The sequence below is a fragment of the Butyrivibrio sp. AC2005 genome (assembly GCF_000424145.1).
GTDB lineage: Bacteria > Bacillota > Clostridia > Lachnospirales > Lachnospiraceae > Butyrivibrio.
On record NZ_AUJI01000040.1, the window covers coordinates 1 to 49,250 of the forward strand.

Annotated in this window: 36 protein-coding genes, 2 tRNA genes and 1 other annotated feature; of the genes, 27 read left to right on the forward strand and 11 right to left on the reverse strand. The window is 41.0% G+C overall.

The window, feature by feature from the left end; translation table 11 throughout:
• Positions 1–73, forward strand: a tRNA-Gly gene (locus G602_RS0112165).
• Between the two features lie 49 nt (positions 74–122).
• A tRNA-Gly gene (locus G602_RS0112170) sits at positions 123–195 on the forward strand.
• A gap of 3 nt (positions 196–198) precedes the next feature.
• On the opposite strand, the gene G602_RS0112175 is transcribed toward G602_RS0112170, so the two are convergent.
• The gene (locus G602_RS0112175) at positions 199–1,113 is read right to left on the reverse strand and encodes a tyrosine-type recombinase/integrase (RefSeq protein ID WP_026659253.1); all 915 of its coding nucleotides are present in this window, start codon (positions 1,111–1,113) and stop codon (positions 199–201) included.
• A 56-nt stretch (positions 1,114–1,169) separates the two neighbouring features.
• On the opposite strand from G602_RS0112175, the gene G602_RS0112180 reads away from it, so the two are divergent.
• The 8 genes from G602_RS0112180 (at position 1,170) to G602_RS0112215 (ending at position 13,025) form a co-directional block, all read left to right on the forward strand.
• Positions 1,170–2,126, forward strand: coding sequence for a phosphatase PAP2 family protein (locus tag G602_RS0112180; protein ID WP_026659254.1), 957 nt, complete (start codon positions 1,170–1,172; stop codon positions 2,124–2,126).
• On the forward strand, positions 2,113–3,924 hold the full coding sequence (locus G602_RS0112185) for an HAD-IIIC family phosphatase (RefSeq protein WP_026659255.1): 1,812 nt from the start codon (positions 2,113–2,115) through the stop codon (positions 3,922–3,924). The genes G602_RS0112180 and G602_RS0112185 overlap by 14 nt, the downstream gene beginning before the upstream one ends.
• Before the next feature lie 10 nt (positions 3,925–3,934).
• The gene (locus G602_RS0112190; protein ID WP_026659257.1) at positions 3,935–4,177 is read left to right on the forward strand and encodes an acyl carrier protein; all 243 of its coding nucleotides are present in this window, start codon (positions 3,935–3,937) and stop codon (positions 4,175–4,177) included.
• Positions 4,174–5,670: an MBOAT family O-acyltransferase gene (locus tag G602_RS26410; protein ID WP_049945204.1), complete on the forward strand. Its 1,497-nt coding sequence runs from the start codon at positions 4,174–4,176 to the stop codon at positions 5,668–5,670. Before G602_RS0112190 ends, G602_RS26410 begins: the two co-directional genes overlap by 4 nt.
• 16 nt (positions 5,671–5,686) lie before the next feature.
• Complete coding sequence (locus tag G602_RS0112200; protein WP_026659258.1) at positions 5,687–6,943, forward strand: SGNH/GDSL hydrolase family protein; 1,257 nt, start codon at positions 5,687–5,689, stop codon at positions 6,941–6,943.
• A gap of 49 nt (positions 6,944–6,992) precedes the next feature.
• Positions 6,993–7,226, forward strand: a binding site (T-box leader).
• Positions 7,227–7,265: 39 nt separating this feature from the next.
• Entirely contained in the window at positions 7,266–10,457 is a 3,192-nt protein-coding gene (gene ileS, locus G602_RS0112205; protein ID WP_026659259.1) for an isoleucine--tRNA ligase, read from the forward strand.
• Between the two features lie 120 nt (positions 10,458–10,577).
• The gene (locus tag G602_RS0112210) at positions 10,578–12,071 is read left to right on the forward strand and encodes a glucosyltransferase domain-containing protein (protein WP_026659260.1); all 1,494 of its coding nucleotides are present in this window, start codon (positions 10,578–10,580) and stop codon (positions 12,069–12,071) included.
• A gap of 180 nt (positions 12,072–12,251) precedes the next feature.
• Entirely contained in the window at positions 12,252–13,025 is a 774-nt protein-coding gene (locus G602_RS0112215; protein ID WP_026659261.1) for an SGNH/GDSL hydrolase family protein, read from the forward strand.
• A gap of 77 nt (positions 13,026–13,102) precedes the next feature.
• Here the strand turns inward: G602_RS0112215 and G602_RS0112220 are convergent, their stop codons facing one another.
• The 6 genes from G602_RS0112220 to G602_RS0112245 form a co-directional block, all read right to left on the reverse strand.
• Positions 13,103–14,542 (reverse strand): prolyl oligopeptidase family serine peptidase, encoded by a 1,440-nt coding sequence (locus G602_RS0112220; protein WP_049945205.1) that lies wholly within the window; start codon positions 14,540–14,542, stop codon positions 13,103–13,105.
• A 152-nt stretch (positions 14,543–14,694) separates the two neighbouring features.
• Positions 14,695–15,354, reverse strand: coding sequence for a deoxyribose-phosphate aldolase (deoC, locus tag G602_RS0112225; protein WP_026659263.1), 660 nt, complete (start codon positions 15,352–15,354; stop codon positions 14,695–14,697).
• 19 nt (positions 15,355–15,373) lie between these two features.
• Positions 15,374–16,318 carry an ABC transporter permease gene (locus tag G602_RS0112230; RefSeq protein ID WP_026659264.1) on the reverse strand — a complete coding sequence of 315 codons (945 nt, stop codon included), beginning with the start codon at positions 16,316–16,318 and terminating at the stop codon, positions 15,374–15,376.
• 4 nt (positions 16,319–16,322) lie between these two features.
• Positions 16,323–17,480 (reverse strand): ABC transporter permease, encoded by a 1,158-nt coding sequence (locus G602_RS0112235; protein ID WP_044931992.1) that lies wholly within the window; start codon positions 17,478–17,480, stop codon positions 16,323–16,325.
• A gap of 2 nt (positions 17,481–17,482) precedes the next feature.
• A complete protein-coding gene (locus tag G602_RS0112240) occupies positions 17,483–19,018 on the reverse strand; it encodes an ABC transporter ATP-binding protein (protein WP_026659267.1) in 1,536 nt (511 codons plus the stop codon).
• Between the two features lie 143 nt (positions 19,019–19,161).
• The gene (locus G602_RS0112245; RefSeq protein WP_330369167.1) at positions 19,162–20,436 is read right to left on the reverse strand and encodes a BMP family lipoprotein; all 1,275 of its coding nucleotides are present in this window, start codon (positions 20,434–20,436) and stop codon (positions 19,162–19,164) included.
• Positions 20,437–20,665: 229 nt separating this feature from the next.
• Between G602_RS0112245 and G602_RS0112250 the strand changes: the two genes are divergently transcribed.
• From G602_RS0112250 to G602_RS0112280, 7 genes are all read left to right on the forward strand, one after another.
• The gene (locus tag G602_RS0112250; RefSeq protein WP_026659269.1) at positions 20,666–23,146 is read left to right on the forward strand and encodes a glycogen/starch/alpha-glucan phosphorylase; all 2,481 of its coding nucleotides are present in this window, start codon (positions 20,666–20,668) and stop codon (positions 23,144–23,146) included.
• A gap of 203 nt (positions 23,147–23,349) precedes the next feature.
• On the forward strand, positions 23,350–25,647 hold the full coding sequence (locus tag G602_RS0112255) for a hydratase (protein WP_026659270.1): 2,298 nt from the start codon (positions 23,350–23,352) through the stop codon (positions 25,645–25,647).
• A 64-nt stretch (positions 25,648–25,711) separates the two neighbouring features.
• Positions 25,712–27,223, forward strand: coding sequence for a glycoside hydrolase family 9 protein (locus G602_RS28960; protein ID WP_207638173.1), 1,512 nt, complete (start codon positions 25,712–25,714; stop codon positions 27,221–27,223).
• A 26-nt stretch (positions 27,224–27,249) separates the two neighbouring features.
• A complete protein-coding gene (locus tag G602_RS0112265; protein WP_026659273.1) occupies positions 27,250–28,038 on the forward strand; it encodes an alpha/beta fold hydrolase in 789 nt (262 codons plus the stop codon).
• 10 nt (positions 28,039–28,048) lie between these two features.
• Complete coding sequence (locus tag G602_RS0112270) at positions 28,049–29,707, forward strand: Mur ligase family protein (RefSeq protein WP_026659274.1); 1,659 nt, start codon at positions 28,049–28,051, stop codon at positions 29,705–29,707.
• A gap of 28 nt (positions 29,708–29,735) precedes the next feature.
• The gene (locus G602_RS0112275; RefSeq protein WP_026659275.1) at positions 29,736–31,415 is read left to right on the forward strand and encodes a DUF6020 family protein; all 1,680 of its coding nucleotides are present in this window, start codon (positions 29,736–29,738) and stop codon (positions 31,413–31,415) included.
• 98 nt (positions 31,416–31,513) lie between these two features.
• A complete protein-coding gene (locus tag G602_RS0112280; protein WP_026659277.1) occupies positions 31,514–32,728 on the forward strand; it encodes a D-alanine--D-alanine ligase family protein in 1,215 nt (404 codons plus the stop codon).
• Between the two features lie 19 nt (positions 32,729–32,747).
• Here the strand turns inward: G602_RS0112280 and G602_RS0112285 are convergent, their stop codons facing one another.
• Positions 32,748–33,479, reverse strand: a complete 732-nt coding sequence (locus G602_RS0112285) for a lysophospholipid acyltransferase family protein (protein WP_026659278.1) — start codon at positions 33,477–33,479, stop codon at positions 32,748–32,750.
• 74 nt (positions 33,480–33,553) lie between these two features.
• Between G602_RS0112285 and G602_RS0112290 the strand changes: the two genes are divergently transcribed.
• Genes G602_RS0112290 through G602_RS0112300 form a run of 3 tightly spaced genes read left to right on the forward strand, consistent with a single transcriptional unit; the run spans position 33,554 to position 36,720 of the window.
• A complete protein-coding gene (locus G602_RS0112290; protein ID WP_026659279.1) occupies positions 33,554–34,927 on the forward strand; it encodes a dihydroorotase in 1,374 nt (457 codons plus the stop codon).
• A gap of 38 nt (positions 34,928–34,965) precedes the next feature.
• Positions 34,966–35,766, forward strand: coding sequence for a dihydroorotate dehydrogenase electron transfer subunit (locus G602_RS0112295; protein WP_026659280.1), 801 nt, complete (start codon positions 34,966–34,968; stop codon positions 35,764–35,766).
• Between the two features lie 48 nt (positions 35,767–35,814).
• Complete coding sequence (locus G602_RS0112300; protein WP_026659283.1) at positions 35,815–36,720, forward strand: dihydroorotate dehydrogenase; 906 nt, start codon at positions 35,815–35,817, stop codon at positions 36,718–36,720.
• Between the two features lie 13 nt (positions 36,721–36,733).
• On the opposite strand, the gene G602_RS0112305 is transcribed toward G602_RS0112300, so the two are convergent.
• Both G602_RS0112305 and ispE read right to left on the reverse strand, forming a co-directional pair.
• Entirely contained in the window at positions 36,734–37,168 is a 435-nt protein-coding gene (locus G602_RS0112305; protein ID WP_026659284.1) for a DUF1934 domain-containing protein, read from the reverse strand.
• Between the two features lie 17 nt (positions 37,169–37,185).
• Positions 37,186–38,058: a 4-(cytidine 5'-diphospho)-2-C-methyl-D-erythritol kinase gene (gene ispE / locus G602_RS0112310; RefSeq protein WP_330369169.1), complete on the reverse strand. Its 873-nt coding sequence runs from the start codon at positions 38,056–38,058 to the stop codon at positions 37,186–37,188.
• A gap of 272 nt (positions 38,059–38,330) precedes the next feature.
• Between ispE and G602_RS26420 the strand changes: the two genes are divergently transcribed.
• Positions 38,331–38,981 carry a hypothetical protein gene (locus tag G602_RS26420; RefSeq protein ID WP_044931994.1) on the forward strand — a complete coding sequence of 217 codons (651 nt, stop codon included), beginning with the start codon at positions 38,331–38,333 and terminating at the stop codon, positions 38,979–38,981.
• Between the two features lie 94 nt (positions 38,982–39,075).
• On the opposite strand, the gene G602_RS0112320 is transcribed toward G602_RS26420, so the two are convergent.
• Positions 39,076–39,552, reverse strand: coding sequence for a hypothetical protein (locus G602_RS0112320; RefSeq protein WP_026659286.1), 477 nt, complete (start codon positions 39,550–39,552; stop codon positions 39,076–39,078).
• Positions 39,553–39,755: 203 nt separating this feature from the next.
• Between G602_RS0112320 and tig the strand changes: the two genes are divergently transcribed.
• The 6 genes from tig (at position 39,756) to guaA (ending at position 48,700) form a co-directional block, all read left to right on the forward strand.
• Positions 39,756–41,036: a trigger factor gene (gene tig / locus G602_RS0112325; protein ID WP_026659288.1), complete on the forward strand. Its 1,281-nt coding sequence runs from the start codon at positions 39,756–39,758 to the stop codon at positions 41,034–41,036.
• Positions 41,037–41,068: 32 nt separating this feature from the next.
• Positions 41,069–42,460, forward strand: coding sequence for an asparagine--tRNA ligase (gene asnS / locus G602_RS0112330; protein WP_026659289.1), 1,392 nt, complete (start codon positions 41,069–41,071; stop codon positions 42,458–42,460).
• 66 nt (positions 42,461–42,526) lie between these two features.
• Complete coding sequence (locus G602_RS0112335; protein ID WP_026659290.1) at positions 42,527–44,038, forward strand: glucosyltransferase domain-containing protein; 1,512 nt, start codon at positions 42,527–42,529, stop codon at positions 44,036–44,038.
• A gap of 146 nt (positions 44,039–44,184) precedes the next feature.
• A complete protein-coding gene (locus G602_RS0112345) occupies positions 44,185–45,579 on the forward strand; it encodes a C40 family peptidase (protein ID WP_026659291.1) in 1,395 nt (464 codons plus the stop codon).
• A gap of 49 nt (positions 45,580–45,628) precedes the next feature.
• Entirely contained in the window at positions 45,629–47,056 is a 1,428-nt protein-coding gene (locus G602_RS0112350) for a deoxyguanosinetriphosphate triphosphohydrolase (protein ID WP_026659297.1), read from the forward strand.
• 96 nt (positions 47,057–47,152) lie between these two features.
• A complete protein-coding gene (guaA, locus tag G602_RS0112355; RefSeq protein ID WP_026659299.1) occupies positions 47,153–48,700 on the forward strand; it encodes a glutamine-hydrolyzing GMP synthase in 1,548 nt (515 codons plus the stop codon).
• The last annotated feature ends 550 nt before the right edge of the window (positions 48,701–49,250 follow it).

Sequence of the window (49,250 nt, forward strand, 5' to 3'; positions counted from 1 at the left end):
GCGATAGTAGCTTAGTTGGTAAAGCGCCACCTTGCCAAGGTGGAGACCGCGGGTTCGAGCCCCGTCTATCGCTCTTCAAAACTCAATACTGTGGTAATCGAGCTTGGCTCGTTTACATATACGCGATAGTAGCTTAGTTGGTAAAGCGCCACCTTGCCAAGGTGGAGACCGCGGGTTCGAGCCCCGTCTATCGCTCGCTTAGGAAGTTCCGAGATTTCTTGATTTTTCAAGTATTTCGGAGCTTTTTCTTTTTGGAAAAACTACTATATTATTGAGTGAGTTTGAGTGAGTCTTCTCAGTTGTATTGTTACTTTCAATATTTCTGCTGTTAAGGTTATTAAGAAGTTCTTTAACATCTTCAGTACTCTGTGACTTCATGTGAGAGTAGTATCTTTCATTAGTTGCTACAGAATGACCTAATAACGCAGCCCTCTTCGTAACTGGTAAATTCAATTTGTCAATAAATACATTACTGTTAAGACTCATTCGGAAAGCATGGTTGTTGGTAATATCGTAACCCATTCGCTCGCATAGTCTTCTTAGCCGTTGGGCGTATATATCCTTGTCAAACCATGTACCGTCTTCTTGGCCAAAGATATACTCAGAGTTAATACCATATTCTTCTTGTTTGGATTTGATTTCATTGAGAATACTAGCTATCTTATCAGTAATAGGGAAATATCTACCCCCTTTGGGATGTCTACGTTCATTCTTGGTATATGGTAATTCTTCGAGCACTGCCTTTTTACCGGGTTCCTTAGTTTTTCGTTGTTGCTTGTGAATATGAATACCCTTAACTGTGATATCTTCCCATTTAAGAACAGCAATTTCACCCACACGGACTCCGGTCTCTATAGAAAAGAGAATTGCATAACCAATGAAATCATAATCTTTATCCTTCATTTCTGTTCTGACCCTTGCTATAATCATATCTATTTCTTCATCTGTAAAAATTTTTTCATCTGATGATTTAGCAGAGATATCGCAGTTCTGATTATAATTAGAAGCCTTGTGTTTCCTTTCTTTGTAAATTGTGGACTCGTTCGAGCCCCGTCTATCGCTCTTTTTGTGCCTTGTCCCCGGATTATGTCCGGGGTTTTTATTTACCTTCAATTTCTGCTAAAATAGAATCGTTGTTTTGTTTTTGGGTTTTATAGGAGTATTTGTTGATGGGAAATACCTTTTATTTTGATTTTGAGCCTGCTCTTATGATGTGGCTTCAGAAGTTTCTTGGTGAGACCGGAATAGGACTCATCTCGCATTTTTCAGCATTTGGCGAAGCTATACTTATTATTGTATTAAGTTTCTTATACTGGGGTTATGATAAGAGATTTGGCAGATTTGTTATGCAGAATACCATAATTGGTCTTGTGCTTAACGGTCTGATTAAAAATGTAGCGCTTAGAAGGCGACCTTATTTTGATCATGAGGGGATTGAATGTTACAGACCTGTTGAAAAGGGTGAGGATATAAATGACATTGCTGCGCAGGGTTTTTCTTTTCCCAGTGCGCATTCGATGAACTCAACCATTGTGTATGGATCCATAGCCAGGTATGTGAGTAAGAAACTATTTGTAATCCTGGCCATGATCATTCCTATCCTGGTAGGAATTTCAAGAGTCGTGGTTGGCGTACATTATCCAACAGATGTAATGGTTGGATGGCTTTTAGGCACAATAATTGTTTTCACATTCCCTGTAATATATAAAAAGGTGGGTAAGGCAAAGCGCCCGATAGTAAATCTTGTTATTTTTCTTGTTTGTGCGATAGGCTTTTTCTATTGTAAAACCACGGATTACTACACAGGAATGGGTGTTATGGCAGGCTTTTATCTTGCGACAGAGTTTGAAGAGCGTTTTGTAAATTTTGAGGAGACAAAGCAGCTTTTGGAAATATTACTGAGAATGGCCCTGGGATTTGCTATATATGCCTTGTTAAATAAACTTTTAAAGCTTCCGTTTTCGAGCGAATTTTTGTCGTCTGATACTATGGCATCTTTTGTTGTAAGATTTTTCAGGTATGCCATAATTACCTTTATTTTGATTGGGGTATACCCTATGCTTTTTAAGCTGTTTAACAAATTGTTTACGAAAAACAAGGTTGGGGAAATAAATGAGAGAGCTTGATTATCCGTTTGATTCAGAGGATTTACTGACAAGAAAAAGAGCTATCAGAAAGGCAATACGAAAAGAAACGGAGGGGATAAATCTCCCGGAAAAGAGAATTGCTGTTCTTGGAGGTTCAACTACTCATGGCATTATAGAGATGCTTGAGCTTTTTCTTTTAAACAAAGGAATAAGGCCGGTTTTTTATGAGTCTGAATACAATATGTATTGGGAAGATGTGATGTTTGACGCAGGCGGTCTTTCCGGGTTTAAGCCGGACATCATATTTATCCATACAAGTACAAGGAACATAAGAAATACTCCTAATGTGAAAATGAGTGCCGCTGAAATAGAAGAGGCACTTAATGCTGAATACGGTCATTTTGAAGAATTATGGAATAAGATCAGGGAAAAATACGGATGTCCCATAATCCAGAATAACTTTGAACAGCCGTTTTACAGACTGCTTGGAAACAGGGATGTTGTAGATGTACACGGACTTCACAGCTTTGTTCAGAGGCTAAATTCCAAATTTTACGATTACGCAAGAGCGCATGAAAACTTTTTCATAAATGATATTGCATTTATGGCGGCCTCATACGGTCTTCAGAAGTGGTCGGATCCGTATTACTATCACATGTATAAATATATTATGTGTGTTCCGGCTATTCCTGAATTTGCATATAATCTGTCAAATATTATCGGATCAATATATGGAAAGAATAAAAAAGCATTTGCACTTGATCTCGATAATACGCTTTGGGGCGGAATAGTAGGAGATGACGGACCGGAGAATATCGAAATCGGTCAGGAGACACCAAAGGCCCAGTTATACAGTGAATTTCAGAGGTATATTAAAGCTCACAGGGATATAGGCGTACTGCTTACTGTTGACTCCAAGAATGAGGAGGAAAACGCGCTGGCAGGATTAAAGAGACCCGACAGTGTGCTTTCGCCTGATGATTTCTCTGATATAAAGGCAAATTGGGATCCCAAGGATATGAATTTGAAGGCACTTGCGAAGGAGCTTAATATAGGTGAGGATGCCTTTGTTTTTGTTGATGATAATCCTGCAGAGAGACATATAGTAAGAGAGCAGGTGGGCGGAGCAGCGGTTCCGGAGCTTTCAGTTCCCGAGCATTATATTACGGAGATTGACAGGGGCGGATATTTTGAGGTGACATCACTGTCAGAGGATGACCTTAAGAGAAATGAGATGTACAAGGCCAATGCTGAGAGAGGTAAGCTCCAGAAGAGTTTTGCCGATTACGGAGAGTATCTTAAATCTCTTGAGATGAAGGCACATATAGCACCTTTTGAAGATATGTACATGGCGAGGATTGCCCAGCTTACGAATAAGTCCAATCAGTTTAATCTGACGACAAAAAGATGCTCGCAGGCTGAGATAGAATCCTATGCTGCAAATGACAATTATATTACTCTGTACGGCGCTCTTAGAGACAGATTCGGGGATAACGGAGTGGTTTCCGTAGCCTTTGGTCATATAGATGAAAAGGACAAGGCAGTCTTCCACATCGATTTGTGGCTTATGAGCTGCAGAGTTCTGAAAAGAGATATGGAATTTGCCATGATGGATAAGATGATTGCTGAGTGTAACAGCAGGGGAATAAAGCGCATCATAGGATATTATTACCCTACAGCCAAGAACGGGATGGTAAAGGACTTCTATGATTTACAGGGATTTACTAAGGTTTCCGAATCAGAGAAGGGTGACATTGTATTTGAGCTTGTTCTTGATGAAAAGAAGGAAGGCTTTTCTGACAGAGGAGTGAGAAATAAAGTTATTGTTGTGGAATAAGGAGAAAAAAATGGAAAGAGAAGAGATTTTTGGGAGATTAAATGAAGTATTTTGTGAGTATTTTGATGACGATGACATCACTGTGACGGATGAGACTACAGCTGCAGATATTGAGGACTGGGATTCTCTGGAGCACATAAACCTGCTTGTAGCCATTGAAAGAGAGTTTGGCATCAAATTTACAATGGGTGAGACCTCCGAGATGAAAAATGTTGGGGAAATGGTTACAGCCATCAGTGAGCATCTGAAATGAGAATTCTTTTTGATCTTATATCCGAATATCAAATGTCGTTAATATCCGCAGAGTTTTTATTGTTCATCTTTGCGGTTATTTTCGTCTACTATATTTTTCCTGCAAAGGCTAAGAGAATATGGATATCTGTGGCCAATCTGGCATTTTTACTTTTTGCGGGAGGGGCTTACTCTGTCCTATTATGGGGAGTCGGAGCAGCGGCTGTTTATCTGGGGAGCCTTGTGATATCAAAAAGTGGGGATTCTCTAAAAAAAATAGGATTCTGGTGCCCGCTTATACTTAACGTTGTTATTCTCTTTGTGACAAGGTATCAGTATTTCTACAAGGTGAGAGCACCCTTTGGTGTATCCTTTTACACGCTGATCCTCTTAAGCTACCTGATAGATGTGTATTGGGGAAAATTTGAAGCGGTGGAAAGCCCTTTTGAATTTGTTTCTTATGCAGGCTTTTTTCCTGCCATGACCTCAGGCCCTATTATCAGGTATAAGGAATTCAATGCGAATTTTAAGGAAAAGATCAGACCTGATTATAAAAAGATTACTTTTGGAATAGAGAGAATTATCTGGGGCTTTTTCAAGAAGCTTGTTATTTCAGAGAGGCTTGCGATTATAGTAAATACTGTTTACGGAGATTATGAGAACTTTTCCGGACTGTATATTATATTTGCGGTTATCTGCTTTGCTTTTCAGCTTTATACCGATTTTTCAGGATGTATGGATATAGTTCTCGGCGTATCGGAGGCTATGGGAATAACCCTGGAGGAAAACTTCAGGACACCTTTTTATGCCGCTTCTGAGAGTGAACTGTGGAGAAGATGGCATATATCCCTTGGTACCTGGTTTAAGGATTATATAATGTATCCGCTTCAGAAGACGGATCTGATGGTGAAGTTTTCAGATTTTTGCAGAAAGAAATTCGGCAGGAAAGCCGGCAAGAAGGTGGGTGTATGGCCGGGGCTTCTGATACTGTGGTTTTTAATAGGCTACTGGCATGGCGGATTATTAAAATATGTTATAGGTTCAGGTCTTTTGCACGCCTGCTATATGATATGCGGACAGATAAATGAGCCATGGTTAAAAAAGCTTCATGAAAAAGTGGGAATAAAAGCAGATACAAAGTGGTATGTAGTATTTTGCAGAGTGAGAACTTTTCTGCTTCTCTGTTCAGGCTTTGTCTTTTTCAGGGCGGATTCCACAGTGACTGCTCTAAATATGTATAGAGGCATGTTTAGCGGAAATGTCGGAATTTTCAGCGCTGAGGGCATCACATCACTTGGACTCGATGTGCCGGATATAACCGTGGCATTTGTGAGCCTGTTCGTTTTATTTGTGGCAGAGCTTTTTATGCAGAAAGGAAGCATACGTGAACAAATAAGTGAAATGAACATTATCGCGAAATCAATTATCTGGGCCCTTCTAATCTGCAGCGTGATGATATTCGGAATGTACGGACCGGGATTTTCTGCAGGATCATTCATATATCAGGGCTTTTGACGAAGGCAAATGAAAAATGGGATTATTTAAAAAGTATATTAATAGAATAACAGGCTGTATTCTGGTTTTGGTGCTTGTCTTTACTGTGTTTATGATTTCTTACAGGGCATCCAGAGTGGAGTATGGTCATGTGAAATATGAGCAGTTTTTTAATGAAGATACTGACTATGATGTGATGTTTTTTGGAGCAAGCCATACACAGAACGGTATATATCCTATGCAGCTATGGAAGGATTTTGGCATAACGTCTTACAACATGGGAGGCCCGAACTGTTCGCTTCCTACCAGCTATTATATGCTTAAAATGGCAATAAAATATCATAAACCGAAAATCGCGGTTCTAGATGTCATTTTGTCAGATAAAAATGATATTATCTGGGATTATAGTCTGGCTCACCACTATATGGATGCATTTCCCCTGACTGAAGAAAAGATTGAGGCTGTGAATGTTCTTTTTCCTGATACGAAGGCAAAGCTTGAAATGCTTTTTCCTTATTATGTATATCATGCCGGCTGGAAGGATATAGACGGGGAGGCATTGAAAAAGGCATTTTCTCAGGAGCATTGGCCGACCTTTGGTGCAGAATATGAATCTTTAATAAGCTCTGTCGATGCTGTGCCCGAATTTGTTTCACAGGATAGTGGAAATGACGGAATAGAAACCACAGGGCATGAATACATTAGAAAATTTGTGGAGCTTTGCAGGGAAAATGATATTCAGCCGATGCTGATGTTTTTACCGGCCGGAGTTGACGAAGCAGAACAGCGCGCAGCAAACGAGGTTTACAGAATTGCGGGAGAAATGGCAGTGCCATATGTGAATCTTATATATGAAGAAGGACTTATAAACTATTTTACTGATTATACCGATGGAGGAGGACATCTAAATCCCTCCGGAGCGCGTAAGGTCACAGCGTGGATTGGGAATTATCTCACATCAAATTCTGAGGTTATAGATCACCGCAATGATGGGAAATATTCAGTATTGTGGAATGAGACCTATGGTAAATACAGGGATTTTATTTCGAATATTATGAAGGAATCCGCAGATGCCAGGACAGCCCTCATGAATTTATACAATAATAACTATTATTCATACATAGAGATTTCACCCGGATATGATAAGGATTCAGTTGATCAGATGCTGCTTGATCAGCTTACAGGTGAAGGCCTGGCAGAAGTTAATACATCTGATTCCTTGCAGACTGTGAAGATAAGAATAAAAGTCACGTCTGCCGATACCGGTGAAGAAATTTGCACTTTGGAATACTGATGTCTTGACTTTTTTTATCCGTATGCATAAAATAAATCGTAACTTCATAGAAAAAGCTATGACGAAGACAGTAAGTGTTTTTGAAAAGCTGCAGAGAGCCTGCGGACGGTGCGAGCAGGTGCGAGTACAAAACATTGAAAATCACTTCTGAGCTGCATGTTCGAACGTTTTTATTTTAGTAGATCATGACGGAATCTCACCGTAAATGAGAGTCATATAAAACCGTAAATTCGGGGAGTATGTGTAAACAGGTGGTACAGCGAGTAATAATCTCGTCCTTTTTACAGAGGACGGGATTTTTTTATTTTGAAAGGAGTCTCAAATGTATAAAAAGGTTGACACTGATATGAATTTTGTCGCCCGCGAGAAGGAAGTTGAGAAATTCTGGAAAGACCAGGATATCTTCCAGAAGAGTGTAGACACCCGCAGTAAGGGTGAGATGTATATGTTCTATGACGGACCTCCGACTGCAAACGGTAAGCCTCATATCGGACACGTTCTTACACGTGCCATCAAGGATATGATCCCGAGATACCGTACAATGAAGGGTTATACTGTTCCCCGTAAGGCAGGCTGGGATACACATGGTCTTCCGGTAGAGCTTGAGGTTGAGAAGCTTCTTGGTCTTGATGGAAAAGAGCAGATTGAAGAGTATGGTATGGAGCCTTTCATCAAGAAATGTAAGGAATCCGTATGGAAATATAAGGGAATGTGGGAGGATTTCTCCGGCACAGTCGGATTCTGGGCTGATATGGATCATCCCTACATCACATATGATGATAATTTCATTGAGTCTGAGTGGTGGGCTCTTAACGAGATCTGGAAAAAGGGACTTCTCTATAAGGGATTCAAGGTAGTTCCGTACTGCCCTCGCTGTGGTACACCTCTTTCATCCCACGAGGTTGCACAGGGCTATAAGACTCTTAAGGAGCGTACAGCAGTTGTTCGCTTTAAGGTTAAGGGTGAGGACGCATATTTCCTTGCATGGACAACAACACCCTGGACACTTCCTTCAAACATCGGTCTTTGCGTAAACCCTGATGAGAAGTACGTAAAGGTTAAGGCTGCAGATGGTTATACATATTATCTTGCAGAAGCACTTGCAGATACAGTGCTTGGCGGCCTGGCTAAGGAAGAAGGCGAGAAGGCATACGAGGTTCTTGAGACCTATGTAGGTACAGACCTTGAGTATAAAGAGTATGAGCCTCTTTATCAGTGTGCTGCCGATGAGACAGAAAAGCAGCACAAGAAGGCATTCTTCATCTACTGCGACAACTACGTAACAATGTCAGATGGTACAGGTATCGTACATATCGCTCCTGCATTCGGTGAAGATGATGCCCGTGTTGGTAGAAAATATGACGCTCCTCTTGTACAGATGGTTGATGGTGAAGGCAGACTTAAGCCTGAGACTCCTTTTGCAGGCTACAGATGTAAGCCTACAGAGAAGGAAATTGAAGAGGGGGCAATCAGTGCAGATCCCGAGGTATTAAAGGATCTTGATGGCAGAAGTCTTCTCTTCTCAGCACCTAAGATGGAGCATGATTATCCTCATTGCTGGAGATGTGGTACACCGCTTCTTTACTATGCACGTTCTTCATGGTTCATCAAGGTTACAGAGGTTAAGGATGACCTTATCAGAAACAACAAGGAGATCAACTGGGTTCCTGAGTCAATCGGTAAGGGACGTTTCGGTGACTGGCTTGAGAACATTCAGGACTGGGGTATCTCACGTGACAGATATTGGGGAACACCTCTTAACATTTGGGAGTGTGATGACTGCGGACATCAGCTTTCAGTAGGATCAAGAAAAGAGCTTGCTGAGCTTTCGGGAGATCCTTCTGCAGAGACCTGTGAGCTTCACAGACCTTACATTGATAAATATGAAATCACTTGCCCTAAGTGTGGTAAGAAGATGCACAGAGTTAAGGAAGTTATCGACTGCTGGTTCGATTCAGGAGCAATGCCTTTCGCTCAGCTCCACTATCCTTTTGAAAACAAGGAGCTTTTCGAGAAGCAGTTCCCTGCTCAGTTCATTTCAGAGGCTGTAGACCAGACAAGAGGCTGGTTCTACTCACTTCACGCAGAGGCAACACTTCTTTTCAACAAGCCTGCATTTAAAAATGTTATAGTACTCGGCCTTGTGCAGGATGAGAATGGACAGAAGATGAGTAAGTCAAAGGGCAACGCGGTTGATCCGTTTGAGGCTCTTGAGAAATACGGTGCAGATGCGATCAGATGGTATTTCTATACAAACTCTGCTCCCTGGCTTCCTTCAAGATTTGCAGGAAAGACCGTTCAGGAAGGTCAGAGAAAGTTCCTCGGAACACTGTGGAATACCTATGCGTTCTTCGTGCTTTATGCAAATATTGATGGTTTTGATGCTTCCAAGTACACACTTGAGAAGGATAAGCTCACTGTAATGGATAAATGGATTCTTTCCAAGATGAACACCATGATCGGTGAGGTTGATAAGAACCTTGAGAATTACAGAATACCTGAAGCAGGAAAGGCACTGGATGCATTTGTTGATGACCTTTCAAACTGGTATGTAAGAAGATGCCGTGAGCGTTTCTGGGCTAAGGGAATGGAACAGGATAAGATTTCTGCTTACATGACACTTTACACAGCACTTGTAAATGTATGTAAGGCAGCAGCTCCCATGGTTCCTTTCATGACAGAATCAATCTATCAGAATCTCGTAAGAACAAGCGATACTTCAGCTCCTGAGTCAATCCATCTCTGTGATTTTCCTGCAGTGGATGAGAGTTTCATTGACAAGGATCTCGAAGAGAACATGGATGAAGTTCTTCAGATTGTAGTTCTTGGACGTGCATGCCGTAACGCAGCTGCTATCAAGAACCGTCAGTCCATCGGACAGATGTATGTTAAGGCTGAAAAGAAGGTATCGGAGTTCTATCAGGAAATCATTGAGGATGAGCTTAATGTGAAGAAGGTTATCTTTGCAGATGACGTAAGAGATTTCACAACATATACCTTCAAGCCTCAGCTCAAGACTGTTGGACCTAAGTATGGTAAGGTACTCGGCGGAATTAAAGAATACTTAGGAAATCTTGACGGAAACAGCGCTATGGATGAGCTTAAGGCTAATGGAGCTCTTAAGTTTGATGTAAATGGTACAGCTGTTGAGCTTACTGAGGACGATCTTCTTATCGATATGGCTCAGAAGGAAGGCTTCATGAGCACAGAGGATCACGGAATTACCGTTGTCCTTGATACTAACCTTTCAGAGGAACTCCTTAACGAAGGCTTTATGTACGAGGTAATCTCTAAGGTTCAGACAATGCGTAAGGATTCAGGCTTCGAGGTTATGGATCACATCAAACTGTCTGTAAACGGCAACGATAAGATTGCTCAGATTGTTAAGGATAACGCTGAGTCCATCTCAACCAAGGTTCTGGCTACAGAGATTGTTTATGGCAGCGATGTGGCAAATGCCAAGGAATGGGATATCAACGGCGAAAAGGTAACAATTGGCGTTGAGAAGCTTTAATTAAAAAACGACATAGATAATTTAAAACAGATGATCTCTTCCTGTATGATATAGTTGATGCAGGAAGAGGTCATCTGTTATTTTTATATAGATATCTCATATATGAACGCAGGAGGATTTATGGAACTGATTAAGGGGATAAAGCATAACAGGATTAAAATAATATGCTCTTATCTGGCTGTGCTGATTTATTTCGGGATAGACAGATCAATAGAATATGCAACGGATTCATATGCTGCACTTATGATGGATGACAACTGGAAGGTGAAAGTATATGAGAATGGCAGGGTTCTTCAGGGGCTTTTGTATTACGTGATAGAAATGTTTCATCTTCCTTCCGGAATAAAATATCAGTTTTCATATTTATGTGCTTTTATTTTTATTGGATTATCCATATTTGTTCTGTCGGTTGTTATAAATAAATATATAAAAAATGATATTCTGGCTGTTTTTATTTCTTTCCTGACAATTGTTAATCCTTTTTTTGTGGAGTTCTTTCTTTTTATAGAAAAGGGAATGTTCTGCTTTGTTATCTTCCTGAATGTATGTGCAGTATATTTAACCGAGATTCTTTTTAACAGTGACGATGGTGATAATAAGTCATATTTTGCTGATAAAAAGCTCCTTTCCTCAGCCCTTGTTTTCCTGTGCCTGGTTGTGTCTGTTCTTTTGTATCAGACACTTATCTCGCTCTATGTGGTACTGTGTCTTCCTTTTATTGCATTAAACGCTGCTGATTTTGTAAAAAAGAATATTTATATCGGATTTATGTATGCGATACCCATGGGAATTGCATATATTCTTGCAAGGTTTGTATTTCCTGTTGAAAGGCTGTCAGGAAGAGAAGGCCTGACTGCTTCTTTCAAGGCCCTTTTTGATGCAATAATAAGCATAAGTACAGATAAATTTTCATATCTGTCTAAAGGAACTTTTGGGACATGGCAGATACTTTTAGCTGTTATGGTAATCCTGTTTCTTCTTGCGAAAAAGGAAGGCCGGATCAAATCACTTTTACTGATTGGCTATGAGATACTTGGATGTATGATAATAAGCTTTGCTGTAGTTTTCTTTAACGATTCTGATGTATTACCGAGAGTTGTATACAGCTATGCATCGGTATTTGGAATAGTCCTCATATATATTTTGTCAGAGTTTAAAGGAGAAGAACAAAAAGAGATTTTCCAAAATGCTGTTAAGGGAGTAGCTTTTCTTCTGATTGCTGTGATATGTGTGTCTGAATATGTTGTTTTCCAGAAATGCTTTCTTGAAAGATACAGATGTAATCAGGCAGATTTATATCTTTGCAATATCATAGGGGAGAAAATAAAGGAATATGAGGAGGAGACAGGCAATACCGTTGATACCCTGTGCTATTACAGTGACATGGCGAGATCCTGGCAGGAACCCGGATATGATAAAACCGAAACCAGTATCAGAGCCCAGGCGACGGGATGGAGCAGGACATATTCGATAAATTACTATCTTGGTACAGACTATAAAGAGGGTGAACCGGATGCTGAGCTTTTAGAATATTATAAAAATATAAACTGGGATACATACGCAGATGATCAGCTTTTATTTGAAGGAAACACTTTGCATATCTGTATTTATTAAAAATTTAGTTTAATTATAAAAGGATAATTTATTGTTAAACTAAAAGATTTTATTATTTTTAATTGATACTTAAGCCTATCTAAAGGGTATCTTCATTTTTATCCCTTAAACTTGAAATGTAAGAAAAGTTCAAAAGCGGACAGTAAAATCCGCTGGTTTCAGGTGTAGGGGGAATTTTATATGATGAAGAATTTCGTGATTTCCAAATTCAAAGATAAGTTTGCAATTTTGTTATCATTTATTTTGTGTGCCTGTTTATTAACAGCATCAGATGCAAACTTCGCTATTTCAGCAAAAGCTTCAAAAGAATCAAGTGTAAAGAATTATATTGAAAATTGCATAGATGAAAATGTTAAGGTGCTTTTTATCGGCGATTCAAGAACAGTAGATATGTTCTATGCGGACAAAAGTGAGATAAAAGGCAAGGTTTATAATAACATAACGGTTTATGCAAAGGACGGAGCTACCTTTGGATATATGAAAAATACATTAAAAAAAGTTAATGTAAAGAATTACGACGTAATAGTATCCTGGATGGGAGCTAACGATCATGGTAATTTTGATAAATATTCTTCATATTATAAGAAGCTGAATAAGAAGACCCACGGACATCTGGTGCTTTGCACAATTGGTTATTCAGATAACAGTAAGCTTGGAGATCTGGGAGACTGCCTGTACTACAATGATGGTATCATGCAGAACTTCAATAAGGGCTTGAACAAATGGGCAAAGAAGAATCATGTTGAGACAATCAATCTCTATTCATATACCAAAAAGCATGTTACAGCAAGATCGAATAATGGTGTTCACTACGTTCCAAGTCCTACTGTGGATCTTTGGAACTACACAGTAAAGCAGATTATTAAAAAGGTTGGTGAGTTTGGATTTACAACTGAAGAAGAGCCTGATGGTACAGGAGTTCCAAAAGTTCCGGAAGAAAAAGTAATTCAGTAATTATATAAACCGATATAAAAATATAAGAGGAAGGCCAACCACCTTCCTCTTTTACTATGCGTTACAGTATGCTCTTTTTATCTGTGCTGCTCAGACATCCACTGCCACATATTTAAGCCGTTATCTTCACATTCACCGTTGAAGAAGTAAATCCATGACCAGTGGCCCATATACTGATAAGCGTTGCCATCCTGGCCTTTAAAGGTATCTGAAGTGTCGTGAACATCCTCAAATATACTTCTGTGGACATTTGCGCCTATTGCATCAAGTCTCTTAAGAGTGGGTTCCTCGAACATCTTTGGATCGACTGTTGTGTCATTTTCTGCGTAAACAAACCAGAGCGGGAGATCCTTAATTGCTTCAAGCTGTTCATCCTTAATTCCTGTATCGGAATATGCCTCACAAATAGGATAGGCAGCTGCAAAATAATCAGGATAGTTCATGATCATATCCATAGTCATATAGCCACCATTTGAGCAGCCTCCTATGATGATTCTGTCAGCGTCAATATTTGAATGAGCCTCCACATAGGAGTCGATAAGCGCCTTAAGATCGGGAAGATAGATGGAATCTACTCCTTTGTTATCCATCCAGTTTCCTGCTTCATCATACTGCATCCAGAATGTGGGGCACTGGGGAGCAAGAACATATGCACCACCCATTACGCTTTGAAATTCGTCGCTGTAAAGGGCCGTTACTTCATTGCCGAGAGTATTCAGCCTTGGATCATTTCCGCCTTCTCCTGCGCCATGTAACCATATTACAAGGGGGTGCTTTTGTCCATCATCCTCGGGCTCATAGGATGCATAATTCAAGGTGAACTTTTCGCCCTTAAATTCCCCGGTAATATCGGATTTTTCAAGCTGAGGATAAATAGCATCTGCAAAATCGACTGTTTTATCAATTTCAATGGATTCTATAGTGTTACCCTCTTCATTGGTAAGTGATGAACCTTCTGCTAATGTAACAGAAAGGTCATAGGGGGAACATATAGTGTTATTGCCTTTGAACAGATCATAGCAGAAGGGCGAGCCTTCTTCGGGACCAAACTTAAGTTCCAGTGTTACATATTCAGAATCAGCGGACTTTTCACCGTTTTCATCACTTGTATATGCGTTTATAACCTTTCTTGCTGCTTCGGATTCAATGTGCTTGGACGGATCTTCCTTTGAACCTTCAGCAAGTGCAGCCCAGTTAAAGGTTTCCTTATTTTCTTTTACTGAAAAAGAATCTGCAGAAACTGAATCTGCATTTATTTTTTCATCAAATTTCACAATTGTCTTTACTACCGCGGGACCCCAGTCCTGACCCTCGATTACAGCCCGCTGGGTTCCTGTTAATGATTTACCCATATCTTCTTTGTTCTCCTTTTCCTCTGTAGATGTTTGTTCTGCGGAATTATCTTCCGTTTTTGCCGTATCACCATCAGCAGGTGATTCCGCTTTAGCTGATCCACATGCAGTTAACCCTAATACAAGTGAAAGAGCTAATACTGTTGATAATACTTTTCTTTTCATTAGTATCCTTCCTCCCAATACCAAGTTTTGTTAAAGGATATAATAAAAAGAACCCTCAAAAAAGAGCCGGAATTTGACTGAATGAATCATTCTTGCCTTTTTTGAGGGTTAGATTTTTGACTTAAATACTCTGTTTTTGATATAAGGTCAAATTAGAGCAGATTTTCGTCCTTAACAATCTTAACTATGCGGCTTGTGCCAAGTCTGTCTGCCCCGAGTTCCATGAATTTCTCAGCGTCGGCGATGCTTCCGATTCCGCCGGCAGCTTTCATTTTTACATCGGGACCTATGTGTTTTGCGAAGAGTGCAATATCATCAAAGGTAGCGCCTGCAGTTGAAAAACCGGTTGAAGTCTTGATGTAGTCGGCTTTAGCCTCTGTAACTAGCTCACACATCTTGATTTTTTCTTCATCTGTGAGAAGACAGGTCTCAATGATTACCTTTAAGATGTTGTCGCCACATGCAGCCTTGATTTCCTTGATTTCATTAAGAACGTAATCGTAATTCTTTGCTCTGAGCTCACCGATGTTGATAACCATATCAATCTCGTCAGCGCCATTTGCAAGAGCGTTCTTTGTCTCGAAGACTTTTGTGGCTGTTGTCATGTTTCCATTGGGGAAACCGATAACTGTGCAGAGCTGAACCTTATCGCCTACATAGTCCTTTGCTCTTTTGATGTAGCAGGGAGGAATGCAGATGGATGCAGTATTGTATTTGATTGCATCGTCAGCGATTTCTTTAATCTGATCCCAGGTTGCTTCCTGCTTTAAAAGTGTGTGATCACAATGATTTAAAATTGTCTTGATATCCATGTATTTACCTCTTTATCTATTATCTCTGACCCTTGTCATAAGGGATACCCTCTGCCTTAGGTGCTCTTGAATTCTTGGATGTAAATGCAAGAACAAGAAGTGAGATTACATAAGGCATGATGTTATAAACGGTTCCTGATATGGGGAGTGCCTGAAGGAAGCCAATACCCATATATACATTTGACAGTGATCTGAATACTGCAAACAGTACTGCGGACCAGGCGATTCGCTCAGGCTTCCACTGACCGAAGATCATAACTGCCAGAGAGAGGAAACCTGCACCTGCCACACCATAGTCAAAATGCCAGGTGGAGTTAGCTGCTGCTATATAAATGATACCGCCGATACCTGCAAGGAATCCGGAAATGATTACACCTGAGTATCTCATGGCGTAAACGCTGATACCAACTGATTCTGCAGCCTGAGGGTGCTCGCCGCAGGCACGAAGTCTGAGTGCAAACTTTGTTTTATAGAACATTACAATTGCAACAATAAGAAGTATTGCAGCAACTACAACGAACCAGGAGAGCTGCAATGGTCCGATGCTGAACATAAATGCATCGTGACCTCTTACATAGTCAAGCTTTGCTGAGAAATCCGAACCGTTTGATCTGGCTGTGTTAAAGGCTTTTACAATAACAGTAGCAGATGCTGTAGCAAGCATGTTAAGAGCTGTTCCGATAAGAGTCTGGTCAGCATTGAAGTGAATGCAGGCAACTGCGATAAGGAGTGATGAAGCCATTCCTGCCAGAGCTGCTGCAATGATAGTCAATGAGACAATAGTAAACTTTGATGCATCGGAAGGAAGAAGAACCATTACCATGGCACCTGCCATAGCTCCGAAAACCATAATTCCTTCAAGACCCAGGTTAATAATACCGCTTCGCTCAGAGAACATACCGCCCAGAGCTACAAGGATCAAAACAGCGGAGAAAATTAGTGTGTATTGAATAAGTAATGCCATATTCTTACACCTCCTTCTTATCAGCCGTTTTGTCGTCGGCAGGTTTATTTGGTTCAGCGTTGGCGTTGGCCTTTGGCGGTTTACCAAGCTTGTTAACCGGCTTGGACATAACTGTTTTAAAGAACAGAACAAATCCGCACAGGTAGATGATAATAGCTATCATCAGATCAGCAACCTGAGGATTATAGTAGTTTGTATTAAGGTACTGACCACCCTGAGTAATATAGGTTACGAAAAGTCCGGCAAAAATTGTTCCGATAGGATGAAGGCCGCCCAGGAATGCAACAGCGATTCCTGAGAATCCCATTCCCGGAACGGATGAAGCTATCTTGTAATGTTCAATACCTGTCAGATAGTAAAGACCTGCTGCCATACCGGAAATTGCACCGGAGATAACAAGGCTAAGGATTATATTTCTTTTTGCATTCATGCCTGCATATTTAGCAGCATCCTTGCTGTGACCGGTAGCCTTGAGCTCATAACCGAAGGTTGTTTTCCCAAGAACAAAGAGGATGACAATAGCAATAACGATTGTAAGTGGTACTGCTATTGTGATGTATTTGTTCTTTCCGAAGAAATCACTGAGGAAGGCTGGAAGAAGACTTGAGCCTTTAACAGCGTAGGTTTCGGACTTTGTTGTGTTCATTACGGTCTTATCACCAAGGATGATATTGCATATATAAAGTGCAATCCAGTTAAGCATGATGCCTGCAATAACTTCGTTAACGTTGCAGTAAGCTTTAAAGAAGCCGCAGATGCATCCCCAAAGTGCTCCGGCAAGTATTGCTGCCAGAACGCAGAGAATCCAGTTCCAGTGAAGGGCAAGTGCTGTATAGAGACTTGCGATAATACCAACTGTGTATTGGCCTGCGCAGCCAATGTTGAACAGACCTGTTTTAAAAGCGAACAGGATTGCTTCCGCACAGAGTATAACAGGTACGGATTTTACAAGAACAGATCCCATTGCACTCATGAGCTTTTTCTGATTACCTGCAAATTTAAAGAAATTTCGAAGGATGGCAAACATTCCTTCAGCAGCGTGAGCAGGATTCATCAGAAGCAGAATTACATATCCCAGCAAAATTCCAAGTATTGCGCACAAAATGGATGCCAGCAGCGTTTGAAATCCGGGTTTTCTGAAAATGCTTGTTTTTTCTTCCACGCTTATGCCTCCTTTCCTGTGTCGCGCTTAGCGCCTGACATATAAAGACCAAGTTCCTGAAGTGTAGTGGTTTTGGGATCAACCTCACCAACAATTTCGCCCTCGTACATAACAAGAATTCTGTCGGAGAGGTTCATAACTTCATCGAGTTCCAGTGATACGAGAAGAATGGCATTACCTGCATCTCTCTCTTTGACAATAGCCTCGTGTATGGTCTCGATAGCACCTACGTCAAGTCCTCTGGTGGGCTGAACTGCAATAAGGAGCTTATGCTTTCTGTCCATTTCTCTGGCGATAATAGCCTTCTGCTGGTTACCACCTGACATGGCTCTTACAATAGTTGCAGCACCCTGACCGGAACGAACATCGAAAGCCTGCGAAAGTCTGTCCGAATATTTCCTCATTTCACCTTTTTTCAAAAGACCGTTGTGAGAAAACGCAGGTTCAAAATATCTCTGAAGAATCATGTTTTCTTCTAGTGAATAGTCAAGCACAAGACCATGCTTGTGTCGGTCTTCGGGAATGTGGCTCATGCCGTGGGTGTTTTTGTATCTGATAGACTTATTTGTAATATCTTCTCCGCAGAGAGTGATCTTTCCGCTGGCGATATCATCAAGTCCTGTAAGTGCTCCTACAAATTCAGTCTGTCCGTTTCCGTCAATTCCTGCTATGCAGACAATTTCACCTGCTCTGACGTTGAAGGAAACATTGTGAACGGAGTCATTAGCATGAAGCTTACTCTTGACGCATACGTTTTCAACTCTGAGTACTTCTTCGGCAGGTTTGGCTTCATCCTTATCAACAGCAAATTTAACGTTACGACCTACCATCATGGAAGAGAGTTCTTCCTTTGTGGTGTTCTTAACATCTACTGTTCCGATATATTTACCTTTTCTCAGGATAGAGCAGCGATCTGCTACTTCCATGATCTCATTAAGCTTATGGGTTATGAAAAGAATGGATTTTCCCTCAGCTGCGAGATTTTTCATGATCTTCATGAGTTCATCAATCTCCTGAGGAGTAAGAACTGCAGTAGGCTCATCAAAAATAAGGATTTCGTTATCTCTGTAGAGCATCTTGAGAATCTCAACTCTCTGCTGCATGCCTACAGTGATATCCTCAATCAGAGCATCAGGATCGACCTTGAGATTGTACTTGTTTGACAGAGAAAGAACCTTTTTTCTGGCTTCGCCTTTTGTCAAAAAGCCAAGTTTACTGGGCTCTGAACCAAGTATTATGTTGTCTAAAACTGAGAAAATATCAACCAGCATGAAGTGCTGATGAACCATTCCGATACCAAGAGCTGTAGCATCGTTAGGATTGGCAATTTTAACTTCCTTGCCATCTTTTTTGATTACACCCTTCTCAGGTGTATAGTGACCGAAAAGAACACTCATCAGAGTGGATTTTCCGGCGCCGTTCTCCCCCAATAGTGCATGGATTTCCCCGCGTTTAAGCTGTAATGTAATATCATCATTAGCTATAATGCCAGGGAATTCTTTTGTGATATGCAACATTTCAATTACATAATCTTCCATAAGTAGCACACCTTTCTATAGTTTATTGCACAAAAAACATGAATTCCAAAAGGAACTCGTTCTTTAGTATCTAGTTTATCATTTTTCCATGCATAAAAAAAGCGCCTTCCCTAAGGAAAGACGCTTTTTACAGTCAATATTGATTAGTGGATGTTATCAAACTCAGTTACTTTGATATCAGTAGCAGGCATAGCCTCGATATCGCTTGAAACTGTGATGTCACCTGAGAACATAGAACCAACAAGTGTCTTGTAATCATCAACTGTGAACTTCTCCATTCTCCATGTGTCTGTAGGAAGCTGTACATAGTTGAGTGACGGATCATCACCTGAAACAAGACCAAGGTTCTCAATCTTGCCAGCGTATGAATCCCACTTACCAGCGAAGAGATCTGTAAGAGTTGAGTTAACTGTAGCTGCAAGACCCTTCATAGCAGATGTTACGCAGATGCCATCGCCGTAAAGACCATCGATTGTGCCTGACTGGTCAACGTCAACACCAACTACCTTACCGCCTGCCTTCTTAGCAGCCTCGCCTGCAGATGTGAAGATACCACCGCCGCATGCGAATACGATCTCTGTGCCACCCTGATACCATGTATCCATAACAGCTGTAACAGACTCGTCACCGAAGAACTGTCCGCCATATACATAGTTAACTTCAACGTCAGCTGTGTTGCCAAGATCCTTTGCAGCATCGTTAGCACCCTGAACGAAACCGTAACCATAACGGATAACTGCAGGAACTGCCATACCGCCAAGGAAGCCAAGCTTTGTGTAGCCTTCCTTAACTACAGCATAACCAGCCATGTAACCGGCAAGCTCTTCCTGATATGTGAATGAGCAAACGTTCTCGGGAAGCTCATCCATGCCGGCACCTTCGAAGTCACCCTGTGAGCAGTCAAGAGCGATGATCTTTACATCGGGATTCTCTTCTGCAACAGAAGCGATCATGTCAGCGAAAAGATATCCGGGAACGATGATTACGTTGTAACCGTCAGAAACAGCGTTATCAAAAGCAGCTGTACGAGCTTCGTTTGAATCCTCTGTGGGCTTGTAGTACTGATAGTCAACACCCTGTGCCTCAGCAAATGCCTTGGAAGCTTCGTATGTTGTCTGGTTGAATGACATATCTGTGATGTCACCTGAGTCTGTGATCATAGCGATCTTGTAATCGCCTGAAGCCTCTGTAGCTGTCTCATCAGCAGCTTCCTCAGTTTCTTCTGTAGCTTCCTCTGTTGTCTCTTCAGTTGTTTCCTCTGTAGAAGCTTCCTCAGTAGCCTCTTCAGTTGTCTCCTCTGTAGATGTCTCCTCTACAGCAGTGTCAGTTGTGCTGTCTGCTCCGGTTGAAGAACCGCCACAAGCAGAAAGGCTGAATGTAAGTGATGCTGTAAGCATCATAGCCAGTAACTTCTTCATAATGTTTTTTCTCCCTTTCTTTATAAAATAAACATTAGAATCATTGTGTGAAATTAATCACACTTAAGAGTGATTATAATCATTTTTTACCTTTTTCACAAGATATATAGCGAGTTTTTGTCGCTTTTGACAAAAAATGAAGAAAGGTCTTTTTAATAATTGGCTAGTGAAATGTTCGAAATTACGTTATAATAGTTAGGTATTGTACTTTTCTATGAGGAGGGAAGACATGAAGAAAAAGAAATTGTCTTTTGATAAGGAACTTTTTAAGAGAAGTGTTTTATATAATGTAAAGACACTTTACCGTAAAACTATTGAAGAAGCTACTCCACAGGAGATCTTTCAGGCATCTGCCTATGCAATAAAGGATGCTATCGTCGATCATTGGATGAATACACAGAAGGCTGCGGCCGAGCAGGATCCGAAGATCGTTTATTACATGTCCATGGAATTTCTTATGGGACGTGCCCTTGGTAATAACTTAATAAATCTTCAGGCATATAAGCCTGTGAAGGAAGCTCTTGATGAGCTTGGTGTAGACATTAACGTGATTGAGGATCAGGAGCCCGACCCGGCACTTGGTAATGGTGGTCTGGGAAGACTTGCAGCATGCTTCCTTGATTCTCTTGCTTCACTTGGATATATGGCTTATGGTTGCGGTATCCGTTATAAATATGGAATGTTTAAGCAAAAGATCAAGGATGGATATCAGGTAGAAGTACCGGATAACTGGCTTGAGTACGGTAATCCCTTCGAGCTCAGACGTCCTGAGTATGCTAAGGAAGTCAAGTTCGGCGGATATGTAAATGTTTTTGTTGATGACAGAGGACGCAATGTGTTCCGCCAGGAGGGATATCAGTCAGTAAGAGCTATACCCTATGATCTCCCTGTAGTAGGTTATGGAAACGGCGTGGTTGATACCCTGAGAATTTGGGATGCTGAGCCTGTAAACTGCTTTGAGCTTGATTCCTTCGATAAGGGTGATTATCAGAAGGCTGTTGAGCAAGAAAATCTTGCGAGCCAGCTGTGCGAGGTGCTTTATCCCAATGATAATCATATTGCAGGTAAAGAGCTCAGACTTAAGCAGCAGTATTTCTTTATTTCTGCCTCTGTACAGACTGCACTTAAGAGATATCTGCGTCATCATGATGACATAACAAAATTTTATGAAAAAGCAGTTTTCCAGCTCAATGATACACATCCTACAGTAGCGGTTGCTGAGCTTATGAGACTTCTCATGGATGAGTATTATCTTCCCTGGGATACAGCGTGGGATGTTACCATGAAGACCTGCTGCTATACAAACCATACAATTATGGCTGAAGCTTTGGAGAAGTGGCCTATTGACCTTTTCCAGAGACTTCTTCCCAGAATCTATCAGATAGTAGATGAGATAAACAGAAGATTTGTTGACCAGATAATGCGTCAGTACGCTAATCTGCCCAGCATTGATGTTCAGGATAAGATTCGCAGCATGGCGATTTTGTATGACAACCAGGTTAAGATGGCTCACCTTGCGATTGTAGGCGGACATTCTGTTAACGGTGTTGCAAGACTTCATACCGAAATCCTTAAAAAGAGAGAGCTTAAGGATTTCTACGAGATGTATCCTGAAAAGTTCAATAACAAGACAAACGGTATTACCCAGAGACGCTTCCTCATGCATGCTAACCCGCTGCTTGCTGACTGGGTAACGGAAAAAGTCGGAGAGAACTGGATTACAGATCTTTCACTTATCAGCGGACTTAAGGAAGTTGCTGATGACCGTAAGGCTCAGAAGGAATTCATGGAGATTAAATATGCAAACAAGAAGCGCCTTGCGGAATATATTAAGGAACATAACGGAATAGATGTGGATCCTAATTCCATATTCGACTGCCAGGTTAAGAGACTGCATGAGTATAAGCGTCAGCTTCTTAATATACTTCATGTTATGTATATTTATGACATGTTAAAGAGCCATCCGGATATGGAGTATACTCCCAAGACATATATTTTCGGAGCAAAAGCGGCTGCAGGTTATCAGACAGCAAAGCTTACAATAAAGCTGATAAATTCTGTTGCAGAAGTAATTAACAATGATGCTTCCATCAAGGGCAAACTGAAGGTTGTATTTATAGAAGATTACAAGGTTTCAAACGCAGAGCTCATATTTGCTGCAGCTGATATTTCAGAGCAGATATCCACTGCAAGTAAGGAAGCCTCCGGAACCGGTAATATGAAGATGATGCTTAACGGTGCCATCACTCTCGGAACTCTTGACGGAGCTAATGTTGAGATGCTCGAGGAGGTAGGAAAGGATAATATCTTTATTTTCGGTCTGACTTCCGAAGAGGTTATCGCATACGAGAAGAATGGTGGTTATAATCCCGGAGAAATCTATAACAGAGATCCTAATGTAAAGAGAACTCTGGACCACCTCGTTGATGGAACCTACTCAAAGGATAGAGAGCTTTTCAGACCACTTTATAATTCACTTCTGAACACAGTCAATTCAAATAAGGCAGATCAGTACTTTATTTTGAAGGATTTCGAATCCTATATTGAGGCTCAGAGTGCAATTTCTGAAGCATACAGAGATACTAAAAAGTGGGCTAAGATGGCAATACTTAATACTGCATCATGCGGTAAGTTCTCATCAGACAGAACCATTCAGGAATATGTTGATGAAATCTGGCATATAGACAGACTGGATATGTCGAATATTTAAATAAATTAAACTGGCAAAGGGGCTGTGTATCGGGAAACCGGTGCACAGCTTTTTTGAAATATGTGCTGATTAAGCACATAATTAATCACAAATTTTTAATAGATGTTTTGGTGTACATTAATAATAATAAGTACACAAATAATAATTATTACAGTATAATACGTGGGAGTAGATAAATAATCAGCAGGAAAGGTAGGAGTTTAATGGTTAAGACGTATGATAGCGGTGCTTATTTGGTAAACGGAACTGAACTGATCCCGGAAGGAGCCGGTGCGGCAGAAGCAGTTAATGCAAAAGCAGGTAAGCAGGTAGATAAAACTGAAGCAAAAAAGAACACGATTGCATATGGTATTTTGAAAAATCATAATACCTCAGACAATATGGATAAACTTGAAATCAAGTTTGATAAGCTCACAAGCCATGATATTACTTATGTAGGTATTATTCAGACTGCGCGTGCGTCAGGACTTGAAAAATTCCCGATTCCTTATGTACTTACCAACTGCCACAATTCTCTTTGTGCAGTAGGTGGAACAATAAATGAAGATGATCATATGTATGGTCTTACAGCTGCTCAGAAGTACGGCGGAATCTATGTACCGCCTCATCAGGCAGTAATTCACCAGTTTGCAAGAGAAATGCTTGCAACCGGAGGCGGGATGATACTGGGGTCAGATTCACATACCAGATATGGTGCTCTTGGTACCATGGCAATGGGTGAAGGCGGACCGGAGCTTGTTAAGCAGCTTCTCAGCCAGACCTACGATATCAATATGCCGGAGGTTGTTGCAATTTACTTAACAGGCGAGCCTATGCATGGCGTAGGACCGCAGGACGTTGCGCTTGCAATTATTGGAAAAGTATTCGGTGACGGATATGTTAAGAACAAGGTAATGGAGTTCGTAGGCCCCGGCGTAAAGAGCTTAAGCGCTGATTTCCGTATCGGCGTTGATGTTATGACAACGGAAACCACCTGCCTGTCCTCTATCTGGCAGACCGATGACGAGATAAAGAATTTCTACGATATCCACGGCAGAAGCGGTGACTATAAAGAGCTTAAGCCCGGAGATGTAGCGTACTATGACGGTGTTGTGGAAGTTGATCTTTCTACAATCAAGCCTATGATAGCCATGCCTTTCCATCCCAGCAACACATATGAGATCGAAGAGGTTAATGCTAATCTGGAGGATATTATCGCTGATGTTGAGAAGCGTGCAAAGGTCAGCTTCGGTGATAAGGTTGAGTATTCTCTTAAGGAAAAGATCAGGAACGGCAAGTTCATGGTAGACCAGGGCGTTATCGCAGGCTGCGCAGGTGGTGGCTTTGAAAATATCTGTGCTGCAGCTGATATCCTTGAGGGCAGATTTACAGGAAATGACAGATTTACATTGAGCGTATATCCTGCATCAACGCCTATTTTCATGGAAATTGTGAAAAACGGGGTTGCAGCAAAGATTCTTGAGACAGGTGCTATTCTTAAGACGGCATTCTGTGGACCCTGCTTTGGTGCCGGTGATACTCCTGCAAACAATGCCTTCAGTATCCGTCATTCAACAAGAAACTTCCCTAACCGTGAAGGTTCTAAGGTTCAGAGCGGTCAGATTGCATCAGTTGCACTTATGGATGCAAGATCAATTGCTGCTACTGCTGCAAATCAGGGTGTACTTACTCCTGCTACAGCTTTTGATGGCAAGTTTAATAAATATACATATCACTTTGACAAGGAGATCTATGCTAATCGTGTATTTGATTCACACGGCAAAGCAGATCCGGATGTAGAGCTTCAGTTTGGACCTAACATTAAGGACTGGCCCAAGATGGTAGCTCTTACAGATAATCTCCTTCTTAAGGTCGTTTCCGAGATACATGATCCGGTAACAACAACAGATGAGCTTATTCCTTCAGGTGAGACATCATCCTACAGATCCAATCCTCTTGGTCTTGCAGAGTTTACTCTTTCAAGAAAGGATCCTGAGTACGTAGGACGTGCGAAGGCAGTATATGCAGATGAGATTAGCAGAAGAGAGAATGTTCCATTTGACAGGATGAGCGATGATACTGCTGCTGCAATAAAGGCTGTACTTAAGTCTTATCCGGAGGTTTCCACTGAGAATACGGGAATCGGTTCCACAATTTTTGCGGTTAAACCCGGTGATGGTTCTGCAAGAGAGCAGGCTGCTTCATGTCAGAAGGTTCTTGGCGGATGGGCCAATGTTGCAAATGAGTATGCTACTAAGAGATATCGTTCTAACCTTATTAACTGGGGAATGCTTCCGCTTGTAATTGATAAGGGAGATCTTCCTTTCAAGAATCTGGATTACATTTTCCTGCCGGGAATAAGAGCAGCTGTTGAGAATAAGTCAGATACAATTAAGGCTGTTGCTGTTTCCGGTGATGAGCAAAAAGAGTTCAATATGACTCTCGGAGAGCTTACAGACAATGAGCGCGAGATCATTCTTGATGGTTGTCTTATAAACTATAATCGCGCAGGAAAGAAATAAGCAGGGTATAAGAAAAGATATCATGTTTAACAGTTTTTATAAAAAAAGAGTTCCGTCCTTTTGCATGGCAGCAGTAGTAGCTTTCGCCACATGCGGCTGTGCGGGGACTGTGAAAAATGAAAGTGTTACACCGGAGCAGGAGGCGCAAGGGAGCGAGCCTGCTCCAAATGTCGTATATGATGTTCCTGTCATGATACCTAGTGCACTTGTGGACCAGAACGGATACAGAACAGGTGCTGAAAAATCCGTAATTTTCAAAGGAACAGACTTACCTGAAATATTCTATGTCTATAACGCAGAGACAGATGAACTTGAATATACGGGACAAATGAAGACAACCAATCATACAGATGATGGGGATGACATTAAAGAAGGCTATTTTACCGATATGATAGAGGAGGGTTCCTATTATATTTATACGGATAAAATAGGAAGCTCCTATAGTTTCAGAATTCAGAATGATCTGTATGATGATATTTTTAATGAAGCCTGCAAGACATATTATAAAAACAGATGCGGGATGGCGGTTTCAGAAGCGCTGGCAGGCGAGGATGCTCATGCCGAGTGCCACACAGGTGAAGCACATCTCCAGGAGGATCCGTCTAAGACAATTGATGTATCCGGTGGATGGCATCTTAATGCCGGGGCGGACAGAGATGTTGTAACGGGATGTAAGATAGCACAGAATCTTTTGCTGGCATATGAGATGAATTCCAAGGTCATAACTGATGATTCAGGAATTCCGGAAAGCGAAAATGGAATACCGGATCTTCTTGATGAGGTCAGATATGAAGTAGAATGGCTTATGAAGATGCAGGATGAGCGCACCGGCGGAGTATATGGATCAGCGCTTACCGTGCGTGATGAAAATGTTGATCTGATGCAGGCAAATGTTGAGGTTACACCGATTACCATGGAGGCAACCATTAGATTTGCCACATTGCTTTCAGATTTTGGATATTTATATCAGAGCTTTGATTCAAATTTTGCTACCACATGTCTTAAATGTGCTGACAGAGCGTACAGTCTTTATGCCGGTACTGAGAATGTCAGGACTAATTCAGAGGGTTTTTATGCTGCAGCACAGCTTTACAGAGCAACCGGAGCATCCAAATACGAGCAGGTACTGACCTCATATTTTGAGTCAGACAAATTTGATCAGATGTTCAAGGATTATGAGGATATTTTCCTTGGGGCAATTACATATATATCCACGAATCAGAAGGTTAATGTGGATGTATGCTCCAGGATAATGAAGCTTCTTATGAATAAGACCACCGGAATTGTAAACTCAGCAAGAAATTCAGCTTTTATGGTTACGAGTGAGGATCATGAGCAGCTCCTTGATGACATGAGAACCATAACAATTACTGACCATATAATATATAATTATGAATATACGACTATTATAGAGAATCATGCCCATTATCTTATGGGCAGAAATCCTGAGGCAGTTAATTATGTGACAGATACAACGGAACGCACGTATAAGGATACTGACGAAGGAATGGGAATTATGAATCAGCCGCTTCTTAACGCAAAGTTTATTTTCATGCTTAGCGTGATCAAGGAGTAAAATGAGGCAAAACGGGAAATAACTGGATGAATACAGAAATAGATGGATTAAAAATATATTATCGTGATGAAGGAGAGGGACCGCTTATGGTGCTCCTTCACGGATGGGGATCAAATGTTGATCTCTTTGATGGGATTTTTAAGTTTGCATCAAAAAAATACCATGTAGTGGGAATGGATATGCCCGGATTCGGAAAGAGCGATGAACCGGAAGAACCATGGGAAGTAAGCGATTTTGTTGATTTTGTAATACACTTCATAAATAAGCTTTACCCTGATGATAAGGAGATTATTCTTCTCGGACATTCCATGGGTGGCCGTGTCATCATAAAAATGCTCGGAACAAAGAGCGAGGAAGAACTTGGCTTTAAGGTGTCAAAGGTTATCCTGACGGACAGTGCGGGTATTAAGCCTGTTCCGTCTGGGAAGCAGTCAAGCAGGACAAAGAGGTATAAATTTTACAAGGGTATACTGAATAAGACAGGGATAGCCAAGGCATTTCCCGGTACGCTGGAAAGCCTCCAGAAAAAATTCGGATCAGCTGATTATGCGGCTGCCTCACCGATAATGAGAGCCAGCCTTGTAAAGGTTGTAAATGAAGATCTTACGGTTTATATGCCAAAGGTAACCATGCCTGCGCTTTTAATCTGGGGAGATCAGGATACTGCAACGCCTCTTTCTGACGGACAGCAGATGGAAAAGCTTATGCCTGAGGCAGGACTTGCGGTTATTCCCGGAGTGGGACATTATTCTTTCCTGGAAAACCAATATATGTACAATAAGATTTTGGGAAGCTTCTTGAAAATAGAAATGTGAGGATTTATATATGAGCACATTATTCTTTTTTATATATGTTGCAGCCTATATCGCAGCTACAGTAATGGGACTTAGACACTACACACACATGCTGCAGTTGTCTTCATATCAGTTCCAGGGGTACTTCAGATATCTCAGGTCAAAGCCGCAAAGATACGGACTTCATGTAGGATTTCTTTGTGTAACGGCTCTTTTGGGAGTTCTCGGTTCAAACAGAATAAGTAAGATTTTTGGAATATTATCCTTTATATTTCTGATTTTTTTGATATTCCAGTATTTGCCTAAAAAAGCTAAGAAGAAGTTCGTTGTGACAAAAAGGGTACAGCGACTTTTCATTACATATGGCATTGTGTTTGCTGCTTTAATGGGAATTTCCACCTGGTGCTATTTTACAGGAGGACAGACCCTGGCAGGTGTTTTTATTGCCACAAAGAATAGTGTTTCGAATTTTACTATTGAGACTAATGGAAAAAAGCTTGCTTCAATGCTTATCGTTGCAGCTTTTATGGGATTTCTTCCGCTTGTTACGGCTCTTTGCAATCTGATAAACAAGCCTGTTGAAAAGAGGGTAAATGATTGGTTTATCCATGACGCACAGAGGCTTTTGAATGAGCATCCGGGACTTAGAATTATCGGTATCACAGGAAGCTATGGCAAGACCAGTGTTAAGTACTACTTATGGACGCTTCTTTCTGAGGGATACAGAGTCCTGATGACACCAGAGAGCTTTAATACACCTATGGGTGTCGTTCGTACAATTCGTGAACAGCTCACACCTATGCATGAGATTTTTATCTGTGAGATGGGTGCAAGACATGTGCATGATATCAAGGAGATAACGGATATTGTTCATCCCGATGACGGAATGCTGACTTCTATAGGACCGCAGCATCTTGAGACCTTCCATTCCATGGAAAACATTATTGATACGAAGCTTGAGCTTTTTGATGCAGTTCAGGAAAAGAGCAGAACAGGTCTTAAGTTTGCCAACGGAGACAATGAGATAATTGTAAGTAATATTCGTCATAATAATGTGGTGCTATACGGATGCAGTGAGGGATGTCATTATAGGGCAACTGACGTGAAGTTTACTGCGGATGGAGCTTCTTTCAAGGTTACTGCACCTGATGGAGATACAGCAGATTTTTCAATGAAGCTTCTTGGGGAACATAATGTTACCAATGTTGTCGGAGCTATAGCAATGGCACATACCATGGGAATTCCCATGAGCAAGCTTCGCATGGCTGTAAGAAGAATCACGCCTGCGCCCCACAGACAGGAGCTCAAAAAGCACGGCAATATTTCTATTATTGATGATGCATATAACTCAAATCCTATGGGAGCAAAGAGAGCTCTCGACACACTTTCAAAATTTGAAGACAGCGTAAGAATCCTTGTGACACCGGGTATGGTTGAGCTTGGTGAAAAGGAAGCGGAATATAACAAAGAATTTGGAAGACAGGCAGCAAAGGCAGCAGATTACATCATTCTTGTTGGATCAGAGCATACAAGACCTATTAAGGAAGGCGCTCTGGAAGCAGGTTTTTCCGAGGATAAGCTTTTTGTCAAAGAAGAATTGAAAGAAGCAACAGATCTGATGTATGAAATAGACGCAGGTAAACCGAAGGTAATACTTTTGGAAAATGATCTGCCGGATAATTATCTGTAATACTTAAATTAAAATAAAAGGAATAAGTATGAAGCTGGAGAGACTAGCCGGTTTAAAAAAAATATTTTTTGTTAAAGGAGAAAAGGCGGTAGTATTTGATGCTGCCTTTTCTGTTATTATGGCCTTTTTTACAGTCTTTAATCAGAATGCTGTAGAAGATCATCTCTTTTTTGGAAGATTCAATATGTCTCGGGACACTGGGCTGTTCATAGTTTATACGATACTGTTTTATATTGCTGTAAGAGTGATTGTAGCTATTTTGAACGCCAGGTCAAAAGAGGAGGTTTGCCTTGAAAAAAGACTGCCAAGACTTAAGCTTGCAATTTTGATGTTTCTTGCGTGGCTTCCTTATCTTCTGATTTTCCTTCCCGGAGTTGCAAATTATGACACGGTTAATCAGGTAAATGATTTTTTTGATGGGGTTGGACCGGTTCCCTTTGGATTTGTAAAAGGGCAGGAGACGGTAAATGTTTTTTTGAATGCCCATCATCCCATTGTTCCGACCTTTATTTTTTCGTTCTTTATATGGCAGGGAAAGGTAATTGGAAACGAGTCATTGGGATTTTTGTTATATATTGTGTGTCAGATGGCTGTGGGCGCATTGCTTATTTCAGGAATCTTGTGTGATCTCTATGAGAAGGCCGGGTCCACCAGGGGAAGAACAATTGTAAAAATCGTAAGATTCTTCTATATGTTTATGCCTTTTATCCCCATGTACATGATATGTATGTTAAAAAATACATTGCATAGCCTGATATTTATATTATTCATTTATGTCTTATACAGGTATTTTCTGGGAAGGGACGAGACGCCTGCAGGGTCATGGGTGGTATTCTTTTTAACAGAAGCCATGCTTAGTCTTACGCTAAACACCGGAATATTTGTGGTTGTCTTTACAGGTATAGGAATTCTGTTTTTAAAGGACAAAAACAGAGTGAAGTTTTTGGCAGCTATGCTTGGGTGCGTGATACTGTGGTTTGTTATTTTCCCAAAGGTCATTTATCCAACAATAAATGTATATCCGGGTGGAAAGCAGGAGCTGTACGGAACGCTGTTTCAGCAGACAGGAAGGCTTATCAGAGATAATGAAGAGGCCCTGTCTGAAGAAGATAAGGAAATCATAGACGCAATCCTGGATTACGATACAGTAAAAAAGGCATTCACCTTTAATGTTACTGATCCCGTTAAGGATACGTTCAAGATGAATTCTACAGACGAAGAGTTGAATGAATATCTGAAAATGTGGTTCAGACAGGGACTTAAACATCCTATTATTTATTTACGTGCTACATTTTCAATCTGTGGCTATTTCTTCTCTCCCGGGGCGGGAATACAGATATTCAGTGACATTCCAAAGTCTGACGGAATATTTGCAAAAATACATAATATAGCGCCAAGCAGATTTGGCGAAAAGGCAGCAGATCTGTACTTTAAGATTACAATTATGCCTGTGATAAAGTGGATATTTCAGACTGTACTGTATGCTTTCTGGATACCTGCATATCTGTATTACATTTTTGTAAGAAGAAAAAAGGCGTTGGGAAAAAAGGATGAAAAAGCACATGAGCTGATTATACTTTTACCTCTCTTTGTATCAGTTTTGTTTTTGGTAGTAAGTCCGATGAACTACAGTAGATATGCGCTTTGTCTTATTTTTTCATCACCTCTTGCCATCGCCATGTTGTGCTCTGATTATAAAAAAAGTTGAATTTTTCACAGATAAGTCTATACTTTTGATGTATGTTGTTTTTTATTTCATGTATTATATGAAGCGAAACGGAAGTTATTTGAAAGGAAGTGTTTATTTTGAAGTTAAAGCTTGCAGTTCTCTTTGGCGGTAAAAGTACAGAGCATGAGATTTCAATCATCTCTGCCATACAGGCTATCGGATATATGAACAGGGATAAGTACGATATCATTCCTGTATATATGACTAAAGAGAATGATTTTTATATTGGTGAAGATATGGATAAGATTGAGGAATACACACATATTCCAGAACTCCTTAAAAAGAGTACACAGGTAGTGTGGATTAAGGATGGGAATAAGGTGAATCTTGTCCGTTACCCCATGAAGAAGTTTGGTAATAACGTGGTTACAAGCGTGGATATCGCTTTCCCTATAGTGCATGGTACCAATGTTGAGGATGGTGTTCTTACAGGATATCTTCAGACACTGGGACTTCCTGTAGTTGGCTGTGATGTCCTTTCTTCAGCAGTCGGCATGAATAAGTATGTCATGAAAACAGTTCTTAAGGACAATGATATCTCTGTTCTGGACTGCAAATGTTATACATGGGTTGATTATGAGGATGCTGAAGCGCTCATGAATAAAATTGAGGGAGTATTCAAATATCCTGTTATCATAAAGCCTATTAATCTTGGTTCAAGTATCGGTATTTCCAAGGCCGGTAACAGAGAGGAGCTTGCAGAGGCTCTTGAGCTTGCTTTTGAGTTCTCCAAAAAGATTCTTGTTGAGCCTGCTATTGTTAAGCTTAAGGAGATCAACTGCTCAGTTCTCGGAGATTATGAGAATGCAGAGGCTTCAGAGTGTGAAGAGCCTATAAACTCAGATGAAATTCTTTCATTTGAGGATAAGTATATTGGCGGATCAGGCGCTAAGGGAGCAAAATCAGGCGGTGCCAAGACTGGTGGTTCAAAGGGAATGGCCAGCCTTAAGAGAAAGATTCCTGCTGACATTACAGACGAGCAGAGAGCAGAAGTCAGAAAGATGGCTGTTGAGGCATTTAAGTGCCTTGGCTGCAGCGGTGTTTCAAGAATAGACTTTATGCTTGATGAGGAGACAGGAAAAATCTATCTCAATGAGATAAACACTATTCCGGGATCTTTGTCATTCTATCTCTGGGAGCCCCTTGGCAAGAAGTACTCCCAGCTTCTTGATGATATGATTGAAATTGCAATTAAACAGGACCGTGAGAACCACAAGCTGGTATTCTCTTTTGAGACCAATGTTCTTGAAGGAGTTAAGCTCGGTGGTGGCTCTAAGGGAAGTAAATTATAATTAATAAAAAATCAGGCGTTTAGATAAGCGCCTGATTTTTTTGATAGGTTTCCTGAATTATTTTGTGACAGTAAACCTCAATATTCTTTTTGTCCTCCGGAGCAAGCTCATCCATATATATGGGCTTTCCGTACTCCAGGATTACATGAGATTTTTTGATAAAAGGAAGATGATCTTCAAATATCGCATTTGAGTTGTTGATGGTCATAGGAACAATGGGGCATCCTGATTTCTGGGCTATTTTAAAGCTTCCTTTATGGAATGGAAGCATCTCATCGGAATTGTTTCTTGTTCCTTCGGGATAAATTGTCATTGAAATACCATTTTTTACCTTATCAATTGCAGAGAGTATAACCTCAAGTCCCTGCCTGATATCAGATCTGTCCAGGAAAAGACAATCCATGTTTCTCATCCACTGAGAAAGAATCGGGACTTTAAGTATTTCCTTTTTTGCTATATAACCGGTGAGTCTTGGAACTCTGGAATAACTGAGTACGATATCAAAATAGCTTCTGTGGTTTCCGATATAGAGAACTGCTTTATCCTTTGGAACATTCTCTTCTCCGATAACTGTGAGCTTTGCTCCTGAAAGGAATGCCACACATCTGAAAGCCCAGCTGACTATACTGAGAGAAGCTTTCTTTTTAGCTTCTAAATTAAACTTTCCAACTATCCAAAGCACCAATTGTATAAAAATGCTGCAGATAAAGAAAATAAACAAAAATAAAAAAACCAAAATAAGACGTATCATGAATGAATCTCCGATAAATTTATAGTATGATGAGTTATTATACCACAATAAAAATATAGGAAAAGGAAATCACAATGCTTCTGATAAAAAACGGCAGACTAATGGACCCAGCCAGTGGTCTGGATGGATATAGGGATATTCTTGTACACAATGGCAGAATCGCCAAAGTTGGTCTTTGCGGAACCCTTGATGACATGGCTACTGAGGCGATGTCAGTACTTAGTGAAGACGGCATGGCAAGGCTTGATGAAATTGATGCGGGAGGAATGATAATTGCTCCCGGACTTGTAGATGCGCATGTTCATTTCAGAGACCCCGGTTTTACTGACAAGGAAGACATCATAACAGGAGCCGGGGCTGCCAAAAAAGGCGGATTTACCTCGGTTGTCATGATGGGAAACACAAATCCAACCATGGATAATGCGGAAACCATCAGATATGCTCTTGGGAAAGGGGCAGGAACCGGAATAAGGGTCTTTTCCTGTGCAAATATAACCAGGGGAATGCAGGGAAAAGAGCTTACTGATATGGAAGCTTTGCTTGAAGAAGGTGCAGTTCTTTTTACTGATGATGGGAAACCTCTGACAGATGAGAGCATAATGCGAAGTGCCTGTGAAAAGTCAGCTGCCCTTAATAAGGTGTTAAGCCTTCATGAGGAGGATCCCTCCTATATTTCAGAGAATGGGATAAATGCAGGAGAAGTGGCCGAATCCCTTGGATTAAAGGGCTCTCCCAGAGACGCTGAGATAGCTATGGTAAAAAGGGATATTGCTATAGCTAATGCGACGGGAGCACATATTACAATACAGCACATTAGCACCGGGGAAGCTGTCGAAATGGTGAGAGAGGCAAGGAAAACAAATCCGAGGATTCATGCGGAAGCCACACCACATCATTTTACCCTTACTGATGAAGCTGTATTAAAATATGGTACCATGGCTAAGATGAATCCCCCTCTTAGAAAAGAGAGCGACAGACTCGCGATAATAGAGGGACTTGCAGATGGAACCATTGAAACTATTGCTACAGACCATGCACCTCATACAAAAGAGGAAAAAGAGAAGGAAATAACAAAGGCTCCAAGCGGAATAATCGGACTGGAGACATCTCTGGGGCTTGGCATAAGAGAGCTTGTGAAGGCAGGGCATATGGATATGATGACTCTTCTTGCAAGGATGACATGTCAGCCGGCAGATATATACGGACTTTATGCATTTTTGATTAATCCTGAAGAATCCGAAGAGAGCCCTGTGGTTGATGTGATGCCTGTCGGAAGGATATATGAAGGCGGACCTGCAGATTTTGTGATCTTTTCGGAGAACGAAGAATATATAGTCGGTGAATTTGCATCAAAGGCTTCAAATACGCCCTTTATTGGTGAAAAGCTGCCGGGAAAGATTCATTTCACAATATGTGGCGGGAACATAGTTTATGCGTCAAACCTCTGAAACAGAGGATAGATTTTTTATATGAAAGGAAAATATCGATGGCCAAAAAGAAAAAGATAGCCGCAGAAGTAATCGCGCAGGATGTCATTGCAGAAGGAATAATGGATCTGAGATTAAAAACAGACCTGGCAGAGGATGCAAATCCGGGACAGTTTATAGGAATATATCCGAAGAACAAGTCAACACTTCTGCCAAGACCTATAAGTATCTGCGGATATGATAAGAACGAGGGGACCCTTCGGATAGTATACAGAATTGCCGGAAGCGGAACAGCAGAATTTGCCCTGTACAGACCGGGAAATCACGTCGATATACTGGGAATACTTGGTAACGGCTTTCCTACAGATAAGGCTCAGGGTAAAAGAGTACTGATAATAGGTGGTGGAATAGGGGTGCCTCCGCTTCTTGGTCTTGCAAAAGAATTAAAGGAAGGTCTGGGAGAGAACTTTGCGGAAGATATAACCATGGTAATGGGGTATAGAAATTCTGAGACTTTTCTTGCTGATGAATTCAGAAATTATGGAAATCTTTTCATAGCAACAGAAGATGGAAGTGTCGGTACTAAAGGTAATGTTATTGATGCCTGCAGAGAAAATAAAATAGAGGCAGATGTGATTTTCTCCTGCGGTCCTATGCCAATGCTTCGCGGTGTCGCAGCCTATGCAAAGGAGATATCTGCCAAGGCTTATATCAGTCTTGAAGAACGTATGGCTTGTGGTGTCGGAGCCTGCCTTGGATGTATCTGCAAGACGAAAAATGTGGATGAGCATTCACATGTCAATAATGCCCGCATTTGTACAGACGGACCTGTGTTTGATGCAGATGATCTGGAACTGTAAGAAATATAAAAAGTCACACGATATGCATCAGTAAAATAGGAGAATGGAATGAATACAACAGTAAATATTGCCGGAGTGACCTTTAAAAACCCGGTTATGACAGCATCAGGAACCTTTGGCTCGGGAATGGAATATTCCGAATTTGTTGATCTTAACAGACTTGGAGCAGTTGTAACCAAAGGAGTAGCAAATGTTCCGTGGCCGGGAAACCCCACACCGAGGGTTGCAGAGGTATACGGAGGAATGTTAAATGCCATCGGGCTTCAGAATCCGGGAGTTGAGGTGATGATTGAAAGAGATCTGCCTTTTCTTAAGGATTATGATACAAAAGTAATCGTGAATGTGTGCGGAAAAAGCACGCAGGATTATGTGGATGTGGTTGAGAAGCTCTCTGATCAGAGCGGTGTTCACATGCTTGAAATAAATGTATCCTGCCCCAATGTAAAAGAGGGCGGAATAGCTTTTGGCCAGGATCCCAAGGCACTTTTTGAGATTACAAAGGAGATTAAGAAGCATGCTAAGCAGCCTATTATCATGAAGCTTAGCCCTAATGTAACAAGTATAGCTGAGATGGCAAAGGCAGCTGAGGCAGCAGGCTCTGATGCTATATCTCTTATCAATACCATAACCGGAATGAAAATTGATATATACAGAAAGACCTTTGCAATTGCAAATAAAACCGGAGGATTGTCCGGTCCTGCAATTAAGCCTGTTGCTGTACGTATGGTTTATGAGGCTTCGCATGCTGTTAATATTCCCGTTATCGGTATGGGCGGAATTGCAAATGCGGAGGACGCTATAGAATTTATGCTTGCGGGAGCAACAGGAGTTGCCGTGGGAGCAATGAATTTCCATGATCCCTATGCCACTCTGAATGTAATAGAGGGCATAGAGAGATATATGACTGAGCAGGGAATTGATGACATTAACGATATAATCGGAGCAGTAAAATAATGGTAGCCAAAAGTTAATCCGGAATAAATGAAATTCTCACCTTGGAATCGGATATTTTTTCGCCGTCCATCTGCAGTTCATACTGCACATGGGCGGATATTTTTTTTGAACTGATTTCCAGCATGAGATGCCTGGTGATAGCAGTCATTTTCATAAGTCCGTAGGGCGTCTGGTAGTCGGTTTTCCAGATTTCTCCAAGTCTAAATAACAGGTCAGAATTGATATCACCTGTCTGCATCATCCTGAGATACCCTTCACCAATCTCCAATCTGTGGTAGACCTTTGCAGAACTGTCTGCCGAGTCTTCAGAGGTATCCACATCGTCGGAATATGTGATTATGTAATTTAAATTCTCCTGAGTGTAGTGTGCTTTGTGCTCGCTTTTTACAATCTCGGGCTTGCCGTCGCCATGGTCGTGAGCGCCGACGATTCTTATAGTTCCGTTCATTGATACCCTCTTTTAAGTCAATCTGTGGTTAATGGAGTTGTAATAAATAATTCAGGAGCAATTCCTCTGCTTCTGAGCTCATTTACTGCATGTTCAGCTCCGGAAAGATTTTTGTTTTCAAAAATGCCAAATACTGTGGGGCCGCTTCCACTCATACGTGCACCCATGGCACCGTTTGAAAGTAGAATCTGTCTGATATCCTCGATAACAGTGTATCTGCCTGAGGTGATTGGCTTAAGGACATTACCAAGGCGCTGTGTTATTCCGGTGAGGTCACTGTTTTCAATTGCGGATACCATACCGTCGATATCGGGATGATTCTCTATGGGAGCTGAATCAAGCGTTGTGTATGCCCATGCGGTGGAAACATCAATCGGAGGCTTTGCAATGACGATATGACAGGAAGGCATATCCTTTAGTTTTGTTAGCTCCTCTCCAATACCTTCTGAAAGAGCTGTACCGCCTTTAATACAATATGGAATATCGGCTCCCTTTTTTACAGCGAGAGAACATAACTCGTCTACGCTAAGGGAAAGGTTCCAAAGCTCATTCAGGGCAACATAGGTTGCAGCAGCATCGGTACTTCCTCCGGCCATACCAGCTGCCATGGGAATATGCTTCTCCAAACGTATGGTTACGCCTTTATCTAAAGCGTGGCAGTGTGTTCTTAGCTGATCAGCTGCTTTCCATATCAGATTGTGTTCATCTGTGGGAATTCTGGGATCTGCCGTCTCTATGACTATCTTGTCATCATCGCGTTCAGAAAAGGTCAGCTCGTCAAACAGATCAATGCTCTGCATTATCATTCTGACAAGGTGGTAGCCGTCGTCGCGTCTTCCGATTACATCAAGACCTAAATTTATTTTTGCGTATGCTTTTTTCTTTATCAATTTATTTTCCTCCATATATATAGGACTGTTTGTATAATAGCATAAAAACATGAAATAGCGCTAATTTGTGGAAGTTTATAAATAGTTTATAAGTTGAAAGGGCAGTATAAAACATTAATCAAATTTTATAATTATTTAATTGAATATTTCATGTAAAAAGACTTAAGGTTAAATTGAAAAGTGACGATTAATAAGATAAGAAATACTGTAAGTATGCCATGGCATACCAGTCGTATCGGCGTCAGATTATTTGGCGTAGAAAAGGAGTTCATATGGGCGTAAACGGAGTTACAGGTTTAGACCAGACCACCACGTATTACGAGCCGACTGCGACCGCTAAAGCCACAGAAGCAACTACTGAGGATAAAACAGCGAAGACCGCTGAAGCAAAAGAAACAGACAAGGCTGCGGTTTATGAGAAGTCGGATAATGTAGTGGCACCTTCAACCAACAAGACATATGTTAAGAATGAAGCTGTCGTTAACATGCTAAAGAGTGACCTCGAAACCAGACAGAATCAGCTGAAGGATATTGTTACCCAGATGATGTCAAAGCAGGGTGTACAAATAGGAAAAGCTGATGATATATGGTCATTTTTGGCAAGCGGAGATTATACAATTGACGAGGCTGCCAAGAAAAAGGCACAGGAAGAGATTTCCAAGGATGGCTATTGGGGTGTAAAACAGACTTCGCAGAGAATACTTGATTTTGCTAATGCACTTACAGGCGGGGATCCCAATCAGGTTGAAAAAATGCGTTCAGCCTTTGAACAGGGCTTTAAAGAAGCAACAAAGAGCTGGGGCAAAGAGCTTCCTGATATTTCCAAACAGACCTATGATGCAGTTATGAAGGGATTTGATGAAATGGCTGAAAAGAATAATCAGACCCAGGCTGCAGAGGCAACAGATGAATTAGAAGTATAAGTCTTAATAATTAAATATATGAAATAGATAAAGGACTGTGGGCATATGCTCGCAGTCCTTCTTGTTTTTTTCGTTATTCAAATGTCAAGGCATATTATTTAATAGGATTTGCTCCTGCCTTTTCCTGAGCCTTGGCTACAAGATTCTTCCAGAAGCCCTTCTTCTGCTCGGTAGGAGCAGCATTTCCACCTCTGATACCTTTTACGGAAAGTACATAAATTCCGCTGACCTCAGCCTTAACTTCCTTTTTAACAGGAACAGAATCAAAAATCTTCTCATCACATACGAGGTTCATGATCTGGGGTCCAACCTTTACTTTAAGGATTGGAAGCTTAGAACGTCTGAGAAGCTTAGGGGTATTCTCCAATACGGCAGAGGGAAGACCTGCTTCGTTGATCTTCATGCGCTTCTTATCGATGATAAGCATGGAAACACTCTGCTTCATGGCTTCCATCTGAGCCTGCTGCTCTTCCTGACGCTTCTGGGCTTTCTTACCAAGAATAGTGAGCACTACAAGTGCAATTGTAAGTACAACAATAATTACTAAAAATACGATTAATACCGGATTCAAAACATTCCTCCAAACTATAAATGAAACTGTTAAATGCGATTTTTGGTCGCTGCGCAAAAACCATTTTAACATTGAATTAAAGCTGAGGCAACAAAAATACTTTAATATAAGTAGAAACTGTGCTAGTATAAAAAAAGTTTTATTTTAAGAATTTCATGATAGGAATTCAAGTGAATTTAGAAAGTACTAAGGAGTAAATAAATATGAAAAAATTTATGGCAGCTGTTTCCGCTGTAGTGGTTGCAGCAGGAATGCTTGCGGGCTGTTCAAAGGCAGCAGGCAATACAGACGCAGCAGGCAATACAGACGCAGCATATCTCAAGGATATTAATCTTGAAGATTACGTAACACTCGGAGATTATAAAGGAATAAATGTAGAGGTGGCATCACCTGAAGTAAGTGATGAAGAGATTGATCAGTACATGCAGTATATCAGTTCATCAATGAAGGCAACTGTCGAGGTTACAGACAGAGCAGTACAGGAAGGTGATACGGTAAACATTGATTATTCTGGAAAAAGAGTTGATACCGGAGAGGTATTTGATGGCGGTACAGCAGAAGGCTATGATCTGACAATTGGTTCACATACATTTATTGATGGTTTTGAAGACGGACTTATCGGTGCGGCAATAGGCGAGACAAGGGACCTTAATCTTACATTCCCTGAGAATTACAGTTCTACAGAGCTTGCAGGCGCAGATGTTATTTTTACAGTAAAAGTCAACAGCATAAAGGTAAAGCCTGACCTGGATGATGCTTATGCAGCTTCACTGGGAATCGAAAATGTTACAACCATAGATGAGCTTAAGACCTATCTTAAGGACAGACTCATGGAGGACAAGCAGACACAGTACAAGAACGAAGTCAATTCCAAGGTTATTGATGCTGTGACAGCCAATTGCAAATTTAATCAGCCCCCTCAGGCGGCACTTGATCGCTTCAAGGGACTTTACACAGAACAGGCTGATCTTGTTGCTTCATACTATTCAGCTAATTATGGTACAAGCTATACTACAGATCAGGTTCTTTCCATGATGATGGCTCAGGAGGGCTTCTCCGGTGAGCAGACAGAATATCTTGATAATAAGTCTGTAGAGCTTGCGGAACAGTTCATTATGCTTGGTGCAATTGCTAAGCTTGAAGGAATTGAAGTAACAGAAGACGAGCTCAATGAGAAGCTCGAGTCTGATATGGCTAATGCCAATGCTACAGCAGAAGAGGGCAAGACAATTGCCAGTGTTGATGAGTATAAGAAGACAGTTGATGTAGAGAATATCAAAGAGAATCTTCTTACAAACAAGGTTATCGAGTTCCTTGCAGAAAATGCAAATGTAACCGAGCCTGCAGCTGATGCTGCTACAGAAGATGACAAAGCGGCTGAAACTGAGAATACAGAGGCTGCAGACAGCGCAGATACAGAGGCTGCAGACAGCGCAGATACAGAGAATACAGAAGAATCAGAGAGTGCAGATTCAGCAGAGTAATCAAATATTGATTTTATAGATGGAGGCAAAAGATGGAACTGACAGATATCAGAGAGCTTTTTCAGGCTCCCGAAAAATTTGCAGATAAAAAGGTAACAGTAGGTGGATGGATCCGTAGCATTCGTGATTCAAAGGCAATCGGTTTTATTGTCCTTAATGATGGTACATATTTCACTCCACTTCAGATTGTTTATTCAGATACACTGGGCAATTTTGCTGAGGTAAGTAAGCTTAATGTCGGTTCCGCCATTATAGCAGAGGGTACAATTGTTCTTACTCCCGGTGCAAAGCAGCCATTTGAGATGCAGGCAGAGAAAATTGATGTTGAAGGCCCTTCAACACCTGATTTCCCGCTTCAGAAAAAGCGTCATTCACTTGAGTTTTTAAGAACAATACCTCATCTTCGTGCAAGAACCAATACGTTTGAGGCTGTTTTCAGAGTTCGTTCACTTGCAGCATATGCTATTCACTCCTTCTTCCAGGAGAGAGGCTTTGTATATGTTCACACTCCCCTTATCACAGGCAGTGACTGTGAAGGTGCAGGTGAGATGTTCCAGGTAACTACAATGGATCTCAATAATGTGCCTAAGACAGAGGACGGACAGGTTGACTATTCACAGGATTTCTTTGGAAAGCCGGTTAATCTTACTGTTTCAGGTCAGCTGAATGTTGAGACATATGCCTTTGCATTTAAGAATGTTTATACATTTGGTCCTACATTCCGTGCTGAGAATTCTAATACAACACGTCATGCGGCAGAGTTCTGGATGATCGAGCCCGAGATGTGCTTTGCAGATCTTAAGGATGACTGCGACTGTGCTGAGGCTATGCTCAAGTATGTTATCAACTATGTTCTAGAGAATGCACCTGCTGAGATGGAGTTCTTTAACTCATTTGTGGATAAGGGACTTATTGAGAGACTTCAGCATGTTGCAAACAGTGAGTTCGGAAGAATTACATATACTGAAGCTGTTGAGATTCTTAAACAGCATAATGATCAGTTTGACTATAAGGTTGAGTGGGGCTCAGATCTTCAGACAGAGCACGAGAGATTCCTTACAGAGCAGGTATTTAAGAAGCCTGTATTCGTTACCGATTATCCGAAGGAGATTAAGGCTTTCTATATGAAGCTAAATGAGGATGGTAAGACAGTTGCAGCTGCTGACTGTCTTGTTCCCGGAATCGGAGAGATCGTAGGAGGAAGCCAGAGAGAGGATGATCTTGCTACTCTCGAGAAGAGAATGGATGAGCTTGGTCTTAAGAAAGAGGATTATCAGTTCTATCTTGATCTTAGACGTTATGGTTCAGTAAGACATGCAGGATTTGGTCTTGGATTCGAGCGCTGCGTAATGTACCTTACAGGAATGGGCAACATCCGTGATGTTGAATCCTTCCCTCGTACAGTAGGTAATTGCGAATTATAATTAAATGGCATCTTGATTCTTTGATTCAAGATGCCATAATTTTTAGATTGAGAGATATTTAATCTTATGGGGAAATCTAAATTAGATAAAAATGTAATAACTGCGTATATAATAACCCTGGCATTTGTCCTTCTTGCGTATCAGGGATTTTACAGATTCGGATTTGGATCAGATACGATGATTCATTATCTCAATCCTCTTATAAACATTGAATCTGAATTTACCTATGGAAGATATATTCCATATGTTATGGAGCTGCTATTATATAAGATAGGAATCATACTTCCTGAGAAATACAGATATTTTTTTATTCTGCATATATTGGTGGTATCCCTTGGAGCATTTATTTATCAGCAAGTAATAGTATCGCTCCTAAATAAGAAAAAAGCTTTTTCGAATGTTTTTGAAGAATATTTTGGGAGAGCATTGCTGATTTTGCCCTTTAGCAGTACACTTTTTTCGGAATATCTTATGTTTCCGGAGTGCTTTGTCTACTGCTTCTATGTGTTGTTTACAGCACTTGCAGTATATTTTTATTCGAAAAAAAAGTACGTTATTGCAGTGATTTTTGTGCTGATGGGTGGATGCACATATCAGGTTTCGGTGATATTGTGTGCAATTTATGCCCTGCTTTATATGTTGATCGAGGGTGATTGCGTTCTAAACAAGAAGATGTTTTTCAGAGGACTGATTGTTTCTTTAAGCTGCCTTTTGGTGGGTGCTCTTAATTATTTATCAACCAAACTTATGCTGGCCATGGGAATAATGTCTGATGATCCAAAGCCAATAACATCAGGGAGTATTATTGATAGTATTTCCAGGGTACTCATACTTTTTTGGAACTTTTTGAAAAATGGCATTGGGCTTTTGCCGGTTCCGTATATTAATTTATGTATCCTTATAATAGCAACATTGCTGCTTTTTATAACCCATAAAAAAGAGAAAGAAAGAATTATATCGTTTGCTTTTGCCGGATTTGTGATGTTTGCATTATCACTTGCTATTCCGATTATCCAATCAAGTGCACCAAGAGTTATTTATACTCTTTATGCCGCTTTTGGAAGTACCTGCTTTTTGGCGTATGTCCAGCTTGATATAAACATGAAGAAATATATGCAGGCTCTTACAGGAATTTGCGTTGCCGTACAGCTTTTTTCCTGCCAGCAGATAGCGCTTAATCACTATATTTCGAATGCTCAGGATTTAGCATGTGCACAGGCGGTACTCAACAAGATTGATAATTACGAAGCTAAGACAGGAGTTACCGTTACCGAAATTGGTATATGCGTTGATGATGATTCTTCAAATTATTATGATAATGTATATTATAAACTTGACCAGATAAACGAGCGTACTTCAAGAAATGTAGCATACAGCCTTTTGGAGTATGCTAACCGCATTGAGAAAAACGATGAAAACAATGGTATAAAATCAGATGCCACCAACAGATTAAAGAAAAGTCAGATGAAACCGGGAAAAATAAGGAAAAAGTACTTTAAAGATATGAACTGGGACAAATTTGATGTGGATGAACAGCTGGTAATTGACGGAAATACCGCATACTGGTGCATATATTGAATAAGCGATAAGACCTCCTTGTGCAGATAGAAAATTTGCCAAGGAGGCTTTTATTTGCAAGGCTCCGGGGAGTCGCAAATGACACTTTGTTTTGATATAATTGAAGTGATAAAAGTTTTGTTTTTTTATTTTCAAATGGGGATTAAATGAAAAGATTTTCAAAAAGATTATTTAATAGATGTCTATGTGGTGCATTGGCAGTTGTAATGCTGACTGTATCAGGTGTTCCTGCGCTTGCAACTTCAAGTGAAGAGCTTAAGAAGCAGCAAAAAGAGCTTGAGAAGCAGCAGAAGGAGCTCGAAAAGCAGCAAAATGCCATAGAGTCTCAAAAAAAGGAGAGTCAGAGCGGTCTGAACAATGCCAATCAGAACATCAGTGAGATACAGGGCGAACAGGCTGAGCTTCAGGAAGGCATAGATGAAGCTAATGAGGAGCTTGTGGGTCTTCTGACAAGTATAGATCTTATTCAGGCAGACATAGAAGAAACTCAGATTAAGATAGAGAAGACTCAGCAGGAGTATGAGGAAGCCAAGCGTCAGGAGGAGATACTCTATGATGCTATGAAGAAGCGAGTAAAGTTTATGTATGAAAAGGGAGAGGTGTCTTATGCACTACTCCTTCTTCAGGCTGAGAATGTAGGCGATATGCTTAACAAAGCCGGATATATTGAAGAACTTTATGATTATGACAGACAGAAGCTGGCTGATTTTATCCAGGCTAAAAATGCAGCTGAGCAGTACGGGCAAGAGCTTGCAGAAGCTAAGTCAGAGCTTGAGACATCACAGTATGAGTTGAAAGAAGAGCAGGCTCATGTTGAGCAGGTTATTGATCAGTATAAGAAACAGTATGCAAATTTTGATGTCCAGCTGGCAAAAGCCAAGCAGGATGCGGCAGTATATTCTGCACAGCTGCAGCAGCAGACTGCACAGATAAGAGATCTGCAGGCAAAGATAGATGCCAAGCAAAGTGAAGTAAAAAAGACCAAGAAGGCAGCAGATGAGGCTGCGGCAAAAGAGGCTGCAGCGGCCAAAAAGAAGAAGGAAGAAGAGGAAGCTGCTAAAAAAGCGAAAGAGAAAGAGCAGCTTGCGGCTAATAATACAAACAATAATGATCAGGCTAATAATTCTGAATCATCAAAGTCTTCAAATGAGGCAGCTTCAACACCTGTAAAGACGGTACCTGCTGTGGCAGGTGCTGCTACGGGCCAGAATATAGCTAATTATGCATGCCAGTTTGTAGGAAATCCCTATGTAGCAGGAGGAACAAGTCTTACAAACGGTGCCGACTGTTCGGGGTTTGTCTATGCTGTTTACAAACAGTTTGGAATAAGCGTGCCCAGATCATCCTATTCACAGGCTACCTATGGTAGAGAGGTTTCATACCAGAATGCTCAGGCAGGGGACGTTATATATTATGGCGGACATGTGGCTATTTACCTTGGCGGAGGCAGAATAGTTCATGCAAGTACGGCAAAAACAGGAATTAAGTATGAAAATGCCACGTACAGAACAATTTTGACTATCAGAAGATTTGTAGGATAAATTTAAAATAGAGTATGCCCGGCAGGCAGCTTTGTAAGGAGTACGTATTTTGGAGTGGAATAAATTACTCTGCGGAGACAGGATTCGCCCGATAGTTAAGCGTGAGGGATCACAGGATCTTCGCAGCGAATTTGAAAAAGACTATCATAGAATAATCGGAAGTGCTTCTTTTAGACGCCTTCAGGATAAGACTCAGGTTTTTCCTCTGGATCAGTCAGATTTTGTGAGGACAAGGCTGACACATTCCCTGGAGGTATCTTCTTTTTGCAAATCCCTGGGACAGAATATCGCAAGGAAAATACTTTCAGAGATTAAGGATGAGAGCTTTGAGCCATCATATCAGCAGGATATCTGCGATATTTTACAGTGTGCAGGACTTTTGCATGATATAGGAAATCCACCTTTTGGTCATTTTGGAGAAACGGTTATAAGGGAGTGGTTTAAGGAAAATCTGCCAAAGCTTGAATATGTGGATGCTAATTCAACTTTCAGGAAGCTGACGGACATTCTTAACCCACAGATGCAGAATGATTTTTATAACTTTGAAGGTAATACACAGGCGTTAAGAGTGGTCACCAAGCTGCATTATCTTGTGGATGAGCATGGGATGAATCTCACCAAGGCGCTTCTTGCAACAATAATTAAATATCCGGTTTCTTCTCTGGATGTGGATAAAAAAAGTGCAGATATCTGTTGTCATAAGATGGGATATTATTACGCGGATCGTGATCTTTTCAGAGATATAGAGTATTCCTGTGGCCTGAATGGCAGGCGACATCCGCTTACATATATTCTGGAGGCGGCAGATGACATAGCATACAGGACAGCAGATATTGAAGATTCTTATAAAAAAGGCCGGATCAGCTTTGATATGCTTGTCAGAGAGCTTGAGCAGAGATGCCTTAAGGATCAGTCAGATTCCGGCTACAGATCGCTGATAGAATCACTAAAGTACAGATATGAAAAAGGAATAGAGCGCGGAGTTAGTGATCCAGGAGAGTATGCTGTGCAGAACTGGATCGTGGCTGTTCAGGGAAAACTCATTTATCTTGCGACAGAAAGCTTTGCCGGACATTATAAAGAAATAATGGACGGTTCTTTCGGTCAGGAGCTTCTTGAAGGAACAGAAGGAAAGCATATAGTTGATGCGCTTGGGGCTATTGCTGTGAAATACGCATTTAATTCTGAGCCTATTTTGAAGATAGAAGTGAGTGCGGATCAGATTTTGACGTATCTATTGGACAGACTTGTACCTGCAGCCGTGCATTATGATACGGACGTGAAGCTTCGTCCTATAGACTCAAGGATGATTTCTTTTATCTCGGAGAATTATAAGACTATCTATCATATATATTCGCAGGGAAAAAGCGAAGATGAAAAGTTATACTTAAGGCTTCTCCTTGTGACAGATTATGTGTGTGGTATGACAGACAGTTATGCCAAGAGACTATATCAGGAATTAAACGGCCTCATATGATCTTTTGCTTAATCAATTGATTTTGCTTGCATTTTAAGACAGTTACATTTATGGTATTTGAGTAGCTTCACTAAATTTATTCAGAAAGAGGAAAATATGGATAAAGAATTGGTAGTGGTTCTGGATTTCGGTGGGCAGTACAATCAGCTTGTTGCTCGCCGTGTCAGAGAATGTAACGTTTATTGTGAAATCTATTCCTACAAAACGCCTATTGATCAGATTAAGGCTATGAATCCTAAAGGGATAATTCTTACCGGCGGACCTAACTCCTGTTATGAGGAAGGCGCTCCTACTTACACAAGAGAATTATTTGAACTCGGCATTCCGATTTTAGGCTTGTGCTATGGCGCCCAGCTCATGATGCATGTCCTTGGCGGTAAGGTTGAGAAAGCACCTGTAAGAGAGTACGGCAAGACTAATACTTTTATAGATGGCGCAAAGGATACATTATTTGCCAATATTCCTGCTGAGACAATTGTGTGGATGAGTCACTTCGACTATATCAGCAAGGTTGCACCGGGATTTGAGATAATCGCACATACAGCAGATTGCCCTGTGGCAGCAGCTGCCTGTGAAGAGAAAAAGTTATATGCTATTCAGTTCCATCCTGAGGTTCTTCATACAGTTAAGGGAAAAGAGATCCTTCACAATTTTGTAAGGGGTATCTGCCAGACTGAAGGCTCCTGGAGAATGGATTCTTTCGTTGAAAATACAATAAAAGAGATCAGGGAAAAAGTTGGAGACGGTAAGGTACTTCTGGCTTTATCAGGTGGTGTTGATTCCTCTGTTCTTGCAGCTCTTTTGGCAAAGGCTATTGGTAAGCAGCTTACCTGCGTTTTTGTTGATCATGGTCTCCTTCGCAAAAATGAAGGCGATGAGGTTGAGGGTGTATTTGGACCCAATGGTAATTTTGATATAAACTTTGTTCGTGTAAATGCGGCAGAGAGATATTACGCAAAGCTTAAAGGTGTGGAAGAGCCTGAAAGAAAGCGTAAGATTATTGGTGAGGAGTTCATCCGTGTCTTTGAAGAAGAGGCTAAGAAGATAGGTAGAGTTGACTTCCTTGCGCAGGGAACAATTTATCCCGATGTGGTAGAGTCAGGTCTTGGCGGAGAGTCAGTTGTAATCAAGTCTCACCACAATGTAGGCGGTCTTCCGGATTATGTTGATTTCAAGGAAATCATCGAACCTCTTCGTTCGCTGTTTAAGGATGAGGTTAGAAAAGCAGGTCTTGAGCTTGGTCTTCCTGAATACCTGGTATTCCGTCAGCCATTCCCCGGACCGGGACTTGGCATCCGCATAATCGGTGAGGTTACTGCAGAAAAGGTTAGAATTGTTCAGGATGCTGATTATATTTACAGAACTGAGCTCGCAAATGCAGGGCTTAAGAAGCTTCCGGATCAGTATTTTGCAGCTCTCTCAAATATGAGATCAGTCGGTGTTATGGGTGATGAGAGAACCTATGACTATGCTGTAGTCCTTAGAGCTGTTGAGACAATTGATTTCATGACTGCTGAGGCTTCTGAGATTCCCTTCGAGGTGCTCCAGAAGGTTATGAGCAGAATAATCAATGAGGTCAAGGGTGTTAACAGAGTAATGTATGATTTGACGAGTAAGCCTCCGGGAACGGTGGAACTTGAATAATACACTTAACAAGAGACAACATTGTTTTCCATGAAAAGGGCAAAATGATGGTTTCTCAAAATTGAATATTAAATGGATGTTATTAGACCTTGTATGAGTCGTTATGCGATTCGTATGAGGTCTTTTTTGATACTTGAAACAAGGTTATATCATCTGAATTCCAAATAATCTCCCCTGCAATTCCCGGGTGAGACCCAGCGTAAATAAACGCTGAAATATACCCGAAAAAGCATGGAGAAAATCAGGACTAATAAGAACCGCAAACCCTTGTAAACCCTAGTAAAATCCATATTTATTTCAGATGATATTTCGGTGTGGGGACGCTGGTTAAAGGACCTTATGGTCGTGATATTCTCCGATAAATTTCGGCAAATATATCACCTTTTGGTGAGGTTATGCCGGGACAAATCGGGGATAAGTGTAGGAGAGACACTTGTTGGATTCAGATGATATATCAGATGAAATACATGTGTAAAAAATACTTTTTTATAAGAGCGACTAGGGAAAATAACTTGGTCCCAAATGGGGAAAATGGGTGTGCCCCGGGACA

Coding starts and splice junctions, on each gene's coding strand:
- G602_RS0112270 (WP_026659274.1), top strand. CDS start 28,049: ATGAGCACATTATTCTTTTTTATATATGTTGCAGCCTATATCGCAGCT.
- G602_RS0112220 (WP_049945205.1), bottom strand. CDS start 14,542: ATGAAAAGAAAAGTATTATCAACAGTATTAGCTCTTTCACTTGTATTA.
- G602_RS0112245 (WP_330369167.1), bottom strand. CDS start 20,436: ATGAAGAAGTTACTGGCTATGATGCTTACAGCATCACTTACATTCAGC.
- G602_RS0112290 (WP_026659279.1), top strand. CDS start 33,554: ATGCTTCTGATAAAAAACGGCAGACTAATGGACCCAGCCAGTGGTCTG.
- G602_RS0112300 (WP_026659283.1), top strand. CDS start 35,815: ATGAATACAACAGTAAATATTGCCGGAGTGACCTTTAAAAACCCGGTT.
- G602_RS26410 (WP_049945204.1), top strand. CDS start 4,174: ATGAGAATTCTTTTTGATCTTATATCCGAATATCAAATGTCGTTAATA.
- G602_RS0112295 (WP_026659280.1), top strand. CDS start 34,966: ATGGCCAAAAAGAAAAAGATAGCCGCAGAAGTAATCGCGCAGGATGTC.
- ileS (WP_026659259.1), top strand. CDS start 7,266: ATGTATAAAAAGGTTGACACTGATATGAATTTTGTCGCCCGCGAGAAG.
- G602_RS26420 (WP_044931994.1), top strand. CDS start 38,331: ATGGGCGTAAACGGAGTTACAGGTTTAGACCAGACCACCACGTATTAC.
- G602_RS0112215 (WP_026659261.1), top strand. CDS start 12,252: ATGATGAAGAATTTCGTGATTTCCAAATTCAAAGATAAGTTTGCAATT.
- G602_RS28960 (WP_207638173.1), top strand. CDS start 25,712: ATGGCAGCAGTAGTAGCTTTCGCCACATGCGGCTGTGCGGGGACTGTG.
- G602_RS0112185 (WP_026659255.1), top strand. CDS start 2,113: ATGAGAGAGCTTGATTATCCGTTTGATTCAGAGGATTTACTGACAAGA.
- G602_RS0112345 (WP_026659291.1), top strand. CDS start 44,185: ATGAAAAGATTTTCAAAAAGATTATTTAATAGATGTCTATGTGGTGCA.
- G602_RS0112335 (WP_026659290.1), top strand. CDS start 42,527: ATGGGGAAATCTAAATTAGATAAAAATGTAATAACTGCGTATATAATA.
- asnS (WP_026659289.1), top strand. CDS start 41,069: ATGGAACTGACAGATATCAGAGAGCTTTTTCAGGCTCCCGAAAAATTT.
- tig (WP_026659288.1), top strand. CDS start 39,756: ATGAAAAAATTTATGGCAGCTGTTTCCGCTGTAGTGGTTGCAGCAGGA.
- G602_RS0112285 (WP_026659278.1), bottom strand. CDS start 33,479: ATGATACGTCTTATTTTGGTTTTTTTATTTTTGTTTATTTTCTTTATC.
- G602_RS0112200 (WP_026659258.1), top strand. CDS start 5,687: ATGGGATTATTTAAAAAGTATATTAATAGAATAACAGGCTGTATTCTG.
- G602_RS0112255 (WP_026659270.1), top strand. CDS start 23,350: ATGGTTAAGACGTATGATAGCGGTGCTTATTTGGTAAACGGAACTGAA.
- G602_RS0112240 (WP_026659267.1), bottom strand. CDS start 19,018: ATGGAAGATTATGTAATTGAAATGTTGCATATCACAAAAGAATTCCCT.
- G602_RS0112305 (WP_026659284.1), bottom strand. CDS start 37,168: ATGAACGGAACTATAAGAATCGTCGGCGCTCACGACCATGGCGACGGC.
- G602_RS0112265 (WP_026659273.1), top strand. CDS start 27,250: ATGAATACAGAAATAGATGGATTAAAAATATATTATCGTGATGAAGGA.
- G602_RS0112250 (WP_026659269.1), top strand. CDS start 20,666: ATGAAGAAAAAGAAATTGTCTTTTGATAAGGAACTTTTTAAGAGAAGT.
- guaA (WP_026659299.1), top strand. CDS start 47,153: ATGGATAAAGAATTGGTAGTGGTTCTGGATTTCGGTGGGCAGTACAAT.
- G602_RS0112230 (WP_026659264.1), bottom strand. CDS start 16,318: ATGGCATTACTTATTCAATACACACTAATTTTCTCCGCTGTTTTGATC.
- deoC (WP_026659263.1), bottom strand. CDS start 15,354: ATGGATATCAAGACAATTTTAAATCATTGTGATCACACACTTTTAAAG.
- G602_RS0112210 (WP_026659260.1), top strand. CDS start 10,578: ATGGAACTGATTAAGGGGATAAAGCATAACAGGATTAAAATAATATGC.
- G602_RS0112180 (WP_026659254.1), top strand. CDS start 1,170: ATGGGAAATACCTTTTATTTTGATTTTGAGCCTGCTCTTATGATGTGG.
- G602_RS0112275 (WP_026659275.1), top strand. CDS start 29,736: ATGAAGCTGGAGAGACTAGCCGGTTTAAAAAAAATATTTTTTGTTAAA.
- G602_RS0112190 (WP_026659257.1), top strand. CDS start 3,935: ATGGAAAGAGAAGAGATTTTTGGGAGATTAAATGAAGTATTTTGTGAG.